This is a genomic window from Metabacillus sp. cB07, assembly GCF_016839225.1.
Taxonomy (GTDB): Bacteria; Bacillota; Bacilli; order Bacillales; family Bacillaceae; genus Bacillus_P; species Bacillus_P indicus.
The window spans coordinates 572,088-628,446 of sequence record NZ_CP069296.1; the positions used below are offsets into that span (position 1 = coordinate 572,088).

The window sequence follows — 56,359 nt, forward strand, 5'->3', positions numbered from 1 at the left end:
GTGCTTGCGCCAAATTGCTCAAAGACGTAAGGAACAACCCGAACGGGCGGTTTTTGATACGGAAGCGGTGTTTCATCATGTCACAAGTTTCTTCGAAGAGCCAGATGCATCTGAGGGTTTACATGTTATAGAGTTTAGTGGAGGATCTAAAGAGTAGATCGCCCGGCAGACTGATCATGAGCATAATCCGGGTATTTTCGTTTAAACAATGGAATAATGACTCCTATAGAAGAAAAAGAAAAAGAGGTAGAAAATATGATTGCTAAGACAGAAGAAGATTTCAGCGGTTTGAAGGAAATCGGAAAGATTATCGCGTCCATTCGGGATGAGTTGGTTCAAAAAACGGTTCCCGGCATTACGACGAAAGAGCTCGATGATTTGGCCGGGGAGCTTTTTGAGAAAGCAGGGGCCGTTTCAGCACCAAAAGGCGAGTATGATTTTCCCGGGTTTACGTGCATCAGTGTGAACGAAGAGGTGGCACACGGGATTCCGGGTGACCGGGTGATCCAGGAAGGGGATCTCGTGAATATCGATGTGTCTGCTTCCAAGAACGGTTATTTCGCTGATACGGGAATCTCATTTGTAGTGGGAAAAGGAGAAGAAGTCTTAACGAAATTATGTGACGCTGCGAAGAAAGCTTTTGAAGCGGGCCTTGCGAAAGCAAAGCCAGGTTCCAAAAAAAGCAGAATCGGTAAAGCGGTATTCGAAACAGCGCGGCAGCATGGGTTCACCGTTATCAAAAATCTTACAGGACACGGGATCGGCCGTAAGATCCACGAAGCACCTGACCATATTCTCAATTATAATGACCCGTGGGATGATGAGATCCTGAAGGACGGAATGGTCATCGCCTTCGAACCGTTTATCTCCACCTCTGAAGAAGAAGTGTTCCAATTGGATGACGGCTGGACCTTTGCTACGGAAAAGAGCTATGTCGCTCAAGTGGAACATACAATCATCCTGACTAAAAACGGGCCGATTATTTTAACCCTTTAGTGCTGGTTAGAAAACAGAAAAGATAACACCCAGCTTCTTTCAACCGAAGCTTCGGAAGTTTGTTCTAAAACAAGAAGCAGGAACCCGCCAACAGGTTCCTGCTTCTTTTCAATTAATTAAAACAGGAGCGCTCTAAGACCAATCAACCCCGCCCCAAGAAGATTGTAACTTCCGAAGCAAAACAATTTGTCCAATATGATAAGAATCATGCATCATAATACTGCTGATTAAGTGCTCTATGGAGGGCCTGTTCGCAGCATACGGGGCTTTTAGCTTTTCGTCATCCAGTTCCGCGATGACGGTTTTGAATTGATTCATGACTTCATCAAGGCGCTGTAATGTTTGGGCCCAGCCATTTTCGTCTTCCGGATCCCCAGGATCTGCAAAGGTTTCTTCATTATCCTTTATTTTATGCGGGTTTTCAGTGCCCTTGATTCTGTGAATGACGTCATCATTCCAATAAATCAAATGGTTAACAATCTGCCATATTGAATTGCTCTTTCCTGAACCTGTCCATGATGCCTCAGGCGCGGTTACTCCATCAAGCGCCTGCTCCAAGGATGCAAACCAGTCATTTTCGCGCCAATGCATGTCGAGCTGTTCTGAAAAAAGGTTGGTTACCGTTTGCATACATCCATCTCCTCACTGATTGGGGTAATCTACTAAAGGAACAACAGTTTTTCTATTCGGCTAATCCAGCTTATATTCCTGCATCATTGAGCTTAGTGTTATTTGAAATCAACACTAAGCTTTTTCAACCAGATTTACCTGCTCCCATATCTACTTAAACACCCCATCAATCTCCTCCCGGTCATAATCGAGTATCCACTCTTCAAAATCGTGATAAAGCGGGAGCAAATCTTCTTTTCTTGATGCAATGACATCACAGCCCCGGTCATCGTAGAGATGGTAAATCATTTTTCTGGTTGTGTTGATGAAGTAAATGTCTATTCCATTTCTGGGGAACCCTTTTAAGATGTTAGTCGGGTGCCGAAAATCTTCATAGCTGATAGCAGCAAGCAGCGCTTCGTACCTGATGTCGCTCTTTTTACAGGGAAGAATGAAACGGTGTGTGACCATTTCTTCGTCTGAGAAGGCGTCGGGAAGCGTCGTATGCTTCAGGTTTTGCAGCAGCGCTTTGTTTTTGATGTATTTTTGGTACACGTTTGATGGTCTTTTTTGCAGAAACCGGTCGTGCCTTCCGCAGTGAATGTCGGTTATTAAAAGCACGTCATCTCCAACTTGAAACACTTTATTGAATATGCCTGTGCTTCGTTCTTCGATTTGTCGAAGGTTGCGTTTGTCCTCATGTTCGATCCAGGGGATAGCAATTTCAAAGCGTATACCGTATGGAGACGAATAGAAGAGGGGTGGCTCCAGTTTTAGGCTGTTAAAGTATTCGTGCAAAAAATGAGATAGATCGACTTTCATGGTTCCTCCTGGTTAGTACGGATGATGTTTGAAAGTTGAAAACAGCAGGTCGCCCAGGTTGCCGGTATGGACCTGCTATTTTTGAACATTTTGAAGCACGAGATGGCTGGGAACCATCTATGTGCTCCATAATTCTTCGAAACTCTTTACTTAGCACCCATATCTGCTTCATGAAGGATGAGCAGTTTAGTGAATGCGTCTTCCCCGATCAGCTGCTCGACTTCCTTCATTTTCTTTTCCGTGGCATTCATCGGGATCATATGCATTTGGATAAGGTCACTTGTTAGCTGTATGAAGGGTTTGTCGTAGCCCAGAGCCGTGAGCCAGTAGACAGCGAGCTGGGAGGACACGTATTCATGTCCGAGGAAGCTGGCGTATTTCGTCGGCTCTCCCTTGTAGTTGATAAATGACTTGCAGAATCCTTTTCCCGCATCATGAAATAAGGCAGCCCAGAGCAATGGAAGCTTGTCTGTGCCCTGGTCATTCTCCAAGATGGTCTTCCACACATGGTATGTGTGCCTGCTTATGGAAAAGCTGTGGTAGGAAGAATCATGCGGCACATTGTAGATGGAGTGAAAATCAGGTATATAGGAAGCAAGCTGTGTAAAAAGCAGATCATGGTCCGTTTCGGATGTAATGAGTTGCTCTGCAGCTTGTCTGTTTTCTGCGATGCTCTTTTCGCCTGAGACGATGATGACGTCGTTCCAGCCTTCATTTGGTAAAGGGATCTGCATGGACTTGTACATTCGGTCAATGACCTGCTTTGATACTTTGCGCTCGCGACTCGCGTTGCGTGTCAGTACGGTGTCGTAATGTTCATTCACATAGTAGGCAGTTTTCTTTTCGCATTTGATGACATGGCTGATCAGGTGTTTCCGGCGCCTGCGATTCGTATTGGTGGCGTCATAAATGACATTTCCGCCATCTGCAAGGTGAAGGTTGATTCGTTTATGCAGCTCTTCAAAAATATCATCGTTGCGGCTTTGATCATGCACATTGCCAAGCAGTTCTTCTCTGAGCAGGTCAGAGGAAAAGACAGCTGCATCGATTTCTTTTGCGAGCTTCTCAGCATAGGTGGATTTACCGCTTCCGGGTAACCCGATTAGCATATCAAAGGACGGCATTACTCACTCTCTCCTCTATAGCTCAAGTAATTTTTGTAGATGTGTTCCTTGACGGTTTGCTCCGTCAATTTCCCGTCAGCCTGTTTGTATACTAAGTATTTCAGCTCGCGGGGGACATGCTGGTTCACGTAGATGGCAAATGATTTTCTGTCGGAAGAATGATTGCTTGCACTCGTGTGGTGATGGGCAATGCTTTTTGTCAATTCCATGAGCTGACGATCCAGTATTGATTTAAAGCCCTCGATTTCTTTTCGGAATTCTTCAGGCATCTTCAAGATCAATTCTTCTATTTTTCCAAGTGCCCAGTATTCGGTTTTTAATTTATCTGACAGCCCGTACGCAATCTTGTGTATGTCCAGGTAGCTGTTTCCTTTGATTTTCAGCCTCATGCCGTTGGACCATCTGAGGACCCAGCCTTCACTGTTATGGTCCATGGTGTCTTTTAATTTGATGGCTTCTTCAACCGTCAGCTTGATTTGCTCTGTGACCTGCATTCCGAGAGCTGCTCCAAGTTCCTTCAGCTCGGCATAGCTGTAGTCATGGCCTGTAAACCTGTTGACGGCCCCAATGATAATTAAATCGGTCATGCCGTCATAATCGACAACCACCCTCGTAGCAGGATGGATAATTTCCACCAGCAGGGTCACATCAGGCGGAACCTGGACATGAGAGTATGTTTGGTCCCAGATTGTTTGAGCAGCCTTAGCCTGATCGGATTCAAAAGAGCCCCGTGTAGACCAGTAGATTTGACCATTGATTCTGTAGCAAATGCCTAATGACCCGTCATGCTTGACCGTAAATTCCGGCGTTTCAGAAAAAGGGATACTGGACTCTAATTCCGTCATCTCTCCATAGTTGAAAAATTTCGGGAACGGTCTTGCCAGTACTTCGCCTGTTGACTCATCAATGATCAGCCCTCTGCAATGAATGGTGACATCATTCCAGCGTTTTTCGTATGTAGCATGATCCGTATAGTTGAGGATCACGATATGCGGATGCTCCGGATGAAGTCTTCTATTGATAAACCTGCCCTCAACCTCGGGCATGTATTGTTCCTTCGTAAACACGCTCATCTCTCCTTTTCCTTATTTTACTATATAAGTGAGTGAATCTGGTTTTCTTTTTAATAGAGGGAAAAAGGAGGGTAGGATGGATTAAAATAGAATCATAGTTTTTTAGTAGAAAGGAGATGAAGCAATGGCTGATGCCAAGTTGTTTACCGCTATCCATATACCGGGGATCCCGTTTGTTAATGAGATCATTAGGCCGAATAAATTGAAGAAGCACAACTACCAATTGGCAAAAACGAATAAGATAACTGATTCGCTTTTTCATTATCTTTATAAAAAGGATGCAAAAGAACTTCACTGCTACTACTTGATAGCGGATCCGGATGATGCGCTGGAGAGATATCTGTTTGTGGAAAACAATGAGTTATATTATGACTTTCTTTCGCGGTTCCGGGACGGGAAAAGACAGTATGAAGACACCGAAATGGATGCCTATTTGGATGTGGACGATCCGAAAAGTGTTTTGAATCAGCTGAAACGCACTTACAGCAAACAGTTTTATGGAGAGGATGAGCCTATGCCTATGTGCCATATGTATGGCCAGCGGATGTGGCATCACAGTGCCTTCCTGGTTGCCAACGAGACAGCATTACTGGAATTGAGAGAAGCGATTGATACTGCACTGAAACATAAAGAATCAAGGATTGGCTTATTTCCATCAGATGGTGAAGGATACGACATGTACATTAAATGCGTGGAAGATGACTTTGATTGGGCAAAGCTAGAACTGCCTTACCATGATCGGGAGTACTATATTCCTGATGAAGAGGCAGATTGTTCACCGTCTGATGTCTTCAGGAAGTTCAAGTATCAGTTGAGTGACTATAAAGGTTAATGACAAGAACTTTACTATATCCAATTATGGAGGTTTTTCCATGTTCATCATTCACGACAGCAGAATCCTGACCTATCAAGTTGATCTTGAGAACGCGTGCATTGAAATGAAGGCAGTAGATGAATTCGGAAGCAAAGCAATGCTGCTGTTTGACGATGTCTTTGCGTACTACTTTGAAAACCAGCTGCCAGGGAGTATTCTATTTGACATTACTGTAGGTGAAATCAACGATTTTGCTGAAGATCATAAGGAGCTGCTGAATAAAACAAAAGATCATGTATGGCCGATATATTATAGAAATGTAAAGGAATTAACCGATCACATTAAGAAAAACAGGTATACGTATTACATAATAGAATCTTCATACGGATTAAACGGCTGGGTTTTAGCCAGGGGGATGCGTACGGAAGAGTGTTCATCCTGAAATCAACAGCAAAACCCGGGAACGCATTCCCGGGTTTCTTTTATTTCTTTATTAAGAAAAACTGGTCATAAAATCAATCTTCCTAAACGGACTGTGCTTTGAGGCCATCAGTTTAATCAGAGTGCTTTTTTGTGCATTCAGATATTTTTCCTGTTGGTCTTTGCTTTTTTGGACGAATTCGGCTCCTGCTGTGCAGGCTGTCAGGTACTCACGCCAGCTGGTGTACATAGTCTGTGCAAGTCTGACTGCGCGGAGCTCGTAGTATTGCGCTTCTTCCTGAGTAAGGAGGCCGTTCTGTTTTGCGTGTTTTGCAATAAAAAGGGCGTTGGAGAGATCAAGTGCACCGATGCTGTGTTCATTTAAGCGATGCATGTACTTTTTTACGGCTGAGAGCTTTGCCTTCAGTCCTTCTTCATCCTCTCCGGAAATCAGCTCATGGGATTCATTCTCTGAGAGGAACAGAAGGGAGCTTTGAAGGACGTAAAATTCTCTCCTGTTTCCTATTGTTAAAAACCACTCCAGCAGGTCCTTTGCAGTATTTTTGTCTGTGACCCCATAATGCTTCAGATGGTTTCTGGCGGCGCTTTTGCTGAACGGAACATCTGTGAGAAAGAGAGAGTAATAGAAGGTGGGGTAGCTGATCATACACAGCGGTGCCATTGTGTTCATATATTTTTTCTGTTTACGGTTCATAAAGCTGCTCCTCCTTTCTATAAAACCATTTTCCGTACGCGGTTCCACTCTCTCAAAATCGTAATCACAGAATAGATCCATAATACTGCCCAGAACAGCGGCGTCAGGGTGTACTCAAAATAGAGTGATAAATTAATATACTGAAAGAGTGAATAGGCGGCGTATAGGACTTTAAGAATTGGATGATCAAACCAATTCTCTCCGCCAAGAGCCTGCAGTTTGTTGTGGCTCACTAGTAGAAAAATGAAAGCGAAAAAGATCCTCCATTTCAAGTGGCAATACAGAAAAATACGCAGCTTATCTTTAAACGTATCAGGCCTGATCTCTTTCTTAATTTCCTTCTTCGTCAGCGGCTTCCGCTTATAGCTGTTTCGGAACAGAAAATCATTGATTTTAGCCAGATAAACAATGGTCTCTGCATCTTTTCCCTGAATCCTCTCCAGGTGCATAAAGGTTTCACGGGCTTTCTGCCATTCTTCTTTTTGAAAATAGATTCTGCCTAAAAGGCTGAGAGCATCCGGGTGGTCCGGGTGGTCAGAAAGGATTTTCAGGCAGGCTTGTTCCGCCTCTTCATATTTTCCTGTTTTAAATAGCAGCTGTGCAAGTAGCATTCGATTTTTGATGTTTTCAGGCTGAAGCACGCATGCTTTTTTAAAAGCATCAGCCGCTTCTTCAAATCTTCCGCTCCGTTCATAAATCATTCCGGCAATTGTCTGCAGCTGCGGATCATCCTGGAAAATAGACAGGGCCGTATTCACATAGGTTTCTGCTTCTTCCAGCCGGTTTTCAAGGAGTTCATCGAGGGCTTTTTCCCGATTCATCAGATAGAGATCATAGGGAATGTCCTCGATATGTAAAAGTGGCTGATAAGAAAGCGATGGATAGAGCCCTGTATTGTCTTTGAGACGACGCAGAAATTCCTCGGTTTCTTCTTCGCCGAGAAGATACGGGTCCTCCCTCAGCATGTCAGTCCACTGGAAGGTGTCTTCAAGCAGTTTCCAGATGTAATCCGGGAGATAAGGATTCAGCTCGAGAAAGGTCAGGAGCCGTTCACTCAGATAATCTCTTTGTTCCATATCCCACAGTGCATCATCATTGAGGAGTTCAAGCCATTTCTCCTTGTTTATGCGGGAAGGGAAATGCTCATAAATCTGCTCCACCTTCTCCATGAACAAATCGATCGTTGAGCGGGATTCTGTTTCTGTCTCCTGCCATTCTGAAAATGGGAAATGAGACGGGAGGGGAGGGGCAGGTTCTTCCTCCATTTGTACATGTACGCTCTCTTCATAGGCTCTTTCTTCAGCAGGACGTAAGTTTCGGTTTTTCCATGCCTTTTTGACGGTGTCAAAGGCCTCCCGCAGCCTCTGATAACCTTCCGGATCGTCTTCAGGGTGATGGATTTTGAGCTTTGCCGAGTAGGCTTTTTTAATAACGGTCATGTCGTCGGTCGGTTCGATGCCTAATATCTTCCACGCTGAATTCATCGCTGTCTGCTCCAGTTTTCCATCTCTTCCAGGATCTCTTTTAAGCGCGCTGCGGCTGCGCGGATCTTCTGGTCATCCTGTGACGCAAGGATGTGCTCGAACTGTTCCAGGGCAGCGGCTGCAGCTTCCCGTTCGCGTCCAAGTGTTTCTTCATATAACCGTTCGCCCCTTGCGAGAAGGAGCCTGTTTTCCGTCCGGTCTCTCGGATGAATTTTAAGAGCCTTCAGCTCTTCCATTCTTTTTTCCATTTCAAGAGGGGTCATGCTTCCTGCATTTTTTTCAATCATCATGTTTTGTTTGCTGCCGGTGCTGATGGTTGTGACCTCAACCTCAAGCAAGCCGTTTATGTCGTATGTATAGCGCACATCGACAGCTTCTTTTCCCGCAGGCGACTTCGGAATCTGAACGGTCAGTTCGCCGATTTTCAAGTTATTTTCAACGCGTCTGCTTTCTCCCTGATAGATGTCAATGACAATCCGGTCCTGGTTGTCCTTGATCGTGTAGAGGCGTTCGACTCTGCTGACGGGAATCGGCGTATTTCGCTCAATGATCGGAAGGAAATGGCCGGACGTGTAGGAGTCGGCATCATGCTGCTTCACGACATCTGTTCCGAGTGAATAAGGGCACACATCGGTCAGGATGAGTTCGTCCACGGCTTCATTCCGCTCTTTCAGCGCAACCTGGACGGCAGTTCCAAGGACTACTGCTTCATCAGGATGAATCGTCAGGACGGGAAGCTTGCCGAAAATCTTTGTGACAATGCCTTTAATCATCGGAAGTCTTGTGGCTCCGCCAATCAGGATCACAGCGTCAATCTCGTCTGTCTGCAGGTCGGCGTCCCGCAGTGCGCGTTCGATTGGATTTCGAAGTTTCAGCACGAGAGGCTGGGCTATTTTTTCAAAAGTAGTCCTGTCTAAGCTGGTTGAATACTCCTGACCGTTGTGATGAAGCACCATCCGGCCGCGCTGATGATGGCTGCCAAGCTCCCGTTTGCATGTTTCCGCCTGCTTGAACAGGACAGACTGCGCCCGTGCATCCAGGTCATCTGCCGCAAGCTTGTGGTCGTTCAAAAAATAGTGCATGAGCAGGTGCGTAAAGTCCTCGCCGCCGAGAAAATTGTCTCCTGCAATAGATTTAACCTCCATGACTCCTTCAAAAAGCTCAAGAATCGATACGTCAAACGTTCCGCCCCCAAGGTCAAATACGAGGAAGCGGGTGTCCTCATTCTGCTGGTGAAAGCCGTATGCGATGGCTGCAGCTGTAGGCTCGCTGATCAGACGGTCAACCGTAAGACCTGCAAGCTCGGCTGCACGCTTTGTCGCTTTTCGCTGCTGGTCATTAAAATAGGCAGGAACACTGATGACGGCATGCGTGATTTCTTCGTTCAAAAACGTTTCTGCATCTCTTTTTAAAGACTGAAGAACGAAAGAGGACAATTCCTCAGGAGACAAATGATAGGTTCCGAGATGATAGGTTTTAGCCGTTCCCATATAACGCTTAAAAGCGGATGCTGTAAGGTGGGGATGTGAAATTTGGCGCTCTTTTGCAATTTCGCCGACGAGGATTTCGCCGTTGTCATCAATGCTGACAATGGATGGAGTCAAATTGCTGCCGAGTACATTTGGAATAGTTTTTGGCCCTTCTTCAGACCAAAACGCTGCAAGACTGTTGGATGTGCCCAGGTCGATGCCAATGACAGTCATTCTGTTCTCTCCTCTATGAAAAGTTCTATTTATGGAGTCTATTATATAAGCTGGAAAAGAAAAGTTAAAACAATAACTGGTAAATTTCAGGATATTCTTGCAGGCGGAAGAACAGGAGCTGTTTTTCCCTCAGCCGAAATGGTATATAATAAGAAAATGCGTCTTTCTTACTGAAAGACGGACTTCAGATACGAAAAGGTGAAAACAAATGAACAGCACATGGTCAATGCTTGAAGAAGCAAAACCATTTTTAAAGGAAGCCTGGGAAAAGGCTTCGTATACAACTCCAACAGCTATCCAGGAAAAGGCGGTTCCTGCCATTTTGGACGGACGCGACGTGATTGCAGAATCACCGACGGGAACTGGCAAAACGCTTGCTTATTTGCTGCCTGTCCTGCAGCGCATCAACCCTGAGAGCAAAAACATCCAGACACTGATCATGGCGTCTTCAAGGGAACTGGTCATGCAAATCCATGAAGAGATTCAAAAGTGGTCAGCGGGAAGCGGGATTCTAGGCGCAAGCTTCATCGGCGGAGCCAATGTGAAACGACAGCTTGAGAAGCTGAAGAAGCGCCCGCAGATTATTGTCGGTACACCGGGCCGTGTTTACGAACTGATCAATCAGAAAAAAATCAAAATGCATGAAGTAAAGACGATTGTCCTTGATGAAGGCGATCAGCTGCTGCAGCCGGAGCATCTTTCGAACATCAAAAACATCATTAAAACAACATTGAAAGACAGACAGCTTCTTCTTTTCTCGGCGACTCTTCCTGAAAAGACGGAAGCAGAAGCAAAAAAGCTGATGCAAAATCCGGAGCTGATTAAAATCAGCCGCGGAGAAGCCGTTCAGTCTGATGTTGAACATATTTATTTTTCATCCGAACAGCGCGACAAAATTGATCTTCTTCAAAAGCTTTCAAGAGTGGAAGGGACAAAAGCGATTGCATTCGTGAAGGATATCGGAAATGCAGCGGTCCTTGCTGAAAAGCTGATGTATAAGGGCATTGAGCTCGGCATCCTGCACGGCGACTCTTCAAAACGCGAGCGCGAACTTGCGATGAAGAGCTTCCGAACAGGGGAGATCTCCATGCTGCTTGCAACAGATGTTGCCGCACGCGGCCTTGATATTGAAGGTGTGACGCATGTCATTCACTATGACCTGCCGGAAACGTCTGAACAATATGTTCACCGCTCAGGCCGTACGGGAAGAAACGGTGCCAGCGGAACGGTCGTATCTCTCGTGACAGAACGTGAAGAACGCGAATTAAAGCAACTGTGCCGCAACCTCAAAATTGAGCTGCACAAAAAGCGTTTTTACCACGGGGAAGTTGTGGATTCAAAGTGAGTTAAGTGAAGGTCCTGCACTTAGTGCGGGGCTTTTTCAGTTGATGTTACATTATACAGCTATAAAAAAGAAAAAGCCGCCGGGAAGGCAGCTTTGCACATATCATGGGGCCAATCTTGGATGTATTTTTAAAGTGTGTATATCTTGAAGAAACTATTCATGATTATCCACAATGGGATAAAAGAGGCATGTACGAAGATATCCACAGATGATTTACGTTTCGAAACAATAATGTAAAGCGTTTACACGACTTATGCACATTATCAACAGTTTAAACACAGACTTTCCGTGAAATCTGTGGACTGTGGGAATAAGGTGAATAGAGGGGATGTTCATGCCGGAAAGATATTATTCACATTATCAACAGGTGTGTGGATAACTTTATCCCCACTTGAAAGCCAGTGACGGAAGAACCATCACTGGCTGATTTTTTTCTGCTATAATGATTTTCCCTGACGCTGATCGGCAGCTTTGGCTCTAGCCTGAGCTTCTTTGTCTGCACTGTCTGCGAGTTCAGCTGAATATTCCTCGTAAACACCGTCAGCTTCTTTTTTTAAGTTTTTCGGTACTTGAGGCAAGTTGCTCTTGTTTTTGGACTGCTGGCTGTTTGATCTTCCCATGATAAAAGCCCCCCTAAAAAAGTTGAACGAAATGTTCTTTTTTAGTGTGGATTATTTGGGAGGACTTATGCTGGTAGTTGCTGACTTTAGGCGTTAAGCTCACTTGCGGTGAAGCGGTTATTAGTTTTTGTGCTCGTTAAGAACACTTTCCAGTGAACAATCATGAAAGTTTGTGTTGCTAACTCAGGTTAAGAACACTTTCCAATGAACCATCAGCAAAGTTTGTGCTGCAAACTCAGGTTTAGAACACTTTCCAGTGAGCGATCATGAGAGTTTGTGTTACTAACTCAGTTTAAGAACACTTTCCAATAAACAAACAAGAAAGTTTGTGCTCCAAACCCAACTTAAGCGCACTTTCCATAAAGCAATCAACAAAGAAAATGCTGCAAACCAAGGTTCACAGCACTTTCCAAAAATATTTACCAAAGTTAATGCTCCTGCCTCAACGTCCGCTCTTACTGCCTATGTACCCGCCCGCGCGGTCCGCCATTTTAAATTCACGTGAATAGGTTACTTCCTGTGCGCCGCTTAGAGAGTTGCGTGTTTTTTCGCGTTTTCTTTTGTCCGACATGCTTTTTCACCCCTTCGAATTTGTGTCACATCTATTTTCGTCATCCCGGCAAAATCTCATACAAAAAAACCTGCTTTGTACCAGCAGGTTTTTAGGCTTTTCTTATTTTAGGCTTCCTTAAGATGCTGTTCCTCTGTTTCTGCAGCGGTGCGCACCGTATAGAAGGTGTAAAGGTCTTTTGAAATTTCGTAAAGGTTATAGATATCTTCACCCTGATTGATCTCATCAAGGAGTGGTTTTCGTGTTTCGTTCGCGTTGACAACGTACGGCAGTTTTTCGGCTGCTTTTGTTGAGCGGACGTTTTTCTTGCGGATGCGAAGGAAAATCCGATCGATGCCAAGATCAAAAAAGAGTTCATTAAAGAAGGCATCTTTTGCTGCCTGGTTATAGCCTTTTCCGTGGTATGGTTTCCCGAGCCATGTGCCGAGAAATCCTGCGTTGTCCTGGATGTCAAACAGACTGATCGTTCCGATTGGAGAGCCCCATTCATCAAGAATGGTACGTGAAATTAATTCCCCGCGCTCTTCTGCTTCAATTGTCTGTTTGGTTAAAAAAAGATATTCATCAATTGATGCTGCTTTGTGGCGCACAAATGGGAAGACATCAGGGTGGATCATATGATCATATAGCGGCTGACTGTCATGAATATCACGTTTTTTAAGCATTTGCTGTCCCTCCAACCAGAGGGCAGACTTACAGACTTGTCGTGTGAAAGTCCCACCCTCGAAATTTTTTAAATTAGCCAAAAAATTTCGGGGTGGGAATCGAACCCACTAGGACCAGTTTACTGGTGGCGCACCATTTGCCTTCCCACGCAATTGCATCATTCGGTTTTTAGTAATTAATGTCCAGCTGCAGCGCTCGGTCTCCTCTGTCGGAAAAAATCTCGACTTTCTTATCTGACTGCCGGAGAAAAACGGGCTCTTCCGCTTTTCTAGTTTATTACTCTTTCCTCAAGTATCATACTCGATTTTTTTTCAAAATGGAACAATTTTTTTTGTTAATTTTATGTGAATTTGAGCACATTTTTTGAGACTGAGAAAGCGCTGTTTTTCAAGAGGGAAATTCAGGTTTTTTGATAGACTATTTTCCCGTTTATCATTGTCAGCCCGGGCTTTGCGAGGTAGTGGAACGGGTGGTGGTTCCACAGAACGATGTCAGCGTCTTTTCCCGGTTCAAGGCTTCCGACAAGGTGGTCGATCATCAGGTTTTTGGCAGCGGTAATCGTGATGGATTCAAGAGCGAGTTTTTCGTCAAAACCTTCCCTTACGGCGATGGATGCGACCACGTTCAAATACTGGATCGGGGTGTAGGGGTGGTCCGTCGTGATGGAGACTTCTACCCCCCGGTCAGCGAGTGCCTGATACGTTTCCCAGCTTTTGTTTTTGAGTTCGATTTTTGATTTGCGGGTAAGGGTCGGGCCTACGCTTACTTTGATGTTTTTACCGATAAATTCATCTGCGATCAGATGGCCCTCTGTACAATGTTCAATCCTGAAATCAAGGTCGAATTCTTCTGCAAACCGTATTGCAGACAGGATGTCATCTGCTCTGTGTGCGTGAATGCGGACTGGGATTTCACGGTTCAGCACTTTTTTAATGGGGATGGATCTGAAGTCATCGCAGTCATTCATGCTGCATTTGGCTTTATAAAAAGCTTCCCTGAGCATGCCCATGATGCCCATTCTTGTAATGGAATCCTTATTGCCGTGGCTGTGAATGCGCTTCGGGTTTTCGCCCAAAGCAATTTTAAGAGCAGCCGTTTCCACCACGAGCATGTCTTTGATATTGATGCCGTGGGTTTTGATGACGGATGTTGTTCCGCCGATTACGTTTGCGCTGCCCGGCATGACGTGGACGGTTGTTATGCCGTACCTGACTGCATCTTTAAAGCCCTGATCAAGGGGATGCACGCCGTCGAGTGCACGAATGTGCGGAGAGAGCACTTCAATGGTTTCATTCGCATCATTGCCTGCCCAGCCTGTTCCTTCATCATACAGACCAAGGTGTGTATGAACATCGATAAAGCCGGGGAAAAGAAACTGCTCCCCGCATTCAATGATGGCTGCATCAGGCGGGGCAGGGAGGTTCTTGCCGATTGCTTTGATTTTGCCTCCTGTCACGAGCAGATCTGATTGATAGAGCGTTTTTGACGTTATGGGATAAATGGTTGCATTCCTGAATAAAAAGCTGTCCATGGCAAACTCCTATTCTGAGTGACCTATCTTGATTTTAATAAGTCTGACAAAGCATCCTCGAGTAATGGAAATGTAAAAGTAAAGCCGTTTTCTGCCGCTGCTTTTGGAATGACACGCTGTCCTTCAAGGACAAGGATGCTTCGCTCCCCAAGCGCCATTTTCAGGGCAAATCCCGGAGCCGGAATCCAGTGTGGGCGGTTCATCACTTTCGCCGCCGTTTTTCCGAATTCCTTCATCTGTACCGGATTTGGCGAAACGGCATTCACGGGGCCTTCTATTGTACTGTCTTTCATCACGAAATGTATAAGTCTCACTACATCATGTATATGAACCCATGACATCCATTGTGTGCCTGAGCCCACTGTCCCTCCCGCAAATAATTTATATGGAAGGAGAATGGCAGGAAGAGCCCCTTTGTCACCGAGAATGATCCCGAAGCGGACAAAAACGGTGCGGACCCCAAGTTTTCCGATTTCCGCTGCTTCCTGCTCCCATTTCATGACGGTCTCTGACAGAAAATCAGTAGCTCCAGGTGCGGATTCTTCCGTGAAGGTCTCGGTTTCCGACGTTCCGTAAATGCCGACAGCGCTAGCGTTTACATGGACTTCAGGTTTTTTCTGAAGGCTGTCAATGATTCTGTAAACTTCACGGGTTGTTTTAATTCTGCTTTCGACGATTTCTTTTTTATTTTCCTCCGTCCATCTGTCGTTGATGGATTTGCCTGCAAGATTGATAAAGGCATCAATGCCCTCGAGTTCTTTTTCAGGAGCAGCGCCGTCTGTCATCCATTCAACAAAGCGGACGCCGCTTTTATCGCTTTCTTTTTTCGATCTCGTTAAAATCAGCACTTCGTTTCCGTTATCTGCGAGAAAGGCCGAGAGCTCGTTTCCGACAAAGCCCGTTCCGCCTGCGATTGCTATTTTCACGGTCATCACTCCTTGTTATTCTCTTTCCTTATAATTCAGCACTCAAACCCCAATAATCCTTTTTAATATGCTCTGCTCCAGAAAGTTTTTTGACCGATGTGCACCAGTTCTTTTTAAAAGGTGCAAAAAGGGAAATGTGATAAAATAAAGGGGAGGTGTCCTATGCCAACAATATCGAAAATAACGACTCAAAAGAGCAGTGAAGAACGGTTTAATGTGTTTTTGAATGATGGCAAAGGTGAAAAATTCGCCTTCAGCGTCGACCAGAACGTTCTATTAAAGTTTGGCCTGAAAAAAGGCCTTGAACTGGATGAGATGGAGATTCTCGAGATCCAGTACGGGGATTCGGTCAAAAAGGCGTTTAACAAAGCGATTGAATTCCTCGGATTCAGAATGAGATCAGAGAAGGAAACGGCCGATATGCTTTTGAAAAAAGAGTACCCTGAATCGGTTGTGACAGAGGTTATCCATCAGCTTCGGCATTATAAATACGTAAATGACAGTGAGTTCGCGGATGCATTTGTGCGGACGCACTGGAAAACCGGGGGAAAAGGACCGGGTGTAATTAAAAGGGAGCTTTCCTTAAAAGGCATTGATAAAGCAACGGCGGAAAAGGCGTTGGAGCAGTATACAAAAGAGGATCAGATTGAACAGGCAATGGTCCATGCCGAGAAAACGGTAAGAAAAGAAGCAAAAAGCTCGACTGTTCAGACGAAGCAGAAAATAGAACAGACCCTGCTTCGAAAAGGGTTCAATTTTGATGTGATTTCAATCGTCACGGAAGAAATGACGTATGAGAACAATGATGATGAAGAATATCAGTCTCTGGTGAAGCAGGCAGAAAAACTTCAGCGGAAGTACGCGAAAGAAAAGCCATCTGCATACCGGCTAAAAATGAAGCAGGCGCTATACAGAAAAGGGTTCCAGATAGACATGATCGAACGGTTCCTGAATGAAGAAGAGGAGCAGGACTGAACGCCCTACTCCACAATGATTTCAGATCTCCCGTCATCAAGGCTGTATATTTTTTCAGCAATAACGTCGGGTGACCGGAGCCGTGATTTATCTTTAATATGATCGCTTTCGTTCCAGAACGGTGTGTCCATGCCGCCCATGTATGCTCCTGACAGAACGATGCCAGTTCCCTCATATTCTTTTACGAGGCTCTCAGTAAAGCCTCTCAGGGCAAATTTGGAGGCGCAGTAGGCACTTTCATTCACTTTTCCTCTGAGGCCTGCTGTTGAGATAATGTTGACGATTTTTCCTTTTTCTTTATAATGCTTCAGGAATGCCTGTGTTAAAAGAATGGTGCCAAACACATTTGTATCGAGCATTTCCTTGATCTGACCCGCCGGCATGTCCGTGATTGGACCAAAGTGGCCGACTCCTGCGTTATTGATGAGCGCAGTGACAGGGTGGCGGCTGAAGAGGGTGGCAGTCAGTTGTTCGATTTCCGTCTGAGACCGTATGTCCAGCTTGTATGTATATACCTGCTTATGGGGCAGCAGCTGTTTTGTTTGGAGTAGCTTCTCCGTGCTGCGCCCGAGAAGAATGATCTCGGCAAAATCTTTGCTGTAGGCCAAGGCGAGTGAGCGTCCGAGTCCTGAGCCTGCACCTGTGACGACTAGTGCTGTCATAAAATCACTCCTATAGATGTCATACATTTATTTTATCCTTTTAAAGGGCAAAAAAGAAAGGAAGTACCATCATGCAGACAAAACGCTACAGCACGATGACAGAATATGAACTGAAAACAGAAATCGCCGCTCTTTCCGAGAAAGCCCGTAAAGCTGAGCAGCTTGGCATGGTCAATGAATTTGCGGTGCTTGACCGCAAGATTACGATGGCAAAGGCCTATTTGCTTAACCCTGATGATTTTAAGCCTGGGGAAGTGTATGAAATAGAAGGTGCACCGGGCTCATACTTTAAAATTGACTACATGAATGGTGTATTTGCGTGGGGGAACCGTCTTGAATCCCCGGACTTAGAAGAGGAAGGCATTCCAATTTCGATGCTTGGCCGAAAAAAAGAAGAAAACGAACCACGCTGAATCTGATTCATTCAGCATGATTCGTTATGCGTTTAGCCTATGATCTTTTTCTTGTCTGACGCTCGAGAATGATTAAGTCCTGAGTCTGCTGCGTCTGCCCGTTCACCTGTGCATGCGCATGCTTTGGGTTGGCCCAAGGCTGCTGAAACGGATTAGCCATTCGATTTTCAAAAAACTTTTTGTGTGTTGACCCCATTATAAGCACCTCCGCAAAATGTGTGCAGTCTTTTAAAACTGATTTTCGCGCTCGCCGGAAGCTCTCATGCGTTCCTGCGGATGTGTGTTGATGGTTCCGTCGGCCCGTTTGGACGCGAAATCATCTTTTGCTCTTGGCTCTCCTTCAAACTTATTGCTTGACTGGATCGGAAAGTCTTTCGCTTTGTTCCGCATTCGTATGACCTCCAATGGGTTTAAACTAGCTTCATTAGAAGCCTACTTATAGTATGTGATGCTTCCGCAAAAACTATAAACCGAACGGGGTGATGAAAAATGGAAATGTATCACGACCGGCTTGCCCGGCTGCTTATGGAAAAAAATCCTGCCCTGTCCTATGACAAGGCGAGAACGTGGGTTGAACTGCTGTGGGATGACTTTGAGACAACGTACGCCAAAGCGGGGGAGAAGTACCGCGGGAAAAACATGACAGAGAAGATTGTCACGCAGTGGATTGTCAACTACGGTGACAAACTGCATCAATTTTTGGCGACGAACCCGAAATACAGCCATCTTCTGAATGACAGCGACGGCATGCTCCATTAAAAAAACTTGGCCCCATTCTTGGGAGCCAAGTTTTTTATTCCGGCAAAAGGTCTAATTTTTTCCGTAGCTTTTCTTCACTGAAAATCCAGCCTGTATAGGAGCTGACAATATTCAGGTTCTGATCGAGCTGGACGATCGCGACAAAGGGGTAATGGCCTTTGCTTCTGTATCTCAGGTCGATGAATTTTACTTCATAGTGGTCTGTATACTCATCCACTTCCCACCGGTACACGGGAGAAAAAGACAGAAAGGCCGAGATGTTTTCATCCTCTTCAGCTGCCTGAATGATTGCCGTCTGAGGGACGGGAACTCGGTCATACTCGTCAAGAATCGTTAATTTGCCGTTCAGCGACCGTCCCACATAGAAATGGGATTTTGTAATAATCGCCACGCGCCACCGTCTGAATTTCATCGTCGGGGAAATGATGATTTTTTCCACTTCGCTGTATTTTTCATGGATTTTTTTCACAATGCTTCTTTTCATAAAGAAGCGTAAAATGTAATAGAAAAAGACGACGATAAATACGGTCAGAAACGTGTACCCGGCAGGTGTGCCGAAAACCCAGAACAAGATGCCAACGCAGTAAATGGCAAACAGGATCGGGTCGAACGTGTTGATCATGCCGAGCGCCACCCATTTGTGGGAAAAAGGCCGCAGAGCCTGTGTGCCGTATGCGTTGAAAATATCAACAAATACATGCAGAACGACTGCAATTGTTGTCCATATCCCTAGATGCAGCAAGTTTGAGCCGGGAAAGAGCCAGAACAGCAATCCGGTAATCAGCACCGACCAGAGAATCACCGCAGGAATGGAATGAGTAATGCCGCGGTGATTGCGGATATATTTTGCGTTATTTCGGAATTTGAGTATCGTATCAAGATCAGGAGCCTGTGAACCGGCAATCGCTCCGATCATGACTGCCTGAGCTGTTACCGGGTCAGTACCGACAGCGGGATCCAGTGTCGCAAGTCCGCCAAGGGCAATGCCCATCACAACGTGTGTGCCTGTATCCACTTTGCAAAACCTCCTGTCACATTCTTATGAAGACTGAGCTTTTCCTATCCCTTCTGAAAAGAATAAGTATGCTCTTTATGGCATTTTGCATGGAACGGCATGAAAGAGTCAAACACTAACATGCTTTCCCTTTTTAAATACGGATAAATGCTGTATGATTTCTAAGTTGAAAACAAAGATACCCTTTTATTTTCCCAAATATCCAATAAAAATAACATGAGAGGAAAGATAAATATGCTTGATGCAGCCGACAAGAATCTGCACTCATTACATATAGAAGATTTCAGGCGTGATTTGATCTCATGGTACCTGCGCGAGAAAAGAGACCTGCCGTGGCGGCTTGATCAGGATCCCTATAAGGTGTGGGTCTCTGAGATTATGCTGCAGCAGACAAGGGTGGACACGGTCATTCCTTATTTCCTGAACTTCACGGAGAAATTTCCGACCCTTGAAGCACTTGCAGCTGCTGATGAGGAAGATGTGCTGAAAGCGTGGGAGGGCCTTGGCTACTACTCGCGCGTACGGAATCTTCAGTCTGCGGTAAAAGAAGTCGTAAGTACTTACGGAGGCGTCGTGCCGAATACGCCTGAGGAAATCAGCAAGCTGAAAGGTGTCGGTCCCTACACAAAAGGGGCGATCCTGAGCATCGCATACGGGGTGCCGGAGCCCGCTGTTGACGGAAATGTGATGAGAGTCATGTCGCGGATTCTTTCAATCTGGGAAGACATCGCGAAACCGAAGACAAGAACCATTTTTGAAAAGATTCTTTATGAAGTCATTTCAAAAGAACAGCCGTCTGAATTTAACCAGGCGCTCATGGAGCTTGGTGCAATCGTATGTACGCCAACATCCCCGTCCTGCCTGATCTGTCCTGTAAGAGAACACTGCCAGGCGTTTGAAGAAGGCGTTCAGACAGAACTTCCGGTGAAAAGCAAAAAGAAAAAGCCAAGACCGGTATCGATGGCAGCGGCTGTTTTGAAAGATGATGCCGGAAATTTCTATATCCACAAACGCCCGTCATCCGGTTTGCTCGCAAATTTGTGGGAGTTCCCAAATTGTGAAACGGAAGTTGGGCTGATTTCTCAAAAAGAACAGCTTGTTAGGTACTTGCATGAGGAATATGAAACAGATGCTGAGCTTGAGCCCTTGTCAGGAACCATTCAGCATATTTTTTCCCATCTCGTCTGGAATATCTCTGTCTATGCAGGAAAGCTGAAGCCGGGCAGCAGCCCCAATAACCTTCTAAAAGTAACAGAAGCAGAAATGCAGAAATATGCCTTCCCCGTTTCCCATCAGAAAATTTATCAGATGACGGAGGCACACAAATAAAATCCGGCCGGATGCGGCCGGATTTTTCTCAATCATAGCTCACTCTGGTTCCGTGAGTGTAATCGGCCTCGCCGCGCTTCAGGCCTCCGCGGGCTTCAATCTCCTCGATGATTTCACGGTGGATTGTTTGGCCCTCGGCGTTTAAATACGGCATCATCTGCTGAAGCCCGTGGTGAAAGTATGCAAGCTCACTGTCTTTCCATTCGTGTATGGACATCATTGACAGTTCCGTCATATCTCTGCCTACGTACATGATGAACTCCTCCTCTACTACTCGCTTTTCCTATTGTTTGATACAATAAGGGCAACTATACGAACTACAGCACTTAAGGAGATGTAAAAATGAACCAGAACAAAACCGCTTTAATCACAGGAAGCAGCCGCGGCATCGGCAAAGCAATCGCCCTCCGTCTTGCCAAACAGGGCTATAATATCGTGATCAACTATGCACGCAGCAAGAGCGCTGCCCTGCAGACAGCGGAAGAAATTGAAGCGCTTGGCGTTAAAGCACTTGTTGTGAAAGCAAATGTGGGCAAGCCCGAGAAAATAAAAGAAATGTTCGCTGAAGTCGATGAGACGTTCGGCAGACTTGATATTTTTGTTAACAATGCGGCATCCGGCGTTCTTCGTCCGTTGATGGAGCTTGAAGAAACGCATTGGGACTGGACAATGGATATTAACAGCAAGGCTCTTTTATTCTGTGCCCAGGAAGCGGCCAAGCGCATGGAGAAAACGGGCGGAGGCACAATTGTCAGCATCAGCTCCCTCGGCTCCATCCGTGTCCTTGAAAACTACACAACCGTAGGCGTTTCAAAAGCTGCGCTGGAATCATTGACGCGCTACCTGGCTGTAGAGCTTGCGTCCAAAAACATCGTGGTCAACGCCGTATCTGGCGGGGCGGTCGATACAGAAGCCCTCAAGCATTTCCCAAACCGCGAAGAATTGCTTGCTGATGCAAGAAGAATGACCCCTGCCGGAAGAATGGTCGACACAGAAGACATGGTCGATGCCGTTGAATTCCTGTGCTCTGAAAAAGCCTCGATGATCAGAGGGCAGACCATTATTGTAGATGGCGGCCGTTCTCTTTTGATGTAAATCGATCCTGAAAAAAAGATCGAAAAAAAAAGCGGATATAAAAATCACCTCCGGGACATGATAAATTTCGTGGAGGTGATAAACATGGCAAACCAACAACAACCAAACAAATCACAAGCAGGCACAAGCGCACAACACGTGAAACAACAAAACGCTCAAGCTGCTCAAGGTCAACAACAATACGGTGCTGAGTTCGCAAGCGAGACTGACGCTCAACACGTAAAGAAGTACAACCAGCAAGCTGAAGCTAAAAAGAACCAAAACTCATAATCGAACCGTTTAAAAAACGAAAAGAGACACTTCTCCCTTGTGTGGAGAGGTGTCTTTTTTTGGTTTGGGGAGGGAGGGGGCAGAATACATTAGACCATCAATGGAGGATTGGCCTTGGTTGTGGTTCTTATCGGATAGAATGAACCCCCAACAGAGGATATCGTTTGGTTGGTGGTACTTATCGGAGAGAAAGGAACCATCAACTGAAGAATCTTTTTGGTTGGTGGCACTTATCGGGAAGAATAGAACCCTCAAAAGCGGATATTGTTTGGTTGATGGTACTTATCGGGGAGAAAGGAACCCTCAACAGAGAATTTCATTTGGTTGGTGGTACTTATCGGAGAGAAAGGAACCATCAAAAGAGGATTTCATTTGGTTGGTGGTACTTATCGGGGAGAATGGAACCCTCAACAGAGGATTTCATTTAGTTGGTGGTACTTATCGTGGAGAATGGAACCCTCAACATAGAATTTCATTTGGTTGGTGGCACTTATCGCAGAGAATGGAACCCTCAAAAGAGGATATTGTTTGGTTGATGGTACTTATCGGAGAGAAAGGAACCATCAACAGAGGATTTTGTTTGGTTGGTGGCACTTATCGGAGAGAATGGGACCATCAACAGAGGATTTCATTTGGTTGGTGGTACTTATCGGGAAGAATGGAACCCTCAACAACAGATTCCGTATTCTTGATGCCACTAAAAAAATCATCCACAAAAAACACCGCATCACCCCAAAAGGCAACACGGCATTCAATCACACATCACATTCTTATTTCACAGAAGCAAGCTCATTTTCTTTAATTAAATCCGCTGTCAGCTGGCCGGAGAGGGTGACCATCGGCACGCCTCCGCCAGGGTGGGTTGAGCCGCCGACAAAGTACAGGCCTTCGTACAGCTGGCTTTTAGATGGAATCTTAAACCCGCTGTTTTTCTTCTTATCTGAAGCGACTCCGTAGATGGATCCGCCGTTTGGACCGTAAAGCTCTTCAAGGTCTTCAGGGGTAAAGCGGTATTCGAATTCGATGGAGTCGCGGAGTCCGGTCATGCCCATGCGCTCGAGTTTGTTCAGGACAAGCTCTCTGTATTCGTCCCAGTCGGTGCTTGTTTTTGCTCCTTCTTTTAGAGGAGGGACGTGCGTGAGCACAAAGAGGTTGTCTTTGCCTTCAGGCGCCTGGCTTGCGTCAGACCGTGCAGAGATGCCGATGTAGATGGTCGGGTCATCTGCGGGTACTCCTTGATCGAAAATTTGCTGGAATTCTTTTTTCGGATCTTCTGAGAAGAAGAAGTTGTGGTGTTTTAAGTTTTCAAACTTCCGGTCTGTTCCAAGCAGAAGCACGAGTCCGGATACGCTCGGTATGAATGACTTGCCGAGTTTTTTCACTTCACGCTTCACTTCTCCGGTTGACGGGGCGAGGTTCCGGTAGGCCGGAATGGCTTCAAGGTTTGAAATGACGACATCGGCACGGTAAACATCTCCGCTCTCTGTCACAACGCCCGTCACTTTTTTACCTTCAAGCTCAAGGTGGGCAACAGGTGTGTCTGTTTTCACTTCGATTCTAAGTTCGTCCATGACTTTCTTCATGCCTTCTGCGATCTCGTACATTCCGCCTTTAACGTAGTGAATGCCGAGGCCGAGCTGCACATAGATGAGCTGATTCAAAATGGCCGGCGCGGAGTATGGGTTTGAACCGACGTACATGACAAAGAAGTTGAAGAGCTGCTGCAGGTGCTTTGAATCAAGGTATTTCTCTGTTCCATCGGCAACCGTGCCCAGCGGATCCATTGCCATCAAGTCTTTCAGTGTGTGGTGTTTTTTCAGATCTTTCAGGTCTTCAAGGCTGTATTTGTAAAAGCTTTTCAGACAGAGGTCATACATTTTTTCGCTGTAGGAAAGGAGGCTGCTCATGCTGCCGTGCGGTTCATTCGACACCTTTGCCATCTCGGCAATCATCGTCGGCAGGTCGCTTGAGACATCAATGGACGTGCCGTCTTCGAAAAAAGTGCGCCACTGCGGTTCGACACGTACAACAGATATGTAATCTTCAAGGTGCCTGTTGACGCTTTTAAAGAGCTTCTCGAGCACCCATGGCATTGTCAGGATGGACGGGCCTGTATCAAACGTGAAGCCTTTCCCTGACCTGCGGTTAAGCTTGCCTCCGACATTGCTGTTTTTCTCTAAAACGGTAACATCATAGCCGTCTGCCGAAAGTCTGATTGCAGCAGACATGCCTCCAAGTCCAGCTCCGACTACAACGGCTTTCTTTTTCTGATTTAACATGCAAGCACCTCCAGGTAATGGTTAATATATAGGCGGAACAAGGCGGTATCTTTTCTCTGCCCAGCTCCGGTATTCCTCTCCGTAAGCTTCAATCAGCATCTTTTCTTCAATGCGTATCCGTTTAAGAAGGCCAAATGCTGCGGCTGTCCCGCCTGCTCCTGCAAGCACAGCATTGCCGAGAGAAAGGCATATGCCGATGATGATGAGCAGGAGTCCTGTATAGAGAGGATGCCTCAGCCTGCGGTAAGGGCCGGAGCTGACAAGCTCATCCCCTTTGCGGAATGAGACATGGCGGGTAAACTGCTCTTTCAGGTGAAAAATACCCCAGTATCTCAGAAAAACCCCTGATGCATATAGAACAATGCCTGCCGCATGAACAAGGGTGCTGCCGACATAAAAGATGTTCCATTCCCTCATTAGAACAGCCATTGAAATGGTGAGGGCAATGACGAAAAGCAAAAAAGGGTAGGAGCGCCTTTCCTGCATTTCACCCTCTGAAGTTCCCCTGTTCCGGAAAAGAATGAATTCAGCCATCCAGCTGACGGTAATCACTAAAAAGAGAAGGGAAATCAAAGAGCGGCTCATCTCCTTTAAATAGCATTAGAACTTTTATCCAATTCCCCTATTTTATGACCGGCAAACCAGTTAAAGGGCCTGGAATGTGCTCTGCGGGGATAAATTTTTCCGACAAAACCTCTGATTCCTCAACAGATAAAGTCAAAGGAGAAGCGTTTTAAAAACCGAATTGGTATAGCGGACAAATAAGCGGAGGTGCAAATGAACTTGAAGGATTTTGATGCATTGGTGGGCCGCCAGCTTGAGACAATGGATAAGCTGCTGGATCTTCAGGGAGAGATTGAGAGATGCCAGGAGCTGAAAGAGCAGCTGAATAATCTCCCGGGTGAGGCATGCGGGGAGATTCAGGAGGAGATTGAGATTATGAAGGAGGAGCTGCAGTCCATTCAGAAGGTTTTTCAAAAGCAGACAGAGGAGGTCATCCGGTCTTATCAGATCAGGGAGCCTCTGCATAAATGACGGACCTTGGGAGTCTCCTGTATACGGGCGGCTCTTTTATTTTCTTTTTTAAACCGCAGGCGGTATAATGGTAAAAACGAAAAGTTGACAATCTTTGCTTATTTGCGGAGCGGCGATATAGAAAGTAGGGGAGCAAAATGGGATTTCCCAAGGAAGGAGACAGCATACAGATACATAGTTACAAACATGACGGGCATATCCACAGAATCTGGGATGAAACCACTGTCCTGAAAGCAAGCGGACACTGCATCATCGGCGGAAACGACCGGACGATCGTAACGGAATCCGACGGAAGAACGTGGATTACCCGGGAGCCGGCCATCTGTTATTTTCATACAAAATACTGGTTCAATGTAATCGGCATGATCCGGGAAGACGGAATCTACTATTACTGCAACATCAGTTCGCCATTTGCATGGGATGATGAAGCCCTTAAATATATTGACTATGACCTGGATGTGAAAATTTTTCCCGATATGACGTACATCATTCTGGATGAAGATGAGTACGAATATCACCGTAAGAAAATGAATTATCCGAATGTGATCGACTTGATTTTAAAAAGCAATCTTGAGAAGCTGCTGCGCTGGATCAGGCAGAGGAAAGGTCCTTTCTCGCCTGACTTTATCGATGAGTGGTACGAGCGCTACTTGACTCACGTGAAATGACAAGCACAAGACAAATGAATGGGTTGTTTTTTAAGAGCCTGTTTTCTAAAGCAGGCTCTTTCTGCATGGGGTCAGCATGAACCGCGCGCAAAAGCACAAAATAAAAAAGAAATGAGAGGGGGAGACAAAACCTTGAGTTCAGTTAAACGCTACATGAAATTTGTTAAACCCTACAAATGGCAGATTGCAGGGACAATCGCAATTGGAATCATTAAATTTTCCATACCTCTTCTTACGCCCCTGCTTCTTAAATATGTAGTAGATGACATTCTCGGCGGCAACATGTCCGCTGATGAAAAAACGGGAAAGCTGTTCGCGATTATGGGCATTATGTTTGCGATTTTCCTGATTGTAAGACCGCCGATTGAATATTACAGACAGTATTTTGCGCAGTGGACAGGCAGCAAAATCCTCTATGATATTAGGGACAGTTTGTTTACCCATCTTCAAAAACTGAGTCTGCGCTATTACGCGAATACAAGAGCGGGAGAGATCATTTCCCGTGTTATCAACGATGTAGAGCAGACGAAAAACTTTGTCATCACAGGGCTTATGAACGTATGGCTCGATATCTTCACGATTGTGATTGCGGTCATTATTATGTTCACGATGGATATTAAGCTGACACTCGTCTCTATCGTGTTGTTCCCGCTGTACGGTTTCTCTGTGAAATATTTCTACGGAAGACTGAGACATCTGACAAGAGTGAGGTCGCAGGCGCTTGCCCAGGTTCAGGGACATCTTCATGAAAGAGTGCAGGGGATGCCTGTCATCCGGAGCTTTGCGATTGAAGATCATGAACAAAAAGAGTTCGATAAGGAAAACCATAACTTTTTAAGCAAAGCCATTGATCATACTAGCTGGAACGCAAAGACGTTTGCCGTGGTGAATACGATTACGGACGTTGCCCCGCTGCTTGTCATTGCCTTTGCAGCCTACCAGGTCATTCACGGGAACATGACAGTCGGAACCATGGTCGCGTTTATCGCCTACATTGATCAGCTTTACAATCCGCTTAGACGCCTTGTGACATCATCCACAACGCTGACGCAGGCACTTGCTTCTATGGACCGCGTCTTTGAGCTGATTGATGAAAAATACGATATTACAGACAAGCCCGATGCGAAGGAAGCAAAAGCCATCAGCGGCACGATTCAATTTGACCATGTTTCCTTTAAATATGATGAGAAGGAACCGATGATTCTTGAAGATGTATCACTTGAGGTGAGCAGAGGAGAAACCGTTGCGCTTGTAGGAATGAGCGGCGGCGGAAAATCGACTTTCATCAGTCTGATCCCGCGGTTTTACGATGTAACCGAGGGCAGGATTCTCCTTGACGGCACAGACATCCGCGAATACCGCGCTCAAAGCCTGAGAGATCAAATCGGGATGGTGCTTCAGGATACGTTCTTATTCAGCCAGACTGTGAAAGAAAATATCCTGATCGGGAAACCGGGAGCCACCGATGAAGAAGTGTTTGAAGCGGCAAAAGCTGCGAATGCACACGATTTTATCCTTGGTTTTCCAGAAGGCTACAACACAAAGGTCGGCGAGCGGGGAGTCAAGCTTTCGGGAGGGCAGAAGCAGCGCCTTGCCATTGCGAGGGTCTTTTTGAAAAACCCGCCGATTCTTGTCCTTGATGAAGCAACCTCTGCACTGGACCTTGAAAGTGAGCATCTGATTCAGGAAGCTCTCGAGAAGCTTGCTGAAGACAGAACGACCTTCATTGTCGCCCACAGACTGTCGACCATCACACATGCCGATAAAATTGTCGTGATGGAAAACGGGAAGATTGTCGAAGAAGGGACCCACGCCGAATTAATGGAAAAACAGGGCCACTATTATTCCCTGTTCCAGATTCAGCAGCTGGATTAACCCATATTTTTCTATCATAATAAAAATACTTTTCAGCAGATATAAAATGCTAAATTAAGTAAAAATAAGCAGTCCTTCGCGGATTGCTTATTTTTTATGCTTCAAATGACATGAATATGACCCTGTTCACCACCTTTTGGAAAAGATAGGCACGGATGGAAATAGGAAGAATGAACTATTTTAATATTTAGAATTTTTAGTCTATAATTTGTACATATCCAAATTTTAAGTAGTTTTAATAGTATCTTACAGAAATAACATGACATAGCGGGTCATCCGGCTTCATATGCTGTTTAGGGTGTCCAAACTGGGGGTGAGCGGTCTGTCGCGGGAAAAGATTTTAGAAATCAAGGATTTGAGCATTACGTTCCTGCAGGGAAAAGAAGAAACGCGAGTCGTTGATTCGATCAGGTTCGACGTACATAAAGGGGAAGTTCTGGGCATTGTCGGGGAATCCGGCTGCGGAAAGAGCGTAACCTCCCTATCCATTATGGGGCTGCTGCCCCAAAAAACTTCAAAGCTTTCAGGTGAGATCCTGTTTCAGGGGAAAGACCTGCTGAAGCTGAACGAAAAATCGATGCGCAAACTGCGTGGAAATGAACTGGCGATGGTTTTTCAGGAGCCGATGACTTCTCTTAATCCGCTGTTTAAAATCGGAAACCAGCTTGAAGAGTCTCTCCGCGTTCATTTAAGCCTGACAAAAAAGCAGGCGAAAGAGCGTGCGATTCAAATTTTGAAGCTCGTCGGCCTGCCGCGCCCTGAAGAGCTTTACGGGGAGTATCCCCATCAGCTTTCCGGCGGGATGAGGCAGCGCGTCATGATCGCCATGGCGATGATCTGCGATCCGAAGGTGCTGATTGCAGATGAACCGACAACGGCGCTTGATGTGACGATTCAGGCTCAGATCCTGAAGCTGATGAAGGATCTGAACAAAAAAATGGAGACCTCGATTGTCTTCATCACACATGACCTCGGAGTTGTGGCGGAAATGTGCGACCGAGTCATGGTCATGTATGCCGGACAGGTTGTCGAGGAAGGAAGCGTCAAAACCATCTTTAAAAATCCGAAGCATCCGTACACAAGGGGCTTAATGAAATCTGTTCCGGACATCCGGAAGAAAAATGAACGGCTGTATTCCATCTCGGGCCAGGTGCCGCGTCCGGGCACCGTGCAGACAGGCTGTCTGTTTGCAGGCCGCTGCGAATATGCGATGGCAGAGTGCGTGAAGCATTCGCCTCCGCTGTATAAACTGCAGGATTCGCACCAGTCGAGATGTTTTTTAGCGAGAGAGGAGGCTTTAGAGCATGACGAAGCCTTTGCTTAAAGTAGAAAAGCTCACAAAGCATTTCCCGATTACGGGAGGGGTGCTCGGCAGAAAAGTGGGAGCGGTAAAAGCGGTCAATGACCTGTCCTTTGAAGTGTACGAAGGAGAAACCCTCGGGATTGTCGGGGAATCCGGCTGCGGGAAATCAACGATGGGACGCCTGCTCCTTAAATTGATTGAACCGACTGACGGTTCGGTCGCCTTCCGCGAGGAGCAGCTGCTGACGAAATCTCCAAAGGAAATGAGAAAAATGAGGCGGGAGCTGCAGATGGTTTTCCAGGATCCGTATGCTTCTCTGAATCCGAGGATGACCGTAGAACGAATTCTCGAAGAGCCGCTCATTGTCCACGGAATCGGCAGCAAAGAAGAGCGTCGCAAAAAAGTGAAAGAGATGCTCGGGATTGTCGGACTCGATGAAGCTTACGGTAAGCGCTATCCGCATCAGTTCAGCGGAGGACAGCGCCAGAGAATCGGGATTGCAAGAGCGCTGATGACCAATCCAAAGCTCATCATTGCAGACGAGCCGGTCTCTGCCCTTGATGTATCCATACAGTCGCAAATCCTGAATCTGCTGAAGGATCTGCAGAAGGAATTTTCCCTGACGTATATTTTCATCTCCCATGATCTCGGGGTTGTCCGCCATATAAGCGACAGACTAGGAGTCATGTATTTAGGGAGTTTAGTAGAGCTTGCAGACAGTGAAAAGGTGTATGCAGATCCGCTGCACCCGTATACGAAGGCGCTTCTGTCCGCTGTACCGCTGCCTGACCCGGAAGCGGTAAAAGAGCAGATTGTGTTAAAAGGGGATCTTCCAAGCCCGTCTGACCCGCCAAAAGGGTGCGCTTTTCACACGAGGTGCCCGGCATGCTTTGAACCATGCACGGTCAAGAAGCCTGCATGGAAGGAAGTTAAAGAAGGTCATTATGTTGCGTGTCACCTGTATGAGTGACACAAGGCGTGATTGATAGATTCATCACTAGAAAATAGGGGGATGTATGCGTGAAAAAGAAAAGCCTGTTAGTCTCAATTATGTTTGTGCTGCTTTTATCAGCGGCCTTGATGGGCTGCAGTTCTGACAGCTCTTCATCAGATGGCGGCTCAGATGGCGGAAGCAGTGAAAAGAAACAGGACAGCCTCGTTTTTGGACGCGGCGGTGACTCTACTTCGCTTGATCCGATTACAACAACTGAAGGGGAAGCCTTCAAAGTAACAGTCAATGTTTTTGAAACACTCTTAAACTATGGTGAACAGGATACAACAGTGCAGGAAGGCCTTGCAACGAAATGGGAAGTGTCAGAGGATAACCTGACTTACACGCTTACTCTTAGAGAAGGCGTCAAATTCCATGACGGCACAGACTTCAATGCAGACGCGGTTGTCTTCAACTTTGAACGCTGGATGAACGGGGATGCAGACAAATTCCCTTACTACACAATGTTCGGCGGCTTTAAAAAGGACGAAGGACACGTGATTAAAGAAGTAAAAGCAGACGGCGATTATAAAGTTGTTTTCACATTAAAACGCCCTCAGGCTCCGTTCTTAAAGAACCTTGCCATGTCTCCTTTCGGCATTGCGAGCCCGGCAGCTATCGAGAAGCACGGCGACAAATTCAGAGAAAATCCAGTTGGAACTGGCCCGTTCAAATTCGTAGAGTGGAAGCCAAACGACAGAATCGTTCTTGAAAAGAATGAAGACTACTGGATGGAAGGCTATCCAAAATTAAATCAGGTTATCTTCAAATCGATTCCTGAAAACTCAGCACGCTTAAATGCCCTTCAAACAGGCGAAATCGACTTAATGGATGGCGTAAACCCATCTGATACAAAATCTATCTCAAGCAACAGCGACCTTCAGACGTTCGAACGTCCGTCTATGAACATTGGCTACGTTGGTTTGACAACAAACCGCAAGCCGCTTGACAACAAGCTTGTACGCCAGGCACTGAACCATGCTGTTGACAAGCAGGGCATTATCGATTCATTCTACGGCGGACTTGCAGAGCCTGCAAAAAATCCAATGCCTCCGTCACTTGAAGGCTATAACGATGACATTGAGCCATACCCGTACGATCTTGAAAAAGCAAAAGCCCTTCTAGCAGAGGCAGGCTTCCCGGATGGATTTAAAATGGAGCTTTGGGCAATGCCTGTACCGCGTCCATATATGCCTGAAGGAATGAAAGTAGCGGAAGTCATCAAATCAAGCTTTGCCAAAATCGGCGTTGAAGCAGAAATCAAAACGTACGACTGGGCAACTTACCTTGATAAAGCGGCAAAAGGGGAAGCTGACTCATTCATGCTTGGATGGACAGGCGACAACGGAGATGCCGACAACTTCCTTTACACGCTTCTTGACAAAGACAGCATCGGCAGCAACAACTACACGTACTACAGCAACGACGAGCTTCATGACATTTTAATTGAAGCACAGTCCAATGCTGACCAGGAAAAACGTAATGAGCTATACAAAAAAGCACAGGAAATCATTAAAGAAGATGCACCTTGGATTCCACTTGCGCACTCTACGCCAATCCTTGCGGGAAGCAGCAAGCTGACGAACTTCAAGCCGCATCCAACAGGTTCTGACATCCTGACAAAGGTCGAATTTAAGTAATGAGCTGGGAGGAGGACCTGTCCTCCTCTCTTTTTTAAGAAGTAGAATGCATAAAGATGTCTAGCTCCAGCACCCAGCTCCTCTGCCAGAACGAAATCACCCAAAAAGACGGGAACCGGACTTTTCGTGTGATTTCTTATCTGTCTATCGGAGCTAAACGGGCGCTTCCGCTTTTCTAATGAAAGAGGTGAGAAAATGGTTTCATACACAATAAGAAGAATTGGTTTGCTCATACCTGTTCTAATCGGGATGACGCTCGTTGTCTTTTCCATCATCAGAGCCATACCGGGAAATCCGGCACAGGTCATTCTCGGGCAGCGCGCAACACAGGAGGCCATTGAAAAATTAACACAGCAGCTTGGACTCGATCAGCCTTGGTACATACAGTATTTTGACTATATCGGCGGACTTCTGACAGGTGATCTTGGACAATCCATCCGGACAGGTGCCGCCATCAGCAAAGAGATGACGCCTTATCTTGCCGCTACAATGGAACTGACATTCTTTGCGATGGTCATTGCCATCGTTGTCGGCATCAATGCTGGGATCATCAGTGCATGGTTCCGCAATTCTTGGTTTGATTACTTGGCGATGATCATTGCCCTTATTGGCGTGTCGATGCCGATTTTCTGGCTTGGCCTGATGGAGCAGTACGTCTTCTCGATCAAGCTTGGCTGGCTGCCGACAACGGGCAGGGAGGAAATCAGAAATCCTGTAGACAGCATCACAAATCTGTACCTGCTTGATACCCTTCTTCAAGGAAGGTTTGATCAGTTCGTTCAGGTGCTGAAGCATATTCTTATGCCGGGAATTGCACTTGCTACAATCCCGATGGCGATTATTGCAAGAATTACAAGATCAACCATGATTGAAGCGATGGAATCTGATTTTATCAGAACAGCCAGAGCGAAAGGCCTTCATATGTTCTGGGTTGTGTACAAGCATGCTTTGAAAAATGCAGTCATTCCAATTTTAACAATTATCGGTCTTCAAACAGGACTGCTTCTCGGAGGCGCGATCCTGACAGAAACCATCTTCGGCTGGCCGGGGATGGGCAGGTATATTTTCGATGCCATCAGCTACCGGGATTATCCGGTCATCCAGTCAGGCATTTTGATCATTGCCGCCATCTTTGTTTTTATCAATCTGATCGTCGATCTCTTGTATGCAGCCATTGATCCGAGGATTAAATACTAGAAAAGGGGGAGAATGCCATGTCACTGCCGGCACTTCAAGAAGAAAAGACAGCCATCATCAAACAGGAAAAGGTCATCACCCCTTTTCAGCAGAAACTCCGTTTATTTCTGCAAAATAAACTCGCGATTGCTGGAAGTGTTCTCGTTTTATTCTTTGTCTTCATTGCAATAGCTGCTCCGCTAATCGCATCGCAGGGCATCGATGAACAGGAACTCTCAAAGCGCCTGCTTCCTCCGTCATCCGAGCACTGGTTCGGAACAGATGACTTCGGGAGGGATATTTTCTCAAGGGTATTGTTCGGGGCGCGTATATCCCTTTGGGTAGGATTTTTCTCCGTTCTTGGATCCGCTCTGATCGGAACGCTGCTTGGAATCCTTGCCGGTTACTACGGCCGCGTCATCGACAGCATTATTTCAAGGCTGTTTGACATCATGCTCGCGTTCCCAAGCATCCTGCTTGCCATCGCAATCGTAGCAATTCTTGGGCCATCTCTTCAAAACGCCCTGATCGCCATCGCCGTCATCAACATTCCGAACTTCGGAAGACTGATCCGGGCAAAGGTACTCAGCGTAAAAGAAGAAGAGTATATCATGGCTGCAAAAGCACTTGGCACAAGTGATACCCGGATCCTGCTCGTGCACGTGCTGCCAAACAGTCTTTCGCCGATTATTGTACAAGCCTCCCTGGCCATCGCAACGGCCATCATCGAGGCAGCGGCCCTTGGCTTCCTTGGACTCGGAGCCCAGGCCCCGAACCCGGAGTGGGGGAAAATGCTTGCCGACTCCAAACAGTATCTTGTGCAGGCGCCATGGACCCTGTTCTTCCCGGGCCTTGCCATCATGCTGACGGTCCTTGGCTTCAACCTCATGGGTGACGGGCTGCGTGATGCGCTTGATCCTAAGGGGAAGCATTAAGGTGTAGTTTACTTGATTTAAAAGAAGGACGCAGACTCGGTCAGCGTTCTTTTTTTGTTCTTGATGGTTTTAAACTCTCAGGATAAGTGCCACCAAATCTCAGTTTGCTCTTTTTTAGGGTTCTGATCTCCTGGATAAGTGCCATCAACTTTTAGAATCCAAAGCTTGAGGGTTCTAAACACTGCTATAAGTGCCATCAACTTTCAGAATCCAAAGCTTGAGGGTTCTAAACTCTCCGATAAGTGCCATCAATCCACAGATTCCTCTTTTTATATGCACACTTTCTGCACAAACTACCTTTAAAATGACATTAGACAATGACGAAAGGATGTTAGAGATGAAAAGATCTATGATGCTTGCTCTTGCTGCAGCTTTTTCACTGACGGTTGCGGGGTGTGCGAATGAAAATGAAGGGCAGAAGAAGGAAGAGTCTTCTGAGCATGCCGGTCACGAGGGCATGAACCACTCAGGTTCAGGCGAGTTGCCTGAGGGGTTGAAGGAAGCTGAGAATCCTAAGTTTGAAAAAGGAAGCAAAGCGGTCATGAATGCTGATCACATGGAAGGCATGGACGGTGCGGAAGCGACCATTGCGGGTGCGTTTGAAACAACTGTCTATACGGTCTCTTATACTCCGGAAGGCGGGGGAGACCCAGTCACAGACCATAAATGGGTCATACACGAAGAAATTAAAGATGTATCTGAAGAGCCATACAAAGAAGGAGACAAGGTGACACTTGCAGCCGATCATATGGAAGGCATGGAAGGAGCAGAGGCGACGATTGACTCAGCCGAAGAAACGACTGTCTACATGGTAGACTTTGTGCCTTCAGACGGCGGCGAAGAAGTGAAAAATCACAAGTGGGTGACAGAAAGCGAGCTTTCTGCAGCTGAATAACACTAAAAAGGACTGAACGATTTCCGTTCAGTCCTTTTTGATTAACTTGGTTCTTCCTGCTCCGATATTTGAAGTTCGTTCTCTTCTTTGTGATAGCTGTGGAAGCTGTTGATCAGCGTATCAAGGTGCTCAAGCTGTTCGCTGTAATCAATGATGACGGCGATAAGCGGCAGAAGGTGGTAGAAGCACTCCTGGTCAATGCAGTTTCCTTTAAAATCCATGAATGTATCAACAAGCTCCTGTTTATTGAACTGCCCTTCTTTAATAAACTCAACCGGTGCCTCGGGCTTAATTTTTCCGATGAATTTCAGCAGACTTCGTTCGTGAAAATCAACGAGATAGTCCAGCTCATTTGCAAGAATGCTCTGGAATTCCTCCGGCAGGTGATGGAGTTCGTTTTCCAGGCGGTGCAGCTTTTTCAGGGTATCAAGCGATCTGTTGGTGGTCACCAGCATTTGTCTGAAAAGCACCAGCTTGCGTGATTTTGCATAAATATTGCGTTTGAAATAGGCGCGTTCTTCCTTATACATGAGATAAAGCTGATCAAGCTTCATCATTTTTTCTTTCAGTCTTTCAATATCTGTTTTAAGCTCAGTATATTCCGACACCTGTCTCGTGTTAAAACGGATCCACTTAATGATTTCTTCTGTATTATCCACAATTCGGTAATACAGCTTAGTTTCATATTTAGGCGGAATGAAAATCAGATTCACGATGAATGCTGACAGGACGCCGAGGAGAACTGTTCCAAAGCGGATCAGGGCAAATTCGATGAAATCTTCGCCGGGACTCTCCAAAATCGCAATGACGGTTACGACTGAAACCGGAATTGTATTTTCAATCTTTATTCTTAAATTAATCGCAATGACGATAATGACAGTTAAACCGATAACAAACGGATGGGGACCGAAAATCAGCCCGAATAAAATGGCAAAGGCTGCTCCGATGACATTTGCCTGAACCTGCTCGATAACAGAAAGATAAGAGCGGTAAATGGTAGGCTGTATCGCAAAGATCGCGGCGATACCGGCAAAGGCTGGAGACGGTATGTTTAAAAGAGTGGCCAAAAACAGAGCCAGTGTAATGGCAATCCCCGTTTTGATAATGCGGGCACCAAGTTTCATTGGGTGTGTTTCTACATTCCCTTCTTTACTGATATGATAATGGACCTTATGACAGAAAAATCTGTCTGGTAAACAAGTAATGACTATACAATGTTAAAAGAAATTATTCAAGTTACTTTTTCCCGTTTTCATGAAAAAAATAAGCCTTTTTTCAAAAGTTTTTTATCCGGTACCACTTAGACCTATGCAGTTTGTGTAAAAAAAATAACACCCGCATAACAGGTGTTATTTTTAATGTGCCGCAATCACTCAGTCGAAACAGATGGATCTGCCTGTTCTTTAACTGGAACAAGCTGAATGAAGTGATCTCCGACTGCGTTCAGCAGCTGCTTCAGTTCATTTGCTTCATCGTGCTGTCCGTGTTTTTCAAGTGATTCGATATAAGTTGTCAGAAGCTCTGTTACGTCTGATTTGCCTTTGGCATTCAGAGATGAAATCTCGATTTTGGCGCCTTTGGCAACACGGCGCTCGAGCGCCTGTTTTGTTAAGCCGAGCTCAGGCTGGTGTCTGACGTACACGACGCCGCCGGTCATGCCTGCACAGATCCATGGACCAGGATCGCCGAGGACAAGTCCGCGTCCGTTCGTCATATACTCAAATGCAAATCCTTTTATGTTGGCATTTACCCCGATATTGCCCTTTTCCTCAGCAGGAATTGGCTTTGTGATTTTACCCCCGATGATCATGTCGGCACCTGATAAGCGGATGCCTGCACGTGCATCTGCATTCCCCTGAACGAGAAGGAGGCCGCTTTGTGCACCGTAACCGAAGCCTTTTCCGACAGAACCGTTGTAATAGTTTCCGTCTGCTCCTTTTGATTTGAAGACCTGGATCGTGCCGCCAAAGGACGTTTTACCCGTGCCGTCCTGGGCGCCGCCTTCTACGCGGATATTGATGCCGCTTGAGTTGTAGGCGCCAAGTCCGTTGCCCGGAATAGAACCTTCTTTGTAGTGCAGCTCAATGTCATCAAGTTTGCGGTATGAACCGTCAAGACGTCCGCGGACTCTGTGGCAGGAAACGCGGCTACCGAGAATGCGCTGCTCGGATGTAACGCTTGAGAATTCTCTTGAACTGTGAAGTTCGCTTTCGTCATAGTCAAGGTACTCTGCTCCTGCCGCAACGGCAAGACGCTTGCTTTCAAGGCTTGCTGCCACTTCTTTATGTGAGAGGTTCTGGATTTCAAGCGTCTCAAGAAGAAGGGACAGGTCCATTTCATCCTTGCCTCGAGTCTGTTCAAGAAGATCAGAGCGTCCGACAAGGTCCTGAAGATTTGTAAAGCCAAGGGAAGCAGTCAATGTCTGGAGCTCTGAACCGAACGCGCTGAACAGGTTCACAAGCCCTTCTACAGACGGGTCGTACTTTCTTGGAACAAATCGGCGGAGACCGTGCTCTTTCGCCTGTGCTTCAGATTCAATCTGTGTCGCAATTCCAACATGGCAAGTATCCAGATGACAGCCGCGGCATGTTGTACAGCCGATGGCAATCATTGAAAGGGTGCCGAAGCCGACGCGGTTGGCGCCAAGCAGCATGACCTTCATGACGTCCATCGCACTCTTGATGCCGCCGTCTGCCCAAAGCTCCACTTTTTCGCGAAGACCGGCTTCAAGCAGGGCGTTGTGCGCCGCCTTTACCCCAATTTCAACAGGAAGACCGACGTGCTGAAGGGCATGAATACGCGCTGCACCTGTTCCGCCGTCAAAACCGCTGAGTGTAATGATGTCAGCGCCGGCTTTTGCGATTCCCACTGCGATTGTTCCGATGTTTGGAACAACAGGAACCTTTACAGAAACCTTAGCCTGATCGTTGGCTGTTTTCAGCTCTGAAATCATCTGCGCCAAATCTTCGATCGAATAAATGTCATGGTTGTTTGACGGAGAAATAAGGTCAGAACCGATTGTAGCATTACGTGATTCAGCGATTTTTGCTGTTACTTTTGAACCTGGAAGATGTCCGCCTTCACCAGGCTTTGCCCCCTGACCAATCTTGATTTCAAGCAGGTTGGAAGAGTTCAGAAGCTCGGCGTTTACGCCAAAGCGTCCGGACGCAATCTGCTGACCGCGCGTACGCGGATATTTGCCCAGCATATCTTTGATCTCGCCGCCTTCACCGTTTAAACTCACCATGTTCAGCTGCTCTGCCGCTTCTGCATATGCGCGGAACGCGACTTCGTTTTGCGAACCGAATGACATGGACGCGATGACAAAGGGAAGACTGTGATCGCCGACGCCAATATTGACTTTATCTTTAGGGACAGATGACTTTCCTTTTTTCAGATCTGTCAGATGGCGGATTGTAATCGGATTGCTTTCTTCCTGTTCTGTCAGCTTTTCGCGGTAGCCTTCGTAATCTCCTGATTTCGCGACATCGCCGATTGCTTTCCAGATACGCGGGAAGATGTGGAACGTTTTGCTCGGACGTGCTTTTTCATTTTCAAAATCACTGCTTCGTTCTACAGCATCTGCCTTCATGCTTTCAAAGTTGAATTTCAAAGAAGGAGAGCCAAGGAAGTTAACGATATTCAGTTCTTTTTCAATTTCTTCATTCAAGCCGATGGAAGAGAAGAGTCTGCCGTATCCGCGCAGCTCATGAATTCCGATGGTTGAAATGACCTTTTCAAGGCCTTTATTTAATGACTCATACAAGTTGACCGCAGGCTTCGCTGAGTCTTCTTCAGCAACTGTCGCAAACAGAATATACGGGCTGATCAGGTTCGCACCGAGGCCGTAAGCCACCATTATATCGTGCAAAGATCTTACCGCACCTGTGCGAAGAAGGATCGAACAGTTTCTGCGCAGGCTTTCTTTTACAAGGGCCTGATCAATTACGGACGTCACTAAATGCGGATCAATCCAGAGCTTGCCGTTCTGATGTGCTTCTCTGTCATCAAGGACAAGCAGGACAGCGCCGTCATTTACGGCATGAATGGCTTCAAGCTTCAGGCGGTTAAGAGCGTCTTTAAGAGTTTCCTCTTCTGTGTAAACCGCTGAAAGGACGTGAAGCTGCTTTTCTTTTGAAAAATAGTCAATGACTTCTTCATATGGCAGCTGTTCAATCTGCTCAGAAGCCATAATGCCGAGTTTGCCTTCAAGCAGAAGCGGTGACGGCAGTTCAATCATCGCCGTTTTGTCATGCTGCTCTGTCAAAGAAGGACGTTTGCCGACAACCGAGCGGATGGAAAAGTGCTCGGACTCACGGTCACGGTCAATCGCAGGGTTTGTAACAACCGCAACACTTTCTTTAATGAAGTCTGCGATGTTTTTCCGGTCAGGATGGATGGCTGCAAGCGGTCCGTCGTGACCAAGCGAGCGGATTGGCTCAGCGCCTTTTTCAGCCATCTGCTCAAGCAGCTGGATGTGCTCGCGGTCCCAGCCGAATGCTGCATAATGTCCGTTGTGGACTTTGAAAATAGGCGAAGCAGAGCATTTACCTTTGCTGACAGGGTGCAGAAGCCGTTCTCTGTAGCCGTCTACATCAAGTCTGCTTGAGAAACGCTTGTAGACTTCTTCCTGAAGGGATGGATATTCAAACAGTTCCATCTCATCTTCTTTCCACTTAAGGCCAAGTTTTTCTCCTGGTCCAAGCGGCTTTGGTTCGCCCGCATAAAGGGAGTTCGGAATGATTCCCGGCTCTGATGCAAAAATATAGGAAGAAACAGATTCAACTTTCCAAAGCGGTCTGAGGCCGAGTGCATCCACACTGAAGACAGCTTCATCGGCAAATCTTGAAATAATGCCCGCAGGTCCCTGTGCAAAGTGTCCCCACGCCTCACGGATATACGTGTACAAATCCTTCAGGTGATCAGGATAAGCTTTGATTTCATTTATAATAGGAGGGAACAGAACGTCTAGTGCTTCAAAGAGGCTGTATCCTTCTCTTGCAACAAGCGTTTCAATCGTTCTGTTCAGATCCTGGGAATCACTGCCTCCGTCTGTAAGCGGGACATCCATGATTCTTGCTTCATCGCGAAGCTTGGCAATCGTATTGATTTCTCCGTTGTGGCCTAGCAGGCTGAATGGCTGCACGCGAAAAAAAGTAGAAAGCGTATTCGTAGAATACCTGTTATGGCCAAGAGTCATCGTTGATGCTGCAAGCGGGTTTGCAAGGTCATGATAGAACTTCGGAAGAACATCTCCTGCTCCCATTACTTTGTAGACGGCTGCATGCTGGCTGAGCGATGCCACATGCACATGATGATTTTTCTCGATTTGAATGGTTAGTTCAAAGAGATCCTTATTAAGGGAATCAGGGTTTCCAGCAGGAATCACGGCAAATTGCCAAAAGAGAGGTTCTTCTTGTAAAGCGATGGGTCCAAGTGCAGATGAAGTTGTTACTTTGTCAGATTCAAATAGAAGTTCGAAGTTTTTATCAGAAAGAAGCTGCCTGATTTCTTTTTTTAGTGTATCCGGGTTTTCGTTTTTGGACAGGAACAGGTGTCCGACGATGAAATCTCCGCGTTCGGCTAGCGCCGGGTCAAGGCCTGCATTCTCAAGCTTTTCCTTCCAAAGAGCTCTTGGAATGTCGATGTGGATGCCGACTCCGTCACCTTCGCCATTGATGAAACCTGCACGATGGTTCATCGTCACGAGGGCATCAATACAGAGGTCGATATTTTCTTTTGTCGGGACTTTACGTTTCTCAATGATGGACACAATGCCGCAAGCGTCATGCTCTGCGTTGTGAAAGTCCTTAAACTTACTTGGGCTCCAGTTTTCTCTCATAAAAGCGGCTTGAAAGGGGAATTCGTTTCCCGCTTATAGCCTTCACCTCCCGGGTAAAATATGAATCTATCATGTAAAAACATAGATTTCTTTGTGAGATTTAATAACAAAATTTTCAGAAATGTAATACTTATCATATCATTTAGATTATGAAAATTCAATTATTTATACATTTTTTTGGAGAAGGCATACATGCCAGAAAAATTTAAATATTCATACAAAACGCTTAACGGCTTATTTGTAAACGTTTTCAAACAAGTTCAAAAAAAGAAAAAAACAGGGAATAAAATCCCTGTTTGAATAAATTGTATATTTATACAGTCTTTAATTGTCTGAATGACCGCTCCACCGCTGCAAGTGTCTGTGCGATGTCTTCTTCCGTGTGAGCTGTAGTGAGGAACCACGCTTCATATTTGGACGGGGCAAGGTTGATGCCTTCATGAAGCATCAGCTTGAAGAACCTGGCGAACATTTCACCGTCCGTCTTTTCAGCCTGATCATAGTTCACTACTTTCTCAGTCGTAAAGTAGATGGTAAGGGCTCCTTTTAAGCGGTTCATCGTAATCGGGATACCGTGGGTTTCTGCATGCTTCCCGATGCCTTCTTCAAGCATCTGGCCAAGTTTGTCCAGCTTTTCATAGACTCCTTCTTCCTTCAGAACTTCAAGACAGGCAATGCCGGACAGAATGGACGCCGGGTTTCCGGCCATGGTTCCCGCCTGGTAAGCAGGTCCGAGCGGGGCAACCTGGTCCATAATCTCTTTTTTGCCTCCGTATGCACCGATTGGAAGACCTCCGCCGATAATTTTGCCGAGGGCAGTGAGGTCAGGGGTGATGCCGAGCAGATCCTGCGCTCCGCCGTACATGAAGCGGAAAGCTGTAATGACTTCATCATAGATGACTAGTGCTCCTGCATCGTGTGTCAGGTCGTTCACTGCTTGAAGGAATCCCGGAAGCGGCTCAACGATCCCGAAGTTGCCGACGATCGGCTCAACAAGCACAGCGGCGATTTGATCTCCCCATTTATCTAACGCTTCTTTAAAAGCTTCGATATCATTAAATGGTACTGTGATGACTTCATTTGCAATGCTTTTCGGCACGCCTGCTGAATCGGGGGTGCCGAGAGTGGAAGGACCGGATCCTGCTGCAACAAGCACAAGATCGGAATGTCCGTGATAGCAGCCTGCGAATTTGATGATTTTGTCGCGTCCTGTATAAGCACGGGCTACACGGATGGTCGTCATGACCGCTTCTGTACCTGAGTTGACAAATCGGACCTTGTCCATGCCCGGCATGGCTTCTTTCAGCATTTTTGCAAATTTCACTTCATGCGGAGTCGGAGTTCCGTAAAGGACGCCGTCCTCTGCCGCTTTTTGAATCGCTTTTGTAATATGAGGATGGGCATGTCCTGTGATGATCGGCCCGTACGCAGCAAGATAATCAATGTATTTGTTGCCGTCCACATCCCAGAAATAAGCTCCGTTCGCTCTCTCCATTACAACCGGCGATCCTCCGCCAACCGCTTTATAGGAACGGGAAGGGCTGTTCACCCCGCCGACAATATGTTCTAATGCTTCTGAATGAAGCTGTTCAGATTTTGTGAAATTCATAGAATCCTCCTGAAAAATAAGTCTGCTGTCTATTCTAGCACGTTTAAATAAGATGAAAAACGTCAGATGACACTAGTATAATAGAAATAATGAACCTATGAAAAGGATGGGCACCTGTGCGCAAAAACTATCTCTTGATTTTATTATGCCTTGTTCTTGCTGCCTGCGGGGGACAGGCACCCCCCGAAAAGAAAACCGTGCTGCTGATTTCGGCTGCAGCGAGCCTGAAGGAATCCCTGCAGGAGGTAATAGAACAGTTTGAAAAGGAAAATCCTTCTATTGAAGTACAAATGAACTTCGGCTCAACCGGTTCCCTTCAGAAACAGATCGAACAGGGTGCTCCCGCAGACCTGCTGATATCTGCATCTAAACCATTTTTCACAGAGCTGAGCAAAAAAGGATACATAAGCCCTTCCCTGCAAATGGACTATCTGGGAAATGAACTTGTTATGGTTACAGCCAAGGAGGACATGGAAATGAAGGATTTGCCCGAGGCAGGAAAAATATCAATCGGCATTCCTGAAACCGTACCGGCGGGAGCGTATGCAAAAGAAGCCCTTGAATATCACGGGATATGGGACATGGTGGAAGCAAAAACCGTCTTTGCTAAGGATGTCAGGCAGGTTCTTTCATATGTAGAGACAGGTAACGTCGATGCGGGAATTGTCTACAGGACAGATGCCATGCAGTCCCAAAAAGTGAAGCAGGAAAGCATCGATCCTGAATCCTATGGCGACATTGTCTATCCGGCAGGTGTTCTGGAGAGAACGAGGCACCAAAAAGAAGCAGAAGCTTTTTATGAATACTTAAAAACAGACAGGGCAAAGCAGGTATTTAAAAAGTACGGATTTGCGGTTTTGCCTGCAGGTGACGAACATGTGGACTGATGCAAGCGGACCGGTCCTGCTGTCTGTCCAGGTTGCGGTGATTTCAACGATCTTTGTGGCTGCATCCGGGATACTCGCTGGGAGACTGATGGCGAGAGCCTCGTTCAAGGGGAAGACGCTCCTTGAAACCATCCTGATGCTCCCTCTTGTCCTTCCGCCTACCGTTGTCGGCTTTTTGCTGATTGTCGCATTCGGTGTGAACAGTCCGGCAGGCAGGCTAATTGAAGGGGTCACGGGATCCCCGCTTATTTTTACAGTGTGGGCTGCTGTCATCGCTGCAGGAGTGGTCTCTTTTCCCCTTATGTATCAGGCGGCAAAGCTCGGTTTTCAGATGGTGGACAGGGAGATCGAGGATGCATCCAAGGTGGACGGGGCAGGAGGGATGCAGACGTTTATGCACATTACCCTGCCTCTTGCTGTTCCGTCTCTTATAACCGGAGTGGTCCTTTCTTTTACAAGAGCCCTGGGGGAATTTGGGGCGAGTCTGATGTTTGCGGGAAATATACCGGGTCAGACCCAGACGGCGGCAACGGCCATTTATGTCGCGATGGATTCAGGTGATATGAACCTTGCCTGGCTTTTAACGGGTGTGCTGGTCCTCTTGTCTTTCACCCTGTTATTCTTCGTGCAGATGCTGAAGAGGCCGTAATTTTTCAGACAGGCCGAATAAACAAAGCCTTCCTGTATATATTGTATCATTACCTGTTTTGGACATGGGGTGCTGCATACATGGGAGGGCTTTTTGCGGTAGCTGTAACGCTGTGCCTGCTGATGAGCTTCAACATTTTCATCCGGACGTTTTCGAGAAAAAACTTTCTCTCCATTGATACACTGCTGATCGTGATCTTTCTTTATCTTTCGATTTTGATCGGTTTTAGCATGATGTACCTGATCCTTGACGCAAGCGGTTTTGAGGTGCTGGTGGATAACGGTGTTATTTTGGAAGGAACGTATCTTGAACGGCTGCATACATGCTTATATTTCAGTGCGGTGACCCTGTTTTCCCTCGGATACGGGGATGTTGTGCCCATCGGGTTCGGCCGCCTGCTCGCCGTGCTTGAGGCGCTGATCGGTTATGTGCTTCCGGCGGTGTTTGTGGCAAGAACCGTTTGGGGCATGGATAAAGTGTCATAAGTTGTATCCTGCCGCTGAATTGGGTAGTCTTTAAGTAAACCTATTTTAGCGGAGGATGATAAGATGACAATCGAAGCCGGCCAAATGGCTCCTGATTTTGAACTGACAGCAGATAACGGGCAAAAAGTGAAGCTGTCTGACTTTAGAGGGAAAAACGTAGTCCTTTATTTTTATCCAAAAGACATGACGCCTGGCTGCACGACTCAGGCCTGCGATTTCAGAGACCAGCACAAAAGCTTTGAAGAAGTGGATGCCGTCATACTTGGTGTAAGCACGGATCCTCAGAGCCGTCATGAAAAATTCAAAGAGAAATACGATCTACCGTTTCTCCTTCTTGTGGATGAAGAACATGAGGCAGCAGAAAAATTCGGAGTGTGGAAGCTTAAGAAGAACTTCGGCAAAGAATACATGGGAATCGAGCGCTCCACTTTCATCATCAACAAAGACGGCGAAATCGCCAAAGAATGGAGAAAAGTGAAAGTGAAGGGACATGTAGAAGAAGCGCTGCAGTATATAAAAGAAAATATGTGAACATGAGGCAAACGTCCAGACAGAACCATTCATCCGTGAGTATGCTGTATGGAAGGCATAACCTCCTCATTCGTTAGCGCATTGTACGTGCAGGAATTCAGATTCCTGCACGCTTTTTATTTTTGGTAAACTAACAAAAAAAGGGGGAGAAACAGTGAACGTATTTTCTACAGTAAAATTGCCACTACATATGAAAAAAGACCTATTAAACGTATTTCCTGAAGCGCAGTTCAGCTTTGACAATAAAATAGAAGAAGCTGAAGATGAACTGCACAATGCGGAAGTGATTTTAACCTACGGGGAAGATTTAACGGCTGAAATCATTGAAGAGGCGTCGTCCCTGAAATGGATCATGGTCGCATCTGCCGGAATGGACAGAATGCCGTTTGAAGCATTGCGTGATAAAAAAATTCTTGTAACAAATGCTAAAGGTGTACATAAGATCCCGATGGCTGAATATACACTATCAATGATGCTGCAAATCTCAAGAGACGCCGCCAAACTCTCTGAAAATCAGCAGAGACGAAAGTGGGACCGGAGAGTCGTGATGAATGAAATTCACGGAAAGACCCTTTTTGTTCTGGGAGCGGGAGCGATCGGCACGGAAATAGCGAGGCTTGCTAAGGCTTTTGGCATGACGGCAGTCGGAATGAACCGCTCCGGCAAGTCTGTTGAATTTTTTGACGAGATTCTGACGTTTGAGGAGATGCACCGTGGTCTTCAGGAAGCGGATTTTGCGGTATCGGTCCTTCCGAGCACAGGAGAGACAAGGCATATCCTGAACCTGGAAGCTTTCAGGCAGATGAAGAAGGAAGCGGTTTTTATCAACATCGGGCGCGGGGATGCCGTTGTGGAAACGGATTTGATCACAGCCCTTAATGAAGGTTCCCTGAAGCATGCTGTGCTGGATGTATTTGAAGAAGAGCCTCTTAGAGAAGATCATCCTTTCTGGGAAATGGAGAAGGTAACGGTAACCCCTCATTTATCTGGAATTACGAAGAACTACCTGCCAAGGGCAATGGAGATTTTCAAGCGGAACTTAAGGCGATACCTGGACAGGGACCCGTCAGCTTTTGAAAACCCGGTCGATTTAGAGAAGGAATACTGAGCCATCTTTTAAAGGAATTCCCGGGGCATCTGATTGACAAAAGTCCCAGGCACACTGTACACTAATTATAAATATTATAAAGTAAGAATGTTTTTCAGAAAAGAGGTGCATAGCGGATGTCAGAACATCAGTTAAAAGAAGCCCTTGACACGCTGAAGCAGACTGGAGTAAGAATCACACCCCAGCGGCATGCCATTTTAGAATATCTTATCCAATCAATGACTCACCCTACGGCAGATGATATTTATAAATCCCTCGAAAGCAAATTTCCGAACATGAGCGTTGCGACTGTCTACAACAACCTTCGTGTCTTCAGAGAAGTTGGCCTTGTGAAGGAGCTTACCTACGGAGATGCCTCAAGCAGATTTGATTTCGTAACAACAGAGCACTACCACGTGATCTGCGAAAAATGCGGCAAGATCGTAGATTTTCATTATCCGGGACTGGACGAGGTAGAACACCTTGCTTCTCACGTGACAGGCTTTAAAGTAAGCCACCACCGTATGGAAATATACGGCGTGTGCGGAACTTGCGAAAAGAGAGAGACTCATTAATCGTACTGAATGCTGCAAGCGGCATTCAGTTTTTTCTTTCTATACGAATAAAAGCGGAGGGCTGTCGCTCTCCGCTTTTGTGTGTAAATCTTTTTATTCCACTGTCTTCCGGTTGTATTTTTCGTCAAAGTCTTTGCCTTCCAAGTTCGGATCAAGCGTCAGCGGTTCATTGCAGTACATGCACATGTCCACCCTTCCGAGAATCTTCGTGGTCTTCCCGCAGGACGGGCAAGTGACCTGGACGGCTTTAGTGGAAAGCATGCCGATCCAGAAATAAACAACCGTGCTTCCTACTATTGATAATAATCCGAGCATCATGAAGATGGTCATGATAATCGGAGATGTTCTAAAGAAGATGCCGATATACATAATGAAAAAGCCAATAAAGATGAGACTGAGCGCGAACGTGCGGATTTTGTTGATCTTGCTTGAATATTTCAGTGCCATTATTCCGACCTCCTAATTACCAATATAGCACAAATGTAAGGGATTTCGGACAACTTACCTGAAGCTTTTGACGAGAAAATATCAGAAAACGATAGATTCTCTTTCTTCCTTCCCTTATAATTTTGAAGTGCTGAATGCAAAAGGAGTTTTTTCGCCTTTGTAGAATTGTGATATATAGTCATAAATATAATGGGGGAATACCAATGGAAAATCTTCTCCGTCCTATTTATCAAGAAAGAGCGAGCCATCCGGATACGCTTGCAATCGTCATGATTGAAAAAAGAAACCAGACATCACCGCTTACTGATAATTTGGATGTCGCGCTGCTTGTCATCGTGAAAGAGGCGAAGCAGCCTGTTTTTATTAAACACTATGAATTTGACGGACAAAAGGCTTCTCTTACGATTGTTTCAGATCAGCAGGTGCAGGAGTGGATCCTGCTTGGAACAAACCGGAGAATGGTCGACTGGATCCTGAACGGAAAAGTATTATTTGACCGCAATGAGTATTTAGGCGAGCTTGTAGACCGCCTGAAAGTATTTCCGTTCTCAGAGCGCAGGCTGAAAATCGGCCTTGAATACGGCAAGCTGATCAGAAGGTATCTGGAAGGAAAGGTCTTCTTTGAATCAAGACAATTTCTTGATGCCTACAATCATATCGTCCATGCTCTTCATCATCTGGCAAGACTTGAAGTCATCGACCGCGGATTTTATCCCGAAGTAACGGTATGGAACCAGGTGCGCCAAATGGAGCCGCAGGTGTACAAGCTCTACAAAGAACTGGTCGAAAGTGAAGAATCTCTAGAAAAAAGACTTGAGCTGCTGTTTTTGGCGAGTGATTTTCTTATCCATTCCAAGTCGGAAATCGGAGCGGGGCATCTTCTTGGCATTCTTTCAGAGAAAGAAGTATGGCTGTATGCCGATCTGATGGAGCATCCGGAAGCGCGCTATTATTCAGTTGATTTAAGTGTTTTACTTGAGTTTCTTGTTGATAAAGAATTCGTTGAAGTCGTGAAGATTGAAACGAAGGGACAAAGAATTTTCCATCGCGGATATTCTGTTACAAAAAAGTATTGACTTTGATATTTTACGGTGATATATTAATAAGCGTCGCTGCTGAAGCAAGTTCACTTTTGACGGCGCAGACAGCGACTTCTCATAAAAAAACTTCTTAAAAAAGTTGTTGACACTGAGTTAACGAAATGATATATTAAGAAGGTCGCTTCAAGAGCGAAAATGATCTTTGAAAACTAAACAAAACCAAAAGCGTACCAAACGTTTTAAATTTTTAAGTCAGCAACATTTATGAGTCACAAATTTTCTTCGGAGAGTTTGATCCTGGCTCAGGACGAACGCTGGCGGCGTGCCTAATACATGCAAGTCGAGCGGACCTCTTCGGAGGTCAGCGGCGGACGGGTGAGTAACACGTGGGCAACCTGCCTGTAAGACTGGGATAACTCCGGGAAACCGGAGCTAATACCGGATACTATGTCAAACCGCATGGTTTGACATTCAAAGACGGTTTCGGCTGTCACTTACAGATGGGCCCGCGGCGCATTAGCTAGTTGGTGAGGTAATGGCTCACCAAGGCGACGATGCGTAGCCGACCTGAGAGGGTGATCGGCCACACTGGGACTGAGACACGGCCCAGACTCCTACGGGAGGCAGCAGTAGGGAATCTTCCGCAATGGACGAAAGTCTGACGGAGCAACGCCGCGTGAGTGATGAAGGTTTTCGGATCGTAAAACTCTGTTGTCAGGGAAGAACAAGTGCCGGAGTAACTGCCGGCACCTTGACGGTACCTGACCAGAAAGCCACGGCTAACTACGTGCCAGCAGCCGCGGTAATACGTAGGTGGCAAGCGTTGTCCGGAATTATTGGGCGTAAAGCGCGCGCAGGCGGTTTCTTAAGTCTGATGTGAAAGCCCCCGGCTCAACCGGGGAGGGTCATTGGAAACTGGGAAACTTGAGTGCAGAAGAGGAGAGTGGAATTCCACGTGTAGCGGTGAAATGCGTAGAGATGTGGAGGAACACCAGTGGCGAAGGCGACTCTCTGGTCTGTAACTGACGCTGAGGCGCGAAAGCGTGGGGAGCGAACAGGATTAGATACCCTGGTAGTCCACGCCGTAAACGATGAGTGCTAAGTGTTAGAGGGTTTCCGCCCTTTAGTGCTGCAGCTAACGCATTAAGCACTCCGCCTGGGGAGTACGGTCGCAAGACTGAAACTCAAAGGAATTGACGGGGGCCCGCACAAGCGGTGGAGCATGTGGTTTAATTCGAAGCAACGCGAAGAACCTTACCAGGTCTTGACATCCTTTGCCACTTCTAGAGATAGAAGGTTCCCCTTCGGGGGACAAAGTGACAGGTGGTGCATGGTTGTCGTCAGCTCGTGTCGTGAGATGTTGGGTTAAGTCCCGCAACGAGCGCAACCCTTGATCTTAGTTGCCAGCATTCAGTTGGGCACTCTAAGGTGACTGCCGGTGACAAACCGGAGGAAGGTGGGGATGACGTCAAATCATCATGCCCCTTATGACCTGGGCTACACACGTGCTACAATGGATGGTACAAAGGGCTGCGAGACCGCGAGGTTTAGCCAATCCCATAAAACCATTCTCAGTTCGGATTGCAGGCTGCAACTCGCCTGCATGAAGCTGGAATCGCTAGTAATCGCGGATCAGCATGCCGCGGTGAATACGTTCCCGGGCCTTGTACACACCGCCCGTCACACCACGAGAGTTTGCAACACCCGAAGTCGGTGGGGTAACCGCAAGGAGCCAGCCGCCTAAGGTGGGGTAGATGATTGGGGTGAAGTCGTAACAAGGTAGCCGTATCGGAAGGTGCGGCTGGATCACCTCCTTTCTAAGGATAGAGGATCGCTTTTGGTTTTTGTTTAGTTTTGAGAGATCATTCTCTCTATATGAAAGAAGGCGGTCATTTCTGATCTGCCGGTTGTTCTTTGAAAACTGGATAACGTAATTGATAACAAGTAATTCACTGAGATTTACGCTTACCATAGTGATTTTCTTAGACTTTACAGTCTAAACAAACGATTGACCAATTTTGGTTAAGTTATGAAGGGCGCACGGTGGATGCCTTGGCACTAGGAGCCGATGAAGGACGGGACTAACACCGATATGCTTTGGGGAGCTGTAAGTAAGCTTTGATCCAGAGATTTCCGAATGGGGAAACCCACTGTTCGTAATGGAACAGTATCTTTACCTGAATACATAGGGTACTGAAGGCAGACCCGGGGAACTGAAACATCTAAGTACCCGGAGGAAGAGAAAGCAAATGCGATTTCCCAAGTAGCGGCGAGCGAAACGGAATCAGCCCAAACCAAGAGGCTTGCCTCTTGGGGTTGTAGGACACTCTATACGGAGTTACAAAGGAACGGGGTAGATGAAGCGGCCTGGAAAGGCCTGTCATAGAAGGTAAAAACCCTGTAGTCGAAACTTCGTTCCCTCCAGAGTGGATCCTGAGTACGGCGGGACACGTGAAATCCCGTCGGAATCCGGGAGGACCATCTCCCAAGGCTAAATACTACCTAGTGACCGATAGTGAACCAGTACCGTGAGGGAAAGGTGAAAAGCACCCCGGAAGGGGAGTGAAAAGATCCTGAAACCGTGTGCTTACAAGTAGTCAGAGCCCGTTAACGGGTGATGGCGTGCCTTTTGTAGAATGAACCGGCGAGTTACGATCCCGTGCAAGGTTAAGTTGATGAGACGGAGCCGCAGCGAAAGCGAGTCTGAATAGGGCGAATTAGTACGTGGTCGTAGACCCGAAACCAGGTGATCTACCCATGTCCAGGGTGAAGTTCAGGTAACACTGAATGGAGGCCCGAACCCACGCACGTTGAAAAGTGCGGGGATGAGGTGTGGGTAGCGGAGAAATTCCAATCGAACTTGGAGATAGCTGGTTCTCTCCGAAATAGCTTTAGGGCTAGCCTCGAGTATGAGAGTCTTGGAGGTAGAGCACTGATTGGACTAGGGGCCCTCATCGGGTTACCGAATTCAGTCAAACTCCGAATGCCAAAGACTTGCTCCTCGGGAGTCAGACTGCGAGTGATAAGATCCGTAGTCAAGAGGGAAACAGCCCAGACCGCCAGCTAAGGTCCCAAAGTATACGTTAAGTGGAAAAGGATGTGGAGTTGCTTAGACAACCAGGATGTTGGCTTAGAAGCAGCCACCATTTAAAGAGTGCGTAATAGCTCACTGGTCGAGTGACTCTGCGCCGAAAATGTACCGGGGCTAAACGTATCACCGAAGCTGCGGACTGTTCTTACGAACAGTGGTAGGAGAGCGTTCTAAGGGCGTCGAAGCCAGACCGGAAGGACTGGTGGAGCGCTTAGAAGTGAGAATGCCGGTATGAGTAGCGAAAGAGGGGTGAGAATCCCCTCCACCGAATGCCTAAGGTTTCCTGAGGAAGGCTCGTCCGCTCAGGGTTAGTCGGGACCTAAGCCGAGGCCGAAAGGCGTAGGCGATGGACAACAGGTTGATATTCCTGTACCACCTCCTCACCATTTGAGCAATGGGGGGACGCAGGAGGATAGGGCAAGCGCGCTGTTGGATATGCGCGTCCAAGCAGTTAGGCCGGGAAGTAGGCAAATCCGCTTCCCATATAAGGCTGAGCTGTGATGGCGAGGGAAATTTAGTACCGAAGTTCCTGATTCCACACTGCCAAGAAAAGCCTCTAGCGAGGTGAGAGGTGCCCGTACCGCAAACCGACACAGGTAGGCGAGGAGAGAATCCTAAGGTGAGCGAGAGAACTCTCGTTAAGGAACTCGGCAAAATGACCCCGTAACTTCGGGAGAAGGGGTGCTTTTTAGGGTGAATAGCCCTGAAAAGCCGCAGTGAATAGGCCCAGGCGACTGTTTAGCAAAAACACAGGTCTCTGCGAAGCCGCAAGGCGAAGTATAGGGGCTGACGCCTGCCCGGTGCTGGAAGGTTAAGGGGAGAGGTTAGCGCAAGCGAAGCTTTGAACCGAAGCCCCAGTAAACGGCGGCCGTAACTATAACGGTCCTAAGGTAGCGAAATTCCTTGTCGGGTAAGTTCCGACCCGCACGAAAGGCGTAACGATCTGGGCACTGTCTCAACGAGAGACTCGGTGAAATTATAGTACCTGTGAAGATGCAGGTTACCCGCGACAGGACGGAAAGACCCCGTGGAGCTTTACTGCAGCCTGATATTGAATTTTGGTACAGCTTGTACAGGATAGGTAGGAGCCTTGGAAGCCGGAGCGCAAGCTTCGGTGGAGGCATTGGTGGGATACTACCCTTGCTGTATTGAAATTCTAACCCGCAGCCCTTACCGGGCTGGGAGACAGTGTCAGGCGGGCAGTTTGACTGGGGCGGTCGCCTCCTAAAATGTAACGGAGGCGCCCAAAGGTTCCCTCAGAATGGTTGGAAATCATTCGCAGAGTGTAAAGGCACAAGGGAGCTGACTGCGAGACCTACAAGTCGAGCAGGGACGAAAGTCGGGCTTAGTGATCCGGTGGTTCCGCATGGAAGGGCCATCGCTCAACGGATAAAAGCTACCCCGGGGATAACAGGCTTATCTCCCCCAAGAGTCCACATCGACGGGGAGGTTTGGCACCTCGATGTCGGCTCATCGCATCCTGGGGCTGTAGTCGGTCCCAAGGGTTGGGCTGTTCGCCCATTAAAGCGGTACGCGAGCTGGGTTCAGAACGTCGTGAGACAGTTCGGTCCCTATCCGTCGTGGGCGCAGGAAATTTGAGAGGAGCTGTCCTTAGTACGAGAGGACCGGGATGGACGCACCGCTGGTGTACCAGTTGTCTTGCCAAAGGCATCGCTGGGTAGCTATGTGCGGAAGGGATAAGTGCTGAAAGCATCTAAGCATGAAGCCCCCCTCAAGATGAGATTTCCCATCACATTTGTGAGTAAGAACCCTGAAAGATGATCAGGTTGATAGGTCTGAGGTGGAAGCGCGGTGACGTGTGGAGCTGACAGATACTAATCGTTCGAGGACTTAACCACAGTCTAACTAAGCGTAAATTGCACGTGAATCTTGTTATCAAACGTTATTCAGTTTTGAAAGAATAACTTCTTTCAAAAAAAAGCTTGAAATCTTCGGATTTCATAGTATAATAATTTTTGTCACTATGTCTGGTGATGATGGCAAAGAGGTCACACCCGTTCCCATGCCGAACACGGAAGTTAAGCTCTTTAGCGCCGATGGTAGTTGGGGGTTTCCCCCTGTGAGAGTAGGACGTTGCCAGGCTGGTGAAAATTATTATTCCGCAGTAGCTCAGTGGTAGAGCTATCGGCTGTTAACCGATCGGTCGTAGGTTCGAGTCCTACCTGCGGAGCCATTTTGGAGAGCTGTCCGAGTGGCCGAAGGAGCACGATTGGAAATCGTGTAGGCGGTAACCCGTCTCAAGGGTTCGAATCCCTTGCTCTCCGCCACAACTTTATGGCCCGTTGGTCAAGCGGTTAAGACACCGCCCTTTCACGGCGGTAACACGGGTTCGAATCCCGTACGGGTCACCAACATATTTTCACTGCGGAGGATTAGCTCAGCTGGGAGAGCATCTGCCTTACAAGCAGAGGGTCGGCGGTTCGAGCCCGTCATCCTCCACCATGAAAATTCAAAGCAGCAGCGTAACGGTCAAGCAGGTTTAACACCAACTTATCGGGACGAAAAAGAATTACCTTATTATTATCGCGGGGTGGAGCAGTCTGGTAGCTCGTCGGGCTCATAACCCGAAGGTCGCAGGTTCAAATCCTGTCCCCGCAACCAAATGGTCCCGTGGTGTAGCGGTTAACATGCCTGCCTGTCACGCAGGAGATCGCCGGTTCGATCCCGGTCGGGACCGCCATTTTTATAAAGGCTTGGTAGCTCAGTCGGTAGAGCAAAGGACTGAAAATCCTTGTGTCGGCGGTTCGATTCCGTCCCAAGCCACCATTTACACTTATATGCCGGTGTAGCTCAATTGGTAGAGCAACTGACTTGTAATCAGTAGGTTGGGGGTTCAAGTCCTCTTGCCGGCACCACTGAAATGTGGAGGGGTAGCGAAGTGGCTAAACGCGGCGGACTGTAAATCCGCTCCCTCAGGGTTCGGCGGTTCGAATCCGTCCCCCTCCACCATTTTTAAAAAAGAATACAGGGGTATAGTTTAAAGGTAGAACAGAGGTCTCCAAAACCTCCGGTGTGGGTTCGAGTCCTACTACCCCTGCCAATTTAATTAATCTTATATAGTATAATGGCGGCTGTGGCGAAGTGGTTAACGCACCAGATTGTGGCTCTGGCATTCGTGGGTTCGATTCCCATCAGTCGCCCCTTTTTACTTATTAGGGTTTTTATTTTTGTTTTGGGCTATAGCCAAGCGGTAAGGCAACGGACTTTGACTCCGTCATGCGCTGGTTCGAATCCAGCTAGCCCAGCCATTTTCACTTTAACAGTCATCTTTGTGCACCAGCTGCATAAGATACAATTACAGCGAATGCGGAAGTAGTTCAGTGGTAGAACACCACCTTGCCAAGGTGGGGGTCGCGGGTTCGAATCCCGTCTTCCGCTCCAGAATCTTAAGGCGGCATAGCCAAGTGGTAAGGCAGAGGTCTGCAAAACCTTTATCCCCGGTTCAAATCCGGGTGTCGCCTCCAATTTTTATGAACTCACCCTTAGCCGGGGTGGCGGAACTGGCAGACGCACAGGACTTAAAATCCTGCGGTAGGTGACTACCGTACCGGTTCGATTCCGGTCCTCGGCATCAACCAGTATCCAGTTCAAGAAAATGATCAATTTGCCGGTGTGGCGGAATTGGCAGACGCGCACGACTCAAAATCGTGTTCCTCTGGAGTGTCGGTTCGACCCCGACCACCGGTATCTAAAAAGTAATAAATCTAAAGACTTTCTAACAACATGTTAGGAAGTCTTTTTTTATATAAAAATATTTATTTGCACGAAAGAGGAATTATTTAAAAGATATTTTTACTATTAAGTCAAATGATAAATAATCTTTATATGAGTAGGTAAATATTAATGAATAAAAAGCACTAAAAGTCTTTTCGTTTGTTGTATAATATATCCATATACATGAATTATAAGTATTTATGTTAGAGGGGTAGAATATGAATGAGCTAAATAGTAGGAGTAGATTTAAGGAAAATAAAAAGGTGTCTCCCAAATGTTCAACAGTAGAATTAAATTCTTGGATTAAGGTAGCTTTTCTAATCATAATAGGATGGATACTATTTAAATTTAAGTTGGTTATGTTTGTAACAATGTATAATCTAATATATCTTTTTATTGAGTTTCTTTTCACTATGGGGTTAATAGAACATAATGCTTTGTATAACGAATATAACCAAACCTATTATTTCAATGATAATGAGTTATTAAATTTGTTCATTAATTATGGAGTTGTATTTTCAATCATTGGCTTTATTGACAAATTTTTTCCGGGAATTTACTATATTGTTTTTCAATATATAGAAAAGTTGAGAAACATTATTCCGACGTTTCCATTTAGTGGGCTTGTCAGATCCATTTTATTAATAATAGAACTACTTTTTAAAGTAACTTGGGTATTTTCCGGTAGTGTTATACGTTTTGTCACTTCAGTTTTTAGTTTTATTTTTGTCCTACTATATAAAATTGCTGTTCCTATTTTCAATTCATTATTTAAGTCTCTTGATATTGTTAATGAGAAGTTAGATAGTGCTTCAAATCGATTGGATAGTAGCTCTAGAAAAATGGAGAAATAGTTGCTTCTGGAGTGTCGGTTTGACCCCGATCACCGGCATCTATAGCTTACATAAAAACAAGCAAAGTCAATGCTCTAAGCAAACAGAGCATTGGCTTTTTTGTTATATCTGAACGCCCATCGTGTTGACTCAATCATATAAATTCAACCCCAAGTACCCCCCGCCCACCTCCCTGCATATGATGCTTTTATATGCGCTGAAAGGGTGGAGAAGAATGTATTATTATCCGAATTATTGGTATCCAAATCCTTATTATCCTCAAGTTCATGCACCGATGAACAATTACTACAGAGAACCGGCCTATTGGAACTATCCAGGCAGCTACCCCTCTGAGATGGGTGATTACAGACTCTCATTAAAGGATTATGGAAAAGAGCCATTTGTTATTAATATTAATGAAGCGACGCTGCTGAACAATAATTTCCGGACGGCGTTATGGACAGGAACTCACCTGCAGCTTACGTTAATGAGTCTTAATCCGGGTGAAGATATCGGTTTGGAGATGCATCCTGATGTTGATCAGTTCCTGCGGGTTGAAGAGGGGCAGGGGATTGTTCAGATGGGCAAGAGCAAAGACCAATTGCCTTTCATGCGAAACGTCTATGATGATACGGCGATCATCATACCGGCCGGAACGTGGCACAATGTCACCAATACGGGCAAATCTCCGCTGAAACTTTATTCGATCTATGCTCCTCCAAACCATCCGTTTGGTACGGTTCATGAGACGAAAGCGGATGCGGCTGCAGCTGAAGAAAGTCATGGCCATAACGGAGGAGAAACCGTTATTGGT

53 protein-coding genes, 16 tRNA genes and 3 rRNA genes (2 of these 72 only partly in view) are annotated in these 56,359 nt (G+C 46.5%); 49 read left to right on the plus strand and 23 right to left on the minus strand.

Features of this window, described 5'->3' with window-relative positions:
- On the plus strand, nt 1–157 hold the 3' end of the coding sequence (locus JOJ89_RS02955; protein WP_277987881.1) for a P-loop nucleotide/nucleoside kinase family protein. 230 nt of this gene lie to the left of the window's left edge; 157 of the gene's 387 nt are visible here — the last part of the coding sequence; its start codon lies beyond the left edge, outside the window; the stop codon is at nt 155–157.
- A 98-nt stretch (nt 158–255) separates the two neighbouring features.
- Nucleotides 256–996: a type I methionyl aminopeptidase gene (gene map, locus JOJ89_RS02960; RefSeq protein WP_203289540.1), complete on the plus strand. Its 741-nt coding sequence runs from the start codon at nt 256–258 to the stop codon at nt 994–996.
- A gap of 132 nt (nt 997–1,128) precedes the next feature.
- Here the strand turns inward: map and JOJ89_RS02965 are convergent, their stop codons facing one another.
- The 4 genes from JOJ89_RS02965 to JOJ89_RS02980 form a co-directional block, all read right to left on the minus strand.
- Nucleotides 1,129–1,626: a DinB family protein gene (locus JOJ89_RS02965; RefSeq protein ID WP_203289541.1), complete on the minus strand. Its 498-nt coding sequence runs from the start codon at nt 1,624–1,626 to the stop codon at nt 1,129–1,131.
- Nucleotides 1,627–1,776: 150 nt separating this feature from the next.
- On the minus strand, nt 1,777–2,427 hold the full coding sequence (locus tag JOJ89_RS02970) for a DUF3885 domain-containing protein (RefSeq protein ID WP_203289542.1): 651 nt from the start codon (nt 2,425–2,427) through the stop codon (nt 1,777–1,779).
- 146 nt (nt 2,428–2,573) lie between these two features.
- Nucleotides 2,574–3,551, minus strand: a complete 978-nt coding sequence (locus JOJ89_RS02975; RefSeq protein ID WP_203289543.1) for an ATP-binding protein — start codon at nt 3,549–3,551, stop codon at nt 2,574–2,576.
- Entirely contained in the window at nt 3,551–4,618 is a 1,068-nt protein-coding gene (locus JOJ89_RS02980; RefSeq protein WP_203289544.1) for an RNA ligase, read from the minus strand. Before JOJ89_RS02980 ends, JOJ89_RS02975 begins: the two co-directional genes overlap by 1 nt.
- A 130-nt stretch (nt 4,619–4,748) precedes the next feature.
- Here JOJ89_RS02980 and JOJ89_RS02985 point away from each other — a divergent pair, with 130 nt between their 5' ends.
- Both JOJ89_RS02985 and JOJ89_RS02990 read left to right on the plus strand, forming a co-directional pair.
- Nucleotides 4,749–5,456, plus strand: a complete 708-nt coding sequence (locus JOJ89_RS02985) for a hypothetical protein (protein ID WP_203289545.1) — start codon at nt 4,749–4,751, stop codon at nt 5,454–5,456.
- Between the two features lie 40 nt (nt 5,457–5,496).
- A complete protein-coding gene (locus JOJ89_RS02990; RefSeq protein WP_203289546.1) occupies nt 5,497–5,880 on the plus strand; it encodes a hypothetical protein in 384 nt (127 codons plus the stop codon).
- A gap of 51 nt (nt 5,881–5,931) precedes the next feature.
- Here JOJ89_RS02990 and JOJ89_RS02995 read toward each other — a convergent pair whose 3' ends face one another.
- The 3 genes from JOJ89_RS02995 to JOJ89_RS03005 are packed head-to-tail and all read right to left on the minus strand — an operon-like array spanning nt 5,932 to nt 9,760.
- Complete coding sequence (locus JOJ89_RS02995; RefSeq protein ID WP_203289547.1) at nt 5,932–6,573, minus strand: DUF1266 domain-containing protein; 642 nt, start codon at nt 6,571–6,573, stop codon at nt 5,932–5,934.
- A 17-nt stretch (nt 6,574–6,590) separates the two neighbouring features.
- A complete protein-coding gene (locus JOJ89_RS03000) occupies nt 6,591–8,057 on the minus strand; it encodes a J domain-containing protein (protein WP_203289548.1) in 1,467 nt (488 codons plus the stop codon).
- Entirely contained in the window at nt 8,054–9,760 is a 1,707-nt protein-coding gene (locus JOJ89_RS03005) for a molecular chaperone HscC (RefSeq protein ID WP_203289549.1), read from the minus strand. The genes JOJ89_RS03000 and JOJ89_RS03005 overlap by 4 nt, the downstream gene beginning before the upstream one ends.
- Nucleotides 9,761–9,968: 208 nt before the next feature.
- Between JOJ89_RS03005 and JOJ89_RS03010 the strand changes: the two genes are divergently transcribed.
- Entirely contained in the window at nt 9,969–11,105 is a 1,137-nt protein-coding gene (locus JOJ89_RS03010) for a DEAD/DEAH box helicase (RefSeq protein WP_203289550.1), read from the plus strand.
- Between the two features lie 437 nt (nt 11,106–11,542).
- Here JOJ89_RS03010 and JOJ89_RS03015 read toward each other — a convergent pair whose 3' ends face one another.
- From JOJ89_RS03015 to JOJ89_RS03035, 5 genes are all read right to left on the minus strand, one after another.
- The gene (locus tag JOJ89_RS03015) at nt 11,543–11,725 is read right to left on the minus strand and encodes a YfhD family protein (protein WP_203289551.1); all 183 of its coding nucleotides are present in this window, start codon (nt 11,723–11,725) and stop codon (nt 11,543–11,545) included.
- A 442-nt stretch (nt 11,726–12,167) separates the two neighbouring features.
- Nucleotides 12,168–12,296, minus strand: a complete 129-nt coding sequence (locus tag JOJ89_RS03020) for a YfhE family protein (protein WP_081414248.1) — start codon at nt 12,294–12,296, stop codon at nt 12,168–12,170.
- Between the two features lie 107 nt (nt 12,297–12,403).
- Entirely contained in the window at nt 12,404–12,961 is a 558-nt protein-coding gene (locus tag JOJ89_RS03025; protein ID WP_203289552.1) for a GNAT family N-acetyltransferase, read from the minus strand.
- A 401-nt stretch (nt 12,962–13,362) separates the two neighbouring features.
- Nucleotides 13,363–14,493, minus strand: a complete 1,131-nt coding sequence (locus JOJ89_RS03030) for an amidohydrolase (protein WP_203289553.1) — start codon at nt 14,491–14,493, stop codon at nt 13,363–13,365.
- A 23-nt stretch (nt 14,494–14,516) separates the two neighbouring features.
- Nucleotides 14,517–15,419, minus strand: coding sequence for a TIGR01777 family oxidoreductase (locus tag JOJ89_RS03035; protein WP_203289554.1), 903 nt, complete (start codon nt 15,417–15,419; stop codon nt 14,517–14,519).
- A 162-nt stretch (nt 15,420–15,581) separates the two neighbouring features.
- Here JOJ89_RS03035 and recX point away from each other — a divergent pair, with 162 nt between their 5' ends.
- On the plus strand, nt 15,582–16,394 hold the full coding sequence (gene recX / locus JOJ89_RS03040; protein ID WP_203289555.1) for a recombination regulator RecX: 813 nt from the start codon (nt 15,582–15,584) through the stop codon (nt 16,392–16,394).
- 5 nt (nt 16,395–16,399) lie between these two features.
- Here the strand turns inward: recX and JOJ89_RS03045 are convergent, their stop codons facing one another.
- Nucleotides 16,400–17,056: an SDR family NAD(P)-dependent oxidoreductase gene (locus JOJ89_RS03045; RefSeq protein ID WP_203289556.1), complete on the minus strand. Its 657-nt coding sequence runs from the start codon at nt 17,054–17,056 to the stop codon at nt 16,400–16,402.
- 71 nt (nt 17,057–17,127) lie between these two features.
- Between JOJ89_RS03045 and JOJ89_RS03050 the strand changes: the two genes are divergently transcribed.
- Nucleotides 17,128–17,469 carry a YfhH family protein gene (locus tag JOJ89_RS03050; RefSeq protein WP_203289557.1) on the plus strand — a complete coding sequence of 114 codons (342 nt, stop codon included), beginning with the start codon at nt 17,128–17,130 and terminating at the stop codon, nt 17,467–17,469.
- A 37-nt stretch (nt 17,470–17,506) separates the two neighbouring features.
- On the opposite strand, the gene JOJ89_RS03055 is transcribed toward JOJ89_RS03050, so the two are convergent.
- Nucleotides 17,507–17,665: a YpzG family protein gene (locus JOJ89_RS03055; RefSeq protein WP_081414247.1), complete on the minus strand. Its 159-nt coding sequence runs from the start codon at nt 17,663–17,665 to the stop codon at nt 17,507–17,509.
- A gap of 32 nt (nt 17,666–17,697) precedes the next feature.
- Nucleotides 17,698–17,859 carry a small, acid-soluble spore protein K gene (locus JOJ89_RS03060; RefSeq protein ID WP_029285938.1) on the minus strand — a complete coding sequence of 54 codons (162 nt, stop codon included), beginning with the start codon at nt 17,857–17,859 and terminating at the stop codon, nt 17,698–17,700.
- A 99-nt stretch (nt 17,860–17,958) separates the two neighbouring features.
- Here JOJ89_RS03060 and JOJ89_RS03065 point away from each other — a divergent pair, with 99 nt between their 5' ends.
- On the plus strand, nt 17,959–18,228 hold the full coding sequence (locus tag JOJ89_RS03065; protein ID WP_029285940.1) for a YfhJ family protein: 270 nt from the start codon (nt 17,959–17,961) through the stop codon (nt 18,226–18,228).
- Between the two features lie 34 nt (nt 18,229–18,262).
- Here JOJ89_RS03065 and JOJ89_RS03070 read toward each other — a convergent pair whose 3' ends face one another.
- Nucleotides 18,263–19,243 carry a metal-dependent hydrolase gene (locus JOJ89_RS03070; RefSeq protein ID WP_203289558.1) on the minus strand — a complete coding sequence of 327 codons (981 nt, stop codon included), beginning with the start codon at nt 19,241–19,243 and terminating at the stop codon, nt 18,263–18,265.
- 234 nt (nt 19,244–19,477) lie between these two features.
- Between JOJ89_RS03070 and mutY the strand changes: the two genes are divergently transcribed.
- Nucleotides 19,478–20,572, plus strand: coding sequence for an A/G-specific adenine glycosylase (gene mutY, locus JOJ89_RS03075; RefSeq protein WP_203289559.1), 1,095 nt, complete (start codon nt 19,478–19,480; stop codon nt 20,570–20,572).
- Between the two features lie 28 nt (nt 20,573–20,600).
- Here mutY and JOJ89_RS03080 read toward each other — a convergent pair whose 3' ends face one another.
- Entirely contained in the window at nt 20,601–20,825 is a 225-nt protein-coding gene (locus JOJ89_RS03080; RefSeq protein ID WP_029285946.1) for a hypothetical protein, read from the minus strand.
- 89 nt (nt 20,826–20,914) lie between these two features.
- Here JOJ89_RS03080 and fabL point away from each other — a divergent pair, with 89 nt between their 5' ends.
- The 3 genes from fabL (at nt 20,915) to JOJ89_RS03095 (ending at nt 22,739) form a co-directional block, all read left to right on the plus strand.
- Entirely contained in the window at nt 20,915–21,667 is a 753-nt protein-coding gene (gene fabL, locus JOJ89_RS03085) for an enoyl-[acyl-carrier-protein] reductase FabL (RefSeq protein ID WP_203289560.1), read from the plus strand.
- 84 nt (nt 21,668–21,751) lie between these two features.
- Nucleotides 21,752–21,937 (plus strand): gamma-type small acid-soluble spore protein, encoded by a 186-nt coding sequence (locus JOJ89_RS03090; protein ID WP_029285950.1) that lies wholly within the window; start codon nt 21,752–21,754, stop codon nt 21,935–21,937.
- Nucleotides 21,938–22,205: 268 nt separating this feature from the next.
- Nucleotides 22,206–22,739, plus strand: coding sequence for a hypothetical protein (locus tag JOJ89_RS03095; protein ID WP_203289561.1), 534 nt, complete (start codon nt 22,206–22,208; stop codon nt 22,737–22,739).
- On the opposite strand, the gene JOJ89_RS03100 is transcribed toward JOJ89_RS03095, so the two are convergent.
- A complete protein-coding gene (locus JOJ89_RS03100) occupies nt 22,708–24,216 on the minus strand; it encodes a phytoene desaturase family protein (protein WP_203289562.1) in 1,509 nt (502 codons plus the stop codon). The two genes, JOJ89_RS03095 and JOJ89_RS03100, sit on opposite strands and share 32 nt — an antisense overlap.
- 21 nt (nt 24,217–24,237) lie before the next feature.
- Nucleotides 24,238–24,789 carry a methyltransferase family protein gene (locus JOJ89_RS03105; RefSeq protein ID WP_242524654.1) on the minus strand — a complete coding sequence of 184 codons (552 nt, stop codon included), beginning with the start codon at nt 24,787–24,789 and terminating at the stop codon, nt 24,238–24,240.
- A 204-nt stretch (nt 24,790–24,993) separates the two neighbouring features.
- On the opposite strand from JOJ89_RS03105, the gene JOJ89_RS03110 reads away from it, so the two are divergent.
- From JOJ89_RS03110 to JOJ89_RS03150, 9 genes are all read left to right on the plus strand, one after another.
- Complete coding sequence (locus tag JOJ89_RS03110) at nt 24,994–25,251, plus strand: YgaB family protein (RefSeq protein ID WP_035207661.1); 258 nt, start codon at nt 24,994–24,996, stop codon at nt 25,249–25,251.
- 137 nt (nt 25,252–25,388) lie between these two features.
- Nucleotides 25,389–25,919 (plus strand): nucleoside tri-diphosphate phosphatase, encoded by a 531-nt coding sequence (gene ntdP, locus JOJ89_RS03115; RefSeq protein ID WP_029285964.1) that lies wholly within the window; start codon nt 25,389–25,391, stop codon nt 25,917–25,919.
- A 111-nt stretch (nt 25,920–26,030) separates the two neighbouring features.
- A complete protein-coding gene (locus JOJ89_RS03120; RefSeq protein WP_481825268.1) occupies nt 26,031–27,794 on the plus strand; it encodes an ABC transporter ATP-binding protein in 1,764 nt (587 codons plus the stop codon).
- Between the two features lie 322 nt (nt 27,795–28,116).
- A complete protein-coding gene (locus JOJ89_RS03125) occupies nt 28,117–29,118 on the plus strand; it encodes an ABC transporter ATP-binding protein (RefSeq protein ID WP_242524692.1) in 1,002 nt (333 codons plus the stop codon).
- Nucleotides 29,099–30,067: an ABC transporter ATP-binding protein gene (locus tag JOJ89_RS03130; RefSeq protein ID WP_203289566.1), complete on the plus strand. Its 969-nt coding sequence runs from the start codon at nt 29,099–29,101 to the stop codon at nt 30,065–30,067. Before JOJ89_RS03125 ends, JOJ89_RS03130 begins: the two co-directional genes overlap by 20 nt.
- Nucleotides 30,068–30,117: 50 nt before the next feature.
- A complete protein-coding gene (locus JOJ89_RS03135) occupies nt 30,118–31,728 on the plus strand; it encodes an ABC transporter substrate-binding protein (RefSeq protein WP_203289567.1) in 1,611 nt (536 codons plus the stop codon).
- Between the two features lie 195 nt (nt 31,729–31,923).
- Entirely contained in the window at nt 31,924–32,925 is a 1,002-nt protein-coding gene (locus JOJ89_RS03140; RefSeq protein ID WP_029567064.1) for an ABC transporter permease, read from the plus strand.
- Between the two features lie 17 nt (nt 32,926–32,942).
- The gene (locus JOJ89_RS03145; RefSeq protein ID WP_029285976.1) at nt 32,943–33,839 is read left to right on the plus strand and encodes an ABC transporter permease; all 897 of its coding nucleotides are present in this window, start codon (nt 32,943–32,945) and stop codon (nt 33,837–33,839) included.
- A gap of 337 nt (nt 33,840–34,176) precedes the next feature.
- On the plus strand, nt 34,177–34,734 hold the full coding sequence (locus tag JOJ89_RS03150) for a YdhK family protein (RefSeq protein WP_203289568.1): 558 nt from the start codon (nt 34,177–34,179) through the stop codon (nt 34,732–34,734).
- Between the two features lie 41 nt (nt 34,735–34,775).
- Here JOJ89_RS03150 and JOJ89_RS03155 read toward each other — a convergent pair whose 3' ends face one another.
- The 3 genes from JOJ89_RS03155 to JOJ89_RS03165 form a co-directional block, all read right to left on the minus strand.
- Entirely contained in the window at nt 34,776–35,858 is a 1,083-nt protein-coding gene (locus tag JOJ89_RS03155) for an aromatic acid exporter family protein (RefSeq protein ID WP_029285981.1), read from the minus strand.
- 245 nt (nt 35,859–36,103) lie between these two features.
- On the minus strand, nt 36,104–40,576 hold the full coding sequence (locus JOJ89_RS03160) for a glutamate synthase-related protein (protein ID WP_203289569.1): 4,473 nt from the start codon (nt 40,574–40,576) through the stop codon (nt 36,104–36,106).
- Nucleotides 40,577–40,889: 313 nt separating this feature from the next.
- Entirely contained in the window at nt 40,890–42,185 is a 1,296-nt protein-coding gene (locus tag JOJ89_RS03165) for a glutamate-1-semialdehyde 2,1-aminomutase (RefSeq protein WP_203289570.1), read from the minus strand.
- 116 nt (nt 42,186–42,301) lie between these two features.
- Between JOJ89_RS03165 and modA the strand changes: the two genes are divergently transcribed.
- From modA to perR, 6 genes are all read left to right on the plus strand, one after another.
- The gene (modA, locus tag JOJ89_RS03170; RefSeq protein WP_029285987.1) at nt 42,302–43,072 is read left to right on the plus strand and encodes a molybdate ABC transporter substrate-binding protein; all 771 of its coding nucleotides are present in this window, start codon (nt 42,302–42,304) and stop codon (nt 43,070–43,072) included.
- Entirely contained in the window at nt 43,062–43,721 is a 660-nt protein-coding gene (gene modB / locus JOJ89_RS03175) for a molybdate ABC transporter permease subunit (RefSeq protein ID WP_029285989.1), read from the plus strand. Before modA ends, modB begins: the two co-directional genes overlap by 11 nt.
- 80 nt (nt 43,722–43,801) lie before the next feature.
- Nucleotides 43,802–44,206, plus strand: coding sequence for an ion channel (locus tag JOJ89_RS03180; RefSeq protein WP_029285991.1), 405 nt, complete (start codon nt 43,802–43,804; stop codon nt 44,204–44,206).
- 63 nt (nt 44,207–44,269) lie between these two features.
- Entirely contained in the window at nt 44,270–44,737 is a 468-nt protein-coding gene (bcp, locus tag JOJ89_RS03185; protein WP_029285993.1) for a thioredoxin-dependent thiol peroxidase, read from the plus strand.
- A gap of 154 nt (nt 44,738–44,891) precedes the next feature.
- Nucleotides 44,892–45,845: a D-2-hydroxyacid dehydrogenase gene (locus tag JOJ89_RS03190; RefSeq protein ID WP_203289571.1), complete on the plus strand. Its 954-nt coding sequence runs from the start codon at nt 44,892–44,894 to the stop codon at nt 45,843–45,845.
- A gap of 116 nt (nt 45,846–45,961) precedes the next feature.
- Nucleotides 45,962–46,399 carry a peroxide-responsive transcriptional repressor PerR gene (perR, locus tag JOJ89_RS03195; protein ID WP_029285997.1) on the plus strand — a complete coding sequence of 146 codons (438 nt, stop codon included), beginning with the start codon at nt 45,962–45,964 and terminating at the stop codon, nt 46,397–46,399.
- A 93-nt stretch (nt 46,400–46,492) separates the two neighbouring features.
- Here the strand turns inward: perR and JOJ89_RS03200 are convergent, their stop codons facing one another.
- Nucleotides 46,493–46,846: a YgzB family protein gene (locus JOJ89_RS03200; protein ID WP_029285999.1), complete on the minus strand. Its 354-nt coding sequence runs from the start codon at nt 46,844–46,846 to the stop codon at nt 46,493–46,495.
- A 203-nt stretch (nt 46,847–47,049) separates the two neighbouring features.
- Here JOJ89_RS03200 and JOJ89_RS03205 point away from each other — a divergent pair, with 203 nt between their 5' ends.
- The 22 genes from JOJ89_RS03205 to JOJ89_RS03310 form a co-directional block, all read left to right on the plus strand.
- On the plus strand, nt 47,050–47,922 hold the full coding sequence (locus tag JOJ89_RS03205; protein WP_029286001.1) for a nucleotidyltransferase-like protein: 873 nt from the start codon (nt 47,050–47,052) through the stop codon (nt 47,920–47,922).
- A gap of 243 nt (nt 47,923–48,165) precedes the next feature.
- Nucleotides 48,166–49,703: ribosomal RNA gene (locus JOJ89_RS03210) — 16S ribosomal RNA — on the plus strand.
- 203 nt (nt 49,704–49,906) lie between these two features.
- Nucleotides 49,907–52,836, plus strand: a 23S ribosomal RNA gene (locus JOJ89_RS03215).
- Between the two features lie 128 nt (nt 52,837–52,964).
- Nucleotides 52,965–53,080, plus strand: a 5S ribosomal RNA gene (gene rrf / locus JOJ89_RS03220).
- Together the 16S, 23S and 5S rRNA genes with 16 tRNA genes alongside form the textbook arrangement of a ribosomal RNA operon.
- A 16-nt stretch (nt 53,081–53,096) precedes the next feature.
- Nucleotides 53,097–53,171: transfer RNA gene (locus JOJ89_RS03225), tRNA-Asn, on the plus strand.
- A 4-nt stretch (nt 53,172–53,175) separates the two neighbouring features.
- A tRNA-Ser gene (locus JOJ89_RS03230) sits at nt 53,176–53,265 on the plus strand.
- A gap of 9 nt (nt 53,266–53,274) precedes the next feature.
- Nucleotides 53,275–53,349, plus strand: a tRNA-Glu gene (locus JOJ89_RS03235).
- Between the two features lie 15 nt (nt 53,350–53,364).
- Nucleotides 53,365–53,440: transfer RNA gene (locus tag JOJ89_RS03240), tRNA-Val, on the plus strand.
- An 82-nt stretch (nt 53,441–53,522) separates the two neighbouring features.
- Nucleotides 53,523–53,599 (plus strand) — tRNA-Met (locus JOJ89_RS03245).
- A 3-nt stretch (nt 53,600–53,602) separates the two neighbouring features.
- Nucleotides 53,603–53,678, plus strand: a tRNA-Asp gene (locus JOJ89_RS03250).
- Between the two features lie 10 nt (nt 53,679–53,688).
- A tRNA-Phe gene (locus tag JOJ89_RS03255) sits at nt 53,689–53,764 on the plus strand.
- Between the two features lie 13 nt (nt 53,765–53,777).
- Nucleotides 53,778–53,853 (plus strand) — tRNA-Thr (locus tag JOJ89_RS03260).
- 9 nt (nt 53,854–53,862) lie between these two features.
- Nucleotides 53,863–53,947: transfer RNA gene (locus JOJ89_RS03265), tRNA-Tyr, on the plus strand.
- Between the two features lie 17 nt (nt 53,948–53,964).
- Nucleotides 53,965–54,038, plus strand: a tRNA-Trp gene (locus tag JOJ89_RS03270).
- A gap of 27 nt (nt 54,039–54,065) precedes the next feature.
- Nucleotides 54,066–54,138, plus strand: a tRNA-His gene (locus JOJ89_RS03275).
- A 33-nt stretch (nt 54,139–54,171) separates the two neighbouring features.
- Nucleotides 54,172–54,246: transfer RNA gene (locus JOJ89_RS03280), tRNA-Gln, on the plus strand.
- Nucleotides 54,247–54,304: 58 nt separating this feature from the next.
- Nucleotides 54,305–54,379: transfer RNA gene (locus JOJ89_RS03285), tRNA-Gly, on the plus strand.
- Nucleotides 54,380–54,388: 9 nt separating this feature from the next.
- Nucleotides 54,389–54,462: transfer RNA gene (locus tag JOJ89_RS03290), tRNA-Cys, on the plus strand.
- 21 nt (nt 54,463–54,483) lie between these two features.
- A tRNA-Leu gene (locus JOJ89_RS03295) sits at nt 54,484–54,569 on the plus strand.
- 35 nt (nt 54,570–54,604) lie between these two features.
- A tRNA-Leu gene (locus JOJ89_RS03300) sits at nt 54,605–54,685 on the plus strand.
- 245 nt (nt 54,686–54,930) lie between these two features.
- Nucleotides 54,931–55,566: a hypothetical protein gene (locus JOJ89_RS03305; RefSeq protein WP_203289572.1), complete on the plus strand. Its 636-nt coding sequence runs from the start codon at nt 54,931–54,933 to the stop codon at nt 55,564–55,566.
- A 214-nt stretch (nt 55,567–55,780) separates the two neighbouring features.
- Nucleotides 55,781–56,359: the 5' portion of a cupin domain-containing protein gene (locus tag JOJ89_RS03310; protein ID WP_203289573.1), read on the plus strand. Its footprint extends 237 nt past the window's final position; 579 of the gene's 816 nt are visible here — the first part of the coding sequence; the start codon lies at nt 55,781–55,783; the stop codon falls past the right edge of the window.

Excerpts from the sequence above, each read along its gene's own strand:
- map (WP_203289540.1), top strand. The coding sequence starts at position 256 with ATGATTGCTAAGACAGAAGAAGATTTCAGCGGTTTGAAGGAAATCGGA.
- JOJ89_RS02965 (WP_203289541.1), bottom strand. The coding sequence starts at position 1,626 with ATGCAAACGGTAACCAACCTTTTTTCAGAACAGCTCGACATGCATTGG.
- JOJ89_RS02970 (WP_203289542.1), bottom strand. The coding sequence starts at position 2,427 with ATGAAAGTCGATCTATCTCATTTTTTGCACGAATACTTTAACAGCCTA.
- JOJ89_RS02975 (WP_203289543.1), bottom strand. The coding sequence starts at position 3,551 with ATGCCGTCCTTTGATATGCTAATCGGGTTACCCGGAAGCGGTAAATCC.
- JOJ89_RS02985 (WP_203289545.1), top strand. The coding sequence starts at position 4,749 with ATGGCTGATGCCAAGTTGTTTACCGCTATCCATATACCGGGGATCCCG.
- JOJ89_RS02990 (WP_203289546.1), top strand. The coding sequence starts at position 5,497 with ATGTTCATCATTCACGACAGCAGAATCCTGACCTATCAAGTTGATCTT.
- JOJ89_RS02995 (WP_203289547.1), bottom strand. The coding sequence starts at position 6,573 with ATGAACCGTAAACAGAAAAAATATATGAACACAATGGCACCGCTGTGT.
- JOJ89_RS03000 (WP_203289548.1), bottom strand. The coding sequence starts at position 8,057 with ATGAATTCAGCGTGGAAGATATTAGGCATCGAACCGACCGACGACATG.
- JOJ89_RS03005 (WP_203289549.1), bottom strand. The coding sequence starts at position 9,760 with ATGACTGTCATTGGCATCGACCTGGGCACATCCAACAGTCTTGCAGCG.
- JOJ89_RS03010 (WP_203289550.1), top strand. The coding sequence starts at position 9,969 with ATGAACAGCACATGGTCAATGCTTGAAGAAGCAAAACCATTTTTAAAG.
- JOJ89_RS03015 (WP_203289551.1), bottom strand. The coding sequence starts at position 11,725 with ATGGGAAGATCAAACAGCCAGCAGTCCAAAAACAAGAGCAACTTGCCT.
- JOJ89_RS03020 (WP_081414248.1), bottom strand. The coding sequence starts at position 12,296 with ATGTCGGACAAAAGAAAACGCGAAAAAACACGCAACTCTCTAAGCGGC.
- JOJ89_RS03025 (WP_203289552.1), bottom strand. The coding sequence starts at position 12,961 with ATGCTTAAAAAACGTGATATTCATGACAGTCAGCCGCTATATGATCAT.
- JOJ89_RS03030 (WP_203289553.1), bottom strand. The coding sequence starts at position 14,493 with ATGGACAGCTTTTTATTCAGGAATGCAACCATTTATCCCATAACGTCA.
- recX (WP_203289555.1), top strand. The coding sequence starts at position 15,582 with ATGCCAACAATATCGAAAATAACGACTCAAAAGAGCAGTGAAGAACGG.
- JOJ89_RS03045 (WP_203289556.1), bottom strand. The coding sequence starts at position 17,056 with ATGACAGCACTAGTCGTCACAGGTGCAGGCTCAGGACTCGGACGCTCA.
- JOJ89_RS03050 (WP_203289557.1), top strand. The coding sequence starts at position 17,128 with ATGCAGACAAAACGCTACAGCACGATGACAGAATATGAACTGAAAACA.
- JOJ89_RS03055 (WP_081414247.1), bottom strand. The coding sequence starts at position 17,665 with ATGGGGTCAACACACAAAAAGTTTTTTGAAAATCGAATGGCTAATCCG.
- JOJ89_RS03060 (WP_029285938.1), bottom strand. The coding sequence starts at position 17,859 with ATGCGGAACAAAGCGAAAGACTTTCCGATCCAGTCAAGCAATAAGTTT.
- JOJ89_RS03065 (WP_029285940.1), top strand. The coding sequence starts at position 17,959 with ATGGAAATGTATCACGACCGGCTTGCCCGGCTGCTTATGGAAAAAAAT.
- mutY (WP_203289559.1), top strand. The coding sequence starts at position 19,478 with ATGCTTGATGCAGCCGACAAGAATCTGCACTCATTACATATAGAAGAT.
- JOJ89_RS03080 (WP_029285946.1), bottom strand. The coding sequence starts at position 20,825 with ATGTACGTAGGCAGAGATATGACGGAACTGTCAATGATGTCCATACAC.
- fabL (WP_203289560.1), top strand. The coding sequence starts at position 20,915 with ATGAACCAGAACAAAACCGCTTTAATCACAGGAAGCAGCCGCGGCATC.
- JOJ89_RS03090 (WP_029285950.1), top strand. The coding sequence starts at position 21,752 with ATGGCAAACCAACAACAACCAAACAAATCACAAGCAGGCACAAGCGCA.
- JOJ89_RS03100 (WP_203289562.1), bottom strand. The coding sequence starts at position 24,216 with ATGTTAAATCAGAAAAAGAAAGCCGTTGTAGTCGGAGCTGGACTTGGA.
- JOJ89_RS03110 (WP_035207661.1), top strand. The coding sequence starts at position 24,994 with ATGAACTTGAAGGATTTTGATGCATTGGTGGGCCGCCAGCTTGAGACA.
- ntdP (WP_029285964.1), top strand. The coding sequence starts at position 25,389 with ATGGGATTTCCCAAGGAAGGAGACAGCATACAGATACATAGTTACAAA.
- JOJ89_RS03120 (WP_481825268.1), top strand. The coding sequence starts at position 26,031 with ATGAGAGGGGGAGACAAAACCTTGAGTTCAGTTAAACGCTACATGAAA.
- JOJ89_RS03130 (WP_203289566.1), top strand. The coding sequence starts at position 29,099 with ATGACGAAGCCTTTGCTTAAAGTAGAAAAGCTCACAAAGCATTTCCCG.
- JOJ89_RS03140 (WP_029567064.1), top strand. The coding sequence starts at position 31,924 with ATGGTTTCATACACAATAAGAAGAATTGGTTTGCTCATACCTGTTCTA.
- JOJ89_RS03145 (WP_029285976.1), top strand. The coding sequence starts at position 32,943 with ATGTCACTGCCGGCACTTCAAGAAGAAAAGACAGCCATCATCAAACAG.
- JOJ89_RS03150 (WP_203289568.1), top strand. The coding sequence starts at position 34,177 with ATGAAAAGATCTATGATGCTTGCTCTTGCTGCAGCTTTTTCACTGACG.
- JOJ89_RS03155 (WP_029285981.1), bottom strand. The coding sequence starts at position 35,858 with ATGAAACTTGGTGCCCGCATTATCAAAACGGGGATTGCCATTACACTG.
- JOJ89_RS03160 (WP_203289569.1), bottom strand. The coding sequence starts at position 40,576 with ATGAGAGAAAACTGGAGCCCAAGTAAGTTTAAGGACTTTCACAACGCA.
- JOJ89_RS03165 (WP_203289570.1), bottom strand. The coding sequence starts at position 42,185 with ATGAATTTCACAAAATCTGAACAGCTTCATTCAGAAGCATTAGAACAT.
- modB (WP_029285989.1), top strand. The coding sequence starts at position 43,062 with ATGTGGACTGATGCAAGCGGACCGGTCCTGCTGTCTGTCCAGGTTGCG.
- JOJ89_RS03180 (WP_029285991.1), top strand. The coding sequence starts at position 43,802 with ATGGGAGGGCTTTTTGCGGTAGCTGTAACGCTGTGCCTGCTGATGAGC.
- bcp (WP_029285993.1), top strand. The coding sequence starts at position 44,270 with ATGACAATCGAAGCCGGCCAAATGGCTCCTGATTTTGAACTGACAGCA.
- perR (WP_029285997.1), top strand. The coding sequence starts at position 45,962 with ATGTCAGAACATCAGTTAAAAGAAGCCCTTGACACGCTGAAGCAGACT.
- JOJ89_RS03200 (WP_029285999.1), bottom strand. The coding sequence starts at position 46,846 with ATGGCACTGAAATATTCAAGCAAGATCAACAAAATCCGCACGTTCGCG.
- JOJ89_RS03205 (WP_029286001.1), top strand. The coding sequence starts at position 47,050 with ATGGAAAATCTTCTCCGTCCTATTTATCAAGAAAGAGCGAGCCATCCG.
- JOJ89_RS03305 (WP_203289572.1), top strand. The coding sequence starts at position 54,931 with ATGAATGAGCTAAATAGTAGGAGTAGATTTAAGGAAAATAAAAAGGTG.